The 54787-nt window shown below is 52.2% G+C and carries 49 protein-coding genes, 1 rRNA gene and 1 pseudogene; 21 read left to right on the top strand and 30 right to left on the bottom strand.

The features are described from left to right. Nucleotides 1-75 (bottom strand): 16S ribosomal RNA (locus DW47_RS0104745); the annotation flags it as partial. Between the two features lie 416 nt (nucleotides 76-491). Further along, the gene (gene gmhB / locus DW47_RS0104740) at nucleotides 492-1055 is read right to left on the bottom strand and encodes a D-glycero-beta-D-manno-heptose 1,7-bisphosphate 7-phosphatase (RefSeq protein WP_029685233.1); all 564 of its coding nucleotides are present in this window, start codon (nucleotides 1053-1055) and stop codon (nucleotides 492-494) included. Between the two features lie 323 nt (nucleotides 1056-1378). Between gmhB and metN the strand changes: the two genes are divergently transcribed. From metN to DW47_RS0104700, 7 genes and pseudogenes are all read left to right on the top strand, one after another. Then, nucleotides 1379-2410 (top strand): methionine ABC transporter ATP-binding protein MetN, encoded by a 1032-nt coding sequence (metN, locus tag DW47_RS0104735; RefSeq protein WP_029685232.1) that lies wholly within the window; start codon nucleotides 1379-1381, stop codon nucleotides 2408-2410. Continuing rightward, entirely contained in the window at nucleotides 2403-3056 is a 654-nt protein-coding gene (locus DW47_RS0104730) for a methionine ABC transporter permease MetI (RefSeq protein ID WP_029685231.1), read from the top strand. Before metN ends, DW47_RS0104730 begins: the two co-directional genes overlap by 8 nt. 35 nt (nucleotides 3057-3091) lie before the next feature. Further along, nucleotides 3092-3910, top strand: coding sequence for a MetQ/NlpA family lipoprotein (locus tag DW47_RS0104725; protein ID WP_029685230.1), 819 nt, complete (start codon nucleotides 3092-3094; stop codon nucleotides 3908-3910). 125 nt (nucleotides 3911-4035) lie between these two features. Continuing rightward, nucleotides 4036-4431, top strand: coding sequence for an Rcs stress response system protein RcsF (gene rcsF, locus DW47_RS0104720; protein ID WP_029685229.1), 396 nt, complete (start codon nucleotides 4036-4038; stop codon nucleotides 4429-4431). Then, a pseudogene (gene tsaA, locus DW47_RS16250) lies at nucleotides 4431-5138 on the top strand (tRNA (N6-threonylcarbamoyladenosine(37)-N6)-methyltransferase TrmO). Before rcsF ends, tsaA begins: the two are co-directional and overlap by 1 nt. An 89-nt stretch (nucleotides 5139-5227) precedes the next feature. Beyond that, on the top strand, nucleotides 5228-6946 hold the full coding sequence (proS, locus tag DW47_RS0104710) for a proline--tRNA ligase (protein ID WP_029685228.1): 1719 nt from the start codon (nucleotides 5228-5230) through the stop codon (nucleotides 6944-6946). Nucleotides 6947-7083: 137 nt separating this feature from the next. After that, a complete protein-coding gene (locus tag DW47_RS0104700) occupies nucleotides 7084-7611 on the top strand; it encodes a GNAT family N-acetyltransferase (protein ID WP_029685226.1) in 528 nt (175 codons plus the stop codon). 5 nt (nucleotides 7612-7616) lie between these two features. Here the strand turns inward: DW47_RS0104700 and arfB are convergent, their stop codons facing one another. Both arfB and DW47_RS0104690 read right to left on the bottom strand, forming a co-directional pair. Further along, nucleotides 7617-8036, bottom strand: coding sequence for an alternative ribosome rescue aminoacyl-tRNA hydrolase ArfB (gene arfB, locus DW47_RS0104695; RefSeq protein ID WP_029685225.1), 420 nt, complete (start codon nucleotides 8034-8036; stop codon nucleotides 7617-7619). Continuing rightward, nucleotides 8033-8578 (bottom strand): YaeQ family protein, encoded by a 546-nt coding sequence (locus DW47_RS0104690; protein WP_029685224.1) that lies wholly within the window; start codon nucleotides 8576-8578, stop codon nucleotides 8033-8035. Before DW47_RS0104690 ends, arfB begins: the two co-directional genes overlap by 4 nt. Before the next feature lie 349 nt (nucleotides 8579-8927). Here DW47_RS0104690 and rof point away from each other — a divergent pair, with 349 nt between their 5' ends. Continuing rightward, a complete protein-coding gene (gene rof / locus DW47_RS0104685) occupies nucleotides 8928-9188 on the top strand; it encodes a Rho-binding antiterminator (protein ID WP_029685223.1) in 261 nt (86 codons plus the stop codon). 24 nt (nucleotides 9189-9212) lie between these two features. Here rof and tilS read toward each other — a convergent pair whose 3' ends face one another. The 20 genes from tilS to DW47_RS17465 all read right to left on the bottom strand — a co-directional run bounded on the left by tilS (nucleotide 9213) and on the right by DW47_RS17465 (nucleotide 31044). Beyond that, a complete protein-coding gene (gene tilS / locus DW47_RS0104680) occupies nucleotides 9213-10541 on the bottom strand; it encodes a tRNA lysidine(34) synthetase TilS (protein ID WP_029685222.1) in 1329 nt (442 codons plus the stop codon). Continuing rightward, on the bottom strand, nucleotides 10538-10927 hold the full coding sequence (locus DW47_RS0104675; RefSeq protein ID WP_029685221.1) for a VOC family protein: 390 nt from the start codon (nucleotides 10925-10927) through the stop codon (nucleotides 10538-10540). Before DW47_RS0104675 ends, tilS begins: the two co-directional genes overlap by 4 nt. A 135-nt stretch (nucleotides 10928-11062) precedes the next feature. Then, complete coding sequence (accA, locus tag DW47_RS0104670; RefSeq protein ID WP_029685220.1) at nucleotides 11063-12022, bottom strand: acetyl-CoA carboxylase carboxyl transferase subunit alpha; 960 nt, start codon at nucleotides 12020-12022, stop codon at nucleotides 11063-11065. A 12-nt stretch (nucleotides 12023-12034) separates the two neighbouring features. Next, a complete protein-coding gene (gene dnaE / locus DW47_RS0104665; protein ID WP_029685219.1) occupies nucleotides 12035-15517 on the bottom strand; it encodes a DNA polymerase III subunit alpha in 3483 nt (1160 codons plus the stop codon). Between the two features lie 30 nt (nucleotides 15518-15547). After that, nucleotides 15548-16162: a ribonuclease HII gene (rnhB, locus tag DW47_RS0104660; protein ID WP_029685218.1), complete on the bottom strand. Its 615-nt coding sequence runs from the start codon at nucleotides 16160-16162 to the stop codon at nucleotides 15548-15550. Next, nucleotides 16159-17304: a lipid-A-disaccharide synthase gene (lpxB, locus tag DW47_RS0104655; RefSeq protein WP_029685217.1), complete on the bottom strand. Its 1146-nt coding sequence runs from the start codon at nucleotides 17302-17304 to the stop codon at nucleotides 16159-16161. Before lpxB ends, rnhB begins: the two co-directional genes overlap by 4 nt. A 3-nt stretch (nucleotides 17305-17307) precedes the next feature. After that, on the bottom strand, nucleotides 17308-18096 hold the full coding sequence (gene lpxA / locus DW47_RS0104650; RefSeq protein ID WP_029685216.1) for an acyl-ACP--UDP-N-acetylglucosamine O-acyltransferase: 789 nt from the start codon (nucleotides 18094-18096) through the stop codon (nucleotides 17308-17310). Continuing rightward, on the bottom strand, nucleotides 18096-18551 hold the full coding sequence (gene fabZ / locus DW47_RS0104645) for a 3-hydroxyacyl-ACP dehydratase FabZ (protein WP_029685215.1): 456 nt from the start codon (nucleotides 18549-18551) through the stop codon (nucleotides 18096-18098). The genes lpxA and fabZ overlap by 1 nt, the downstream gene beginning before the upstream one ends. A gap of 167 nt (nucleotides 18552-18718) precedes the next feature. Then, complete coding sequence (gene lpxD, locus DW47_RS0104640) at nucleotides 18719-19744, bottom strand: UDP-3-O-(3-hydroxymyristoyl)glucosamine N-acyltransferase (protein ID WP_029685214.1); 1026 nt, start codon at nucleotides 19742-19744, stop codon at nucleotides 18719-18721. 3 nt (nucleotides 19745-19747) lie between these two features. Next, nucleotides 19748-20248, bottom strand: coding sequence for a molecular chaperone Skp (gene skp / locus DW47_RS0104635; RefSeq protein WP_029685212.1), 501 nt, complete (start codon nucleotides 20246-20248; stop codon nucleotides 19748-19750). Nucleotides 20249-20358: 110 nt separating this feature from the next. Continuing rightward, a complete protein-coding gene (gene bamA, locus DW47_RS0104630; protein ID WP_029685211.1) occupies nucleotides 20359-22773 on the bottom strand; it encodes an outer membrane protein assembly factor BamA in 2415 nt (804 codons plus the stop codon). A gap of 49 nt (nucleotides 22774-22822) precedes the next feature. Next, on the bottom strand, nucleotides 22823-24175 hold the full coding sequence (rseP, locus tag DW47_RS0104625; RefSeq protein ID WP_029685210.1) for a sigma E protease regulator RseP: 1353 nt from the start codon (nucleotides 24173-24175) through the stop codon (nucleotides 22823-22825). A 12-nt stretch (nucleotides 24176-24187) separates the two neighbouring features. Continuing rightward, a complete protein-coding gene (cdsA, locus tag DW47_RS0104620; RefSeq protein ID WP_029685208.1) occupies nucleotides 24188-25045 on the bottom strand; it encodes a phosphatidate cytidylyltransferase in 858 nt (285 codons plus the stop codon). 18 nt (nucleotides 25046-25063) lie between these two features. After that, the gene (ispU, locus tag DW47_RS0104615; protein ID WP_029685207.1) at nucleotides 25064-25816 is read right to left on the bottom strand and encodes a (2E,6E)-farnesyl-diphosphate-specific ditrans,polycis-undecaprenyl-diphosphate synthase; all 753 of its coding nucleotides are present in this window, start codon (nucleotides 25814-25816) and stop codon (nucleotides 25064-25066) included. A gap of 163 nt (nucleotides 25817-25979) precedes the next feature. Then, nucleotides 25980-27173: a 1-deoxy-D-xylulose-5-phosphate reductoisomerase gene (gene ispC, locus DW47_RS0104610; protein ID WP_029685206.1), complete on the bottom strand. Its 1194-nt coding sequence runs from the start codon at nucleotides 27171-27173 to the stop codon at nucleotides 25980-25982. Nucleotides 27174-27297: 124 nt separating this feature from the next. After that, on the bottom strand, nucleotides 27298-27855 hold the full coding sequence (gene frr, locus DW47_RS0104605; RefSeq protein WP_029685205.1) for a ribosome recycling factor: 558 nt from the start codon (nucleotides 27853-27855) through the stop codon (nucleotides 27298-27300). A gap of 144 nt (nucleotides 27856-27999) precedes the next feature. Further along, nucleotides 28000-28725: a UMP kinase gene (gene pyrH / locus DW47_RS0104600; RefSeq protein WP_029685204.1), complete on the bottom strand. Its 726-nt coding sequence runs from the start codon at nucleotides 28723-28725 to the stop codon at nucleotides 28000-28002. A 163-nt stretch (nucleotides 28726-28888) separates the two neighbouring features. Then, nucleotides 28889-29740, bottom strand: coding sequence for a translation elongation factor Ts (tsf, locus tag DW47_RS0104595; protein WP_029685202.1), 852 nt, complete (start codon nucleotides 29738-29740; stop codon nucleotides 28889-28891). Between the two features lie 193 nt (nucleotides 29741-29933). Next, the gene (gene rpsB, locus DW47_RS0104590) at nucleotides 29934-30659 is read right to left on the bottom strand and encodes a 30S ribosomal protein S2 (RefSeq protein WP_029685200.1); all 726 of its coding nucleotides are present in this window, start codon (nucleotides 30657-30659) and stop codon (nucleotides 29934-29936) included. Between the two features lie 229 nt (nucleotides 30660-30888). Next, a complete protein-coding gene (locus DW47_RS17465; protein ID WP_161606689.1) occupies nucleotides 30889-31044 on the bottom strand; it encodes a hypothetical protein in 156 nt (51 codons plus the stop codon). 26 nt (nucleotides 31045-31070) lie between these two features. On the opposite strand from DW47_RS17465, the gene map reads away from it, so the two are divergent. From map to DW47_RS0104565, 4 genes are all read left to right on the top strand, one after another. Beyond that, a complete protein-coding gene (gene map, locus DW47_RS0104580) occupies nucleotides 31071-31865 on the top strand; it encodes a type I methionyl aminopeptidase (RefSeq protein ID WP_029685199.1) in 795 nt (264 codons plus the stop codon). Nucleotides 31866-31928: 63 nt separating this feature from the next. Beyond that, nucleotides 31929-34583 carry a bifunctional uridylyltransferase/uridylyl-removing protein GlnD gene (glnD, locus tag DW47_RS0104575; RefSeq protein ID WP_029685198.1) on the top strand — a complete coding sequence of 885 codons (2655 nt, stop codon included), beginning with the start codon at nucleotides 31929-31931 and terminating at the stop codon, nucleotides 34581-34583. A gap of 131 nt (nucleotides 34584-34714) precedes the next feature. Next, nucleotides 34715-35539, top strand: a complete 825-nt coding sequence (gene dapD / locus DW47_RS0104570) for a 2,3,4,5-tetrahydropyridine-2,6-dicarboxylate N-succinyltransferase (RefSeq protein WP_029685197.1) — start codon at nucleotides 34715-34717, stop codon at nucleotides 35537-35539. 139 nt (nucleotides 35540-35678) lie between these two features. Further along, nucleotides 35679-36065 (top strand): DUF3461 family protein, encoded by a 387-nt coding sequence (locus DW47_RS0104565; RefSeq protein WP_029685196.1) that lies wholly within the window; start codon nucleotides 35679-35681, stop codon nucleotides 36063-36065. Nucleotides 36066-36134: 69 nt separating this feature from the next. On the opposite strand, the gene degP is transcribed toward DW47_RS0104565, so the two are convergent. Both degP and dgt read right to left on the bottom strand, forming a co-directional pair. Then, a complete protein-coding gene (degP, locus tag DW47_RS0104560) occupies nucleotides 36135-37562 on the bottom strand; it encodes a serine endoprotease DegP (RefSeq protein WP_029685195.1) in 1428 nt (475 codons plus the stop codon). Between the two features lie 130 nt (nucleotides 37563-37692). Next, complete coding sequence (gene dgt / locus DW47_RS0104555) at nucleotides 37693-39174, bottom strand: dGTPase (protein WP_029685194.1); 1482 nt, start codon at nucleotides 39172-39174, stop codon at nucleotides 37693-37695. A gap of 96 nt (nucleotides 39175-39270) precedes the next feature. Here dgt and mtnN point away from each other — a divergent pair, with 96 nt between their 5' ends. Then, entirely contained in the window at nucleotides 39271-39969 is a 699-nt protein-coding gene (gene mtnN / locus DW47_RS0104550) for a 5'-methylthioadenosine/S-adenosylhomocysteine nucleosidase (protein ID WP_029685193.1), read from the top strand. Nucleotides 39970-40224: 255 nt separating this feature from the next. Here the strand turns inward: mtnN and erpA are convergent, their stop codons facing one another. Both erpA and clcA read right to left on the bottom strand, forming a co-directional pair. Next, nucleotides 40225-40572, bottom strand: coding sequence for an iron-sulfur cluster insertion protein ErpA (erpA, locus tag DW47_RS0104545; protein ID WP_029685192.1), 348 nt, complete (start codon nucleotides 40570-40572; stop codon nucleotides 40225-40227). A gap of 71 nt (nucleotides 40573-40643) precedes the next feature. Continuing rightward, on the bottom strand, nucleotides 40644-42065 hold the full coding sequence (gene clcA, locus DW47_RS0104540; RefSeq protein WP_029685191.1) for a H(+)/Cl(-) exchange transporter ClcA: 1422 nt from the start codon (nucleotides 42063-42065) through the stop codon (nucleotides 40644-40646). 159 nt (nucleotides 42066-42224) lie between these two features. Between clcA and hemL the strand changes: the two genes are divergently transcribed. Further along, nucleotides 42225-43505, top strand: a complete 1281-nt coding sequence (gene hemL, locus DW47_RS0104535; protein ID WP_029685190.1) for a glutamate-1-semialdehyde 2,1-aminomutase — start codon at nucleotides 42225-42227, stop codon at nucleotides 43503-43505. 126 nt (nucleotides 43506-43631) lie between these two features. On the opposite strand, the gene mrcB is transcribed toward hemL, so the two are convergent. Both mrcB and hrpB read right to left on the bottom strand, forming a co-directional pair. Further along, nucleotides 43632-46130: a bifunctional glycosyl transferase/transpeptidase gene (gene mrcB, locus DW47_RS0104530; RefSeq protein ID WP_029685189.1), complete on the bottom strand. Its 2499-nt coding sequence runs from the start codon at nucleotides 46128-46130 to the stop codon at nucleotides 43632-43634. Between the two features lie 95 nt (nucleotides 46131-46225). Beyond that, nucleotides 46226-48670 carry an ATP-dependent helicase HrpB gene (hrpB, locus tag DW47_RS0104525; RefSeq protein ID WP_029685188.1) on the bottom strand — a complete coding sequence of 815 codons (2445 nt, stop codon included), beginning with the start codon at nucleotides 48668-48670 and terminating at the stop codon, nucleotides 46226-46228. A gap of 98 nt (nucleotides 48671-48768) precedes the next feature. Here hrpB and thpR point away from each other — a divergent pair, with 98 nt between their 5' ends. The 7 genes from thpR to panC all read left to right on the top strand — a co-directional run. Further along, nucleotides 48769-49314 (top strand): RNA 2',3'-cyclic phosphodiesterase, encoded by a 546-nt coding sequence (thpR, locus tag DW47_RS0104520; RefSeq protein ID WP_029685187.1) that lies wholly within the window; start codon nucleotides 48769-48771, stop codon nucleotides 49312-49314. A gap of 2 nt (nucleotides 49315-49316) precedes the next feature. Further along, entirely contained in the window at nucleotides 49317-50021 is a 705-nt protein-coding gene (gene sfsA / locus DW47_RS0104515) for a DNA/RNA nuclease SfsA (RefSeq protein WP_029685186.1), read from the top strand. Nucleotides 50022-50199: 178 nt separating this feature from the next. Continuing rightward, nucleotides 50200-50655: an RNA polymerase-binding protein DksA gene (gene dksA / locus DW47_RS0104510; RefSeq protein WP_025901272.1), complete on the top strand. Its 456-nt coding sequence runs from the start codon at nucleotides 50200-50202 to the stop codon at nucleotides 50653-50655. Nucleotides 50656-50721: 66 nt separating this feature from the next. Then, the gene (gene gluQRS, locus DW47_RS0104505) at nucleotides 50722-51645 is read left to right on the top strand and encodes a tRNA glutamyl-Q(34) synthetase GluQRS (protein ID WP_029685185.1); all 924 of its coding nucleotides are present in this window, start codon (nucleotides 50722-50724) and stop codon (nucleotides 51643-51645) included. Nucleotides 51646-51693: 48 nt separating this feature from the next. Beyond that, complete coding sequence (pcnB, locus tag DW47_RS0104500; RefSeq protein WP_206537841.1) at nucleotides 51694-53109, top strand: polynucleotide adenylyltransferase PcnB; 1416 nt, start codon at nucleotides 51694-51696, stop codon at nucleotides 53107-53109. 2 nt (nucleotides 53110-53111) lie between these two features. Further along, a complete protein-coding gene (gene folK, locus DW47_RS0104495; RefSeq protein ID WP_029685182.1) occupies nucleotides 53112-53591 on the top strand; it encodes a 2-amino-4-hydroxy-6-hydroxymethyldihydropteridine diphosphokinase in 480 nt (159 codons plus the stop codon). A gap of 470 nt (nucleotides 53592-54061) precedes the next feature. Further along, on the top strand, nucleotides 54062-54787 hold a 726-nt coding region (gene panC, locus DW47_RS0104490), incomplete at its 3' end, for a pantoate--beta-alanine ligase (protein WP_029685181.1).

Genomic DNA, 54787 nt, shown 5'->3' with positions numbered 1-54787 from the left:
GTGCTACCGTTCGACTTGCATGTGTTAGGCCTGCCGCCAGCGTTCAATCTGAGCCATGATCAAACTCTTCAATTTAAAGTTTGATTTGCTGAAACGAGCTCAACGATGCTCAAGTGTAAAACACTCATAATGAATTTCATTATGTGTTCACTCTTAAGACTTGATATATTTTACGTCCGAGGACGTTGATATCAATCTTGCGAGTGCCCACACAGATTGTCTGATAAATTGTTAAAGAGCGTTGCAACTCAACCGTTTAGGTTGTTGTTGCGAGGTGGCGTATATTACGCTTTTCACCTCAGGAGTCAATCACTTTTTCATGATTTTTTCTCCGGACCGAATCGCTTCAGTCCCTGTCACGCCGCTGCGCATCGCGCTTTGCCGTGTCAGTGGGAGCGCATTATAGGGAGTTAATTTTTTCTGACAAGGGTTTATTTGAAATTAATTTCTGTTTGTCTGATTTTCACCCAAAATGCGCAATTTAGTGAAGTTTACGCTGTTTTCTTAATCAAATCGGGCAGTTCTGCAAGGCTGTTCAGTACCACATCCGCGGCGCTTTCCGCATCTTGGGTCAACGCCTGGCCGCTGCGAACCAGAATTTTATGCCCTACCCCAGCTGCTTGAGCCGCTAACATATCTTCACGCTTATCACCAACCATATAAGAGGCGGCCATATCGATATCCAGTTGCTGTTGTGCAGACAGCAACATGCCTGGTTGCGGCTTACGGCAATCACAGACCTGTGTGTACTCCGCAACGCTACCTTGTGGATGATGTGGGCAGAAATAGATGCCATCCAGCTCTACTTCTCTGTCGGCCAGCGACCAGTCCATCCACTCGGTCAGTTGCATAAACTGATCTTCGGTATACTTACCTCGGGCAATCCCCGACTGATTGGTGACAACCACCAGCGCATAGCCCATCTTCTTAAGTTCCTGCATCGCCTCGATAGTCCCATCAATAAATTGAAAGTCATCGATCTGATGGACAAAACCATGGTCAATATTAATCGTGCCATCACGGTCTAAGAAAATAGCCGGTATCTTGTTCGCCACAAATTTACTCCTCTGTTCAATGGCCGACAGTATCGCATGTTCATTGTCCGGTGTGTAATAAAAGCCTTCGTGGCCTCCTTAGTGTTTCATTTATATGGGAAGCGCATACGTCTGAATTTCATTGATGAATTCACTGTGTAGTAAACACGCTGCAACACGCATTATTTGATAGCCATCAAATGATTCACCGACAGATGAATTCCTGCTAAGAGTTTCATTGATTTAGACGTCTGGATGCCTTAACATCCTCACCATCACAGACAGAGTCACTGCATTTATGTCTGACTACTAACGAAATATCTTACATAATATCGATTAATTAGATGATTAAATTAGAAAACATCAGCAAAGTGTTCACGCAGGGGACTCGGACGATTACGGCACTGTCCGATGTCAGCCTGCATGTCCCCGCCGGACAGATTTACGGCGTCATCGGTGCATCTGGTGCTGGTAAAAGTACGCTGATCCGCTGCGTAAATCTGCTGGAGCGCCCGACCTCTGGCCGAGTGCTGGTTGATGGTCAGGAGCTGACGGCTTTCTCTGACAAAGCCCTCACTCTGGCACGCCGCCAGATCGGCATGATATTTCAGCATTTCAACTTGCTGAATTCCCGAACTGTCTTCGGCAATGTTGCGTTGGCTTTGGAACTGGAAAACCGCCCCCGTGCAGAGATCAACCAAAAGGTCACTGCCCTGCTGGAACTGGTCGGCTTGTCAGAAAAAAAAGAGGCCTATCCCGGCAACCTCTCTGGCGGTCAGAAGCAGCGTGTTGCTATCGCCCGCGCACTAGCCTGTGACCCTAAAGTCCTGCTGTGTGATGAAGCCACTAGTGCCCTGGATCCAGCAACCACCCGTTCTATTCTCGAACTGCTGAAGGATATCAACCGCCGCCTAGGATTAACTATCCTGCTGATCACCCATGAAATGGATGTGGTAAAGCGTATCTGTGACCAGGTGGCCATTATCAGTCAAGGGCAGCTGATTGAGCAGGATCAGGTCAGCGAAGTTTTCTCTCATCCTAAGACACCTCTGGCCCAAGAGTTTATTCAATCAACCTTGCATCTGGATATCCCGGATGATTACCGGCAACGCCTCAGCCCTCATGCCGCTGATGGAAAAATTCCGCTATTACGTCTCGAATTTACCGGCGAGTCAGTAGATGCACCGCTATTATCCGAAGTCGCCCGCCGTTTCTCGGTAGACTGCAACATTATCAGTGCGCAGATGGATTACGCCGGAGGCGTGAAGTTCGGCATTATGCTGACAGAAATGGCCGGAGACAGTCACAATACGCAACAAGCGATCCTGTGGTTGCGTGAACAACATGTAAAAGCAGAGGTATTAGGTTATGTCTGACCCGATGATATGGTTAATGGCGGGCGGCGTCTGGGAAACACTGGTTATGACCTTTGTCTCCGGTTTTTTTGGTTTTGTCATTGGCCTACCGGTCGGTGTACTGCTGTATATCACCCGTCCTGGGCAGATTATTGAAAACAAATCGCTGTACAGGACTATTTCGGCGATAGTAAATATTTTCCGCTCGATTCCGTTTATTATCCTACTAGTCTGGATGATCCCTTTTACCCGCGTACTGGTTGGAACCTCCATCGGATTACAGGCGGCCATCGTTCCCCTGACCATTGGTGCGGCCCCCTTTATTGCACGTATGGTAGAGAATGCGCTGCTGGAGTTACCTGCCGGACTGATTGAGGCCTCCCGAGCCATGGGTGCCACCCCGATGCAAATTATCCGTAAAGTGTTATTACCTGAAGCCTTACCCGGTTTAATTAATGCCGCCACCATTACCCTGATTACCCTAGTCGGTTACTCCGCAATGGGCGGAGCCGTAGGGGCTGGAGGGCTGGGGCAGATCGGTATCCAATACGGTTATATCGGTTATAACGCAGTAGTGATGAATACGGTATTAGTGTTACTGGTCGTTCTGGTGTATTTAATTCAGTTCTGTGGCGATCGTATTGTTCGCGCAGTCACACATAAATAAAAACATTCTCTGATACTTATAGTAAGGACTCATATATGACCTTTACCTTTAAAAAACTGGCCGCAGTGGGTGCCCTGATTGGTGCGATCGCATTGACAGGCTGCGATCAAAAAGCCAAAGAAGATCCAAATCACATTAAAGTCGGCGTGATTGCGGGCGCCGAACAACAAGTCGCTGAAGTGGCAAAACAGGTCGCTAAACAGAAATACGGTCTGGATGTTGAACTGGTCACCTTTAACGATTATGTGCTGCCAAACGAAGCACTGAGTAAAGGCGATATTGATGCCAACGCTTTCCAGCATAAACCTTACCTTGATCAACAGATCAAAGACCGTGGTTATAAACTGGTGCCGGTCGCGAATACCTTCGTTTACCCGATTGCAGGTTACTCCAAGAAAATTAAATCTCTGGACGAACTGAAGGATGGCGATCAGATTGCTATCCCTAATGATCCGACTAATCTGGGCCGTTCATTACTGCTGCTACAGAAAGTGGGTTTGATCAAACTGAAAGACGGTGTCGGCCTGCTGCCTACCACCTTAGACATCACCGAAAATCCGAAACACCTGAAAATTGTTGAATTGGAAGCGCCGCAGTTACCGCGTTCTCTGGATGATGACAAGATTACCTTGGCAGTGATTAATACCACTTACGCTAGTCAGATTGGCCTGACGCCCGCAAAAGACGGGATCTTTGTTGAAGATAAAGACTCACCTTACGTCAATCTGATCGTTACCCGCGAAGATAATAAAGATGCACAGAACGTGAAGAACTTTGTGAAAGCCTATCAGTCTGATGAAGTGGCTGCAGCAGCCAATAAGATCTTTAACGGCGGTGCCGTAAAAGGCTGGTAAGCTAATATCTGATCGAACAGAGGGTGGCAGCGATGCTGCCCTTTTTTATTTATCTCAGGGTGACTTGTTATTTACCTGAGCTCTTGTTTCAATAGCTTTTGATTATATTTGATGAGGATATTCTAATGCGTCTGTTTCCGCTTTGCGTGTTTGCATTAATGCTGACGGGCTGTACTGCCCGTCATGAAACACCAGCGCCACATCAGCCGCTTTTCCCTGCCAAGACAACGGAGCCGTCTCACAACAAACCCGTCCATCATCCGGTAGAAATTTTTACCTCTGCCACGGATTTGGTGAATAAGCCCTTTAAAGACAGAGGGGAAGTTTCTGGTGAAGATTGCCAAGTCACCGCTCAAAGCGCACCGGCTACTATCGCTACCGCCCGAAAACGCATGCAAATCAACGCATCGGAACTGAAGGCTAATGCGGTGCTGTTACATCAATGTACAGTGATTACCACAGCGGAAGGCTGTTATCACCAAGCAGTCTGCCAAGGCTCTGCGCTGCAAGTGTCTCAGTAATGAGCGAGTTCAGTTTTCAACAAATCGGTGTTATCCGTTCCCCGTGGAAAGAAAAATTTGCGGTTCCTCGGTAACCAGGATTGGTCAGACACGGCGGCGGCGAGTTACATTTATTGCCTCCCTTCAATCAGGCCGATGCTGTGAGGGGGCTGGAGGATTTTAGTCACCTGTGGGTGGTGTTTGTCTTTCATCAGACCATGCAACAGGGCTGGCACCCCACGGTCCGCCCTCCCCGTTTAGGCGGCAATCAGCGGATGGGCGTATTTGCCACCCGCTCGACATTTCGCCCAAATCCGCTGGGCATGTCGCTGGTTGCCCTAAAAGGGATCCGCACCGCAAAGCAGCAGGTGATCTTGGAGCTAGACAGCCTGGACCTGGTAGACGGCACGCCGGTGATTGATATCAAACCTTACCTGCCTTTTGCTGAAGCTCTGCCGGACGCACGGGCAGGTTATGCGCAGTTGGCCCCAGAGGCCGGTATGCCAGTAAGTTTTACTCCGCAGGCTGCGCAGCAGTTGCAACAACTGCATGCCAGCTACCCTCACCTTGAAGCCTTCCTGACCGATGTGTTGGCCCAGGATCCACGACCGGCCTACCGCAAGCAGGGGGAAGATAACCGTGACTATGCGGTCCGTCTGCTGACCTTCAATATCCGCTGGCGGGTCATTGATGGCGCTAACTGGGTGTTTGCTATCGAACCGGATTAAATCACGCTTTTTGACAACGCGACTCACTGTTACACTAGCGTCCAGACAGAATCACTTTCCGACCTTCCGTTTAACTGGAATATTAATTAATGCGTACTACTAAATATCTGCTCTCCACCCTTAAAGAGACGCCTTCTGATGCTGAGGTAATTAGCCATCAGTTAATGCTGCGTGCCGGTATGATCCGTAAACTGGCTTCCGGGTTATATACTTGGCTGCCGACGGGCCTACGGGTGATGAAAAAGGTTGAAAAGATTGTCCGTGAAGAGATGGATAACGCCGGTGCGGTCGAGATCAGCATGCCGGTGGTACAGCCAGCAGACCTGTGGGAAGAGAGCGGCCGCTGGGAGCAATATGGCCCAGAATTACTGCGTATTAAAGATCGTAACGAACGTCCGTTTGTCCTTGGCCCCACCCATGAAGAGGTCATCACAGACCTGATCCGTAATGAACTGAGTTCTTATAAGCAGCTGCCGCTGAACCTGTATCAGATCCAGACCAAATTCCGCGATGAAGTCCGCCCGCGTTTTGGTGTGATGCGCTCCCGTGAATTTGTGATGAAAGATGCTTACTCTTTCCACACCACTCAGGCGTCACTGCAGGAAACCTATGATGCCATGTATCAGGCCTACAGCCAAAGCTTTACTCGGATGGGACTGGACTTCCGTGCTGTTCAAGCAGACACCGGATCTATTGGCGGCAGTGCGTCTCACGAGTTCCAGGTACTGGCGAAGAATGGCGAAGATGATGTCATCTTCTCTGATACCTCGGACTATGCCGCCAATATCGAGCTGGCTGAAGCGGTAGCACCACAGGGTGAACGTGCAGAAGCCACTCAAACCATGACTCAGGTAGACACTCCCAACGCTAAAACCATCACTGAACTTGTGGAGCAATTCAACCTTCCTGTCGAAAAAACCGTCAAGACACTGATGGTAAAAGCGACAGAAGAAAGTGGTCATACTTTAGTCGCACTGCTGGTTCGTGGTGACCACCAGTTGAACGAAGTCAAAGCTGAGAAGCTGGACGTGGTTGCTGCACCACTGACGTTCGCGACCGAAGACGAAATCCGTGCTGTGGTCGGTGCTGGTGCCGGTTCACTCGGTCCCGTCGGCCTGACAATCCCCGTTATTGCTGACCGTACCGTGGCGAAGATGAGTGATTTCAGCGCTGGCGCGAATATCGACGGTAAACACTTATTCGGTATTAACTGGGTCCGTGACCTGCCAGAAGCTCGCGTCGCCGATATCCGTAACGTGGTCGAAGGTGATCGTAGCCCGGATGGTCAAGGTGTACTGCAGATCAAACGGGGTATCGAAGTCGGTCATATCTTCCAGCTGGGAACCAAATACTCTGAAGCGATGAAAGCCGCGGTACAGGGCGAAGATGGCCGTAACCAGACCCTGACTATGGGTTGCTACGGTATCGGCATTACCCGTGTGGTGGCTGCTGCGATCGAACAGAATCATGACGAACGTGGCATTATTTGGCCAGATGCTTTAGCGCCATTCCAAGTCGCGATCCTGCCGATGAACATGCACAAATCCTTCCGTGTGCAGCAACTGGCTGAGTCACTCTATGACGAACTGCGCGCCAAAGGCATCGACGTTATCCTCGATGACCGTAAAGAGCGTCCAGGGGTCATGTTCGCGGATATGGAACTGATTGGTGTCCCGCATACCATCGTTATCGGTGATCGTAACCTCGACAATAACCTGATCGAGTACAAACACCGCCGCGATGCAGAAAAACAGATGATCAACGCTGATGAAATTATCAGTTACCTGACCTCCTGCATTTCTGCCTGATCCCCGCTATCCGTCACACAGTGAAGTCCGTCACCGCCGGTGACGGACTTTTTTATCACTCTATTCCGCCGGCCCCCCGCTTAAGGTTATACTCTGGCTTATCCATAACTGGCTGATCGTCAAGGAGCCGACTGCCCATGCTCATTGAAACCTTACCCGATATAGAGACTCACCTTGCCGGTTTATCCGCTCTGCTGACCGATTGTGTGGACAGCGGTGCCTCTGTCGGGTTTATCTCCCCACTGGAGGAGCACGAAGCTGACGATTACTGGCGCAGTCTCCAGCCTTCTCTCACCGAGCGTAGCCGCTGTTTATTGATCGCCCGTGAACAGGGACAAATTGCCGGCGCGATACAACTGGCCTTATGTCAGAAGAAAAACGGTCTCCATCGCGCGGAAGTGGAAAAACTGATGGTCCATACCGCCTTCCGACGCCAAGGCATTGCCCGCCAATTACTCACCGCCTTGGAGACCCTCGCCGCCGAGCATCAGCGCACGCTACTGGTACTGGATACCCGTACCGGGGACAACGCCTCACTGCTGTATAGGTCTGAGGAGTATCAACAAGTGGGGACTATCCCTGAATATGTCACCAATGCGGCCGGCGAAATGGAAAGTACCACTTACTTTTATAAATCACTGAACCGTATTGGCGAAGACCTATAACGCGGTTATTCAGTGCCGCGCACTTTACCGCGTAATGACTTGGTCGCCGACTGCCGAGATTTCGATTGTAGCCGACGTAATTTCGATGCCCGAGTCGGACGGGTCGCCTTACGGGGTGGCTCTTCATAAGTGAGTTCGCGGATCAATGCCACCAGCCGCTCAATCGCCGCGCTACGATTTTTGTCCTGACTGCGAAACGACTGCGATTTGATCACCACCACACCCTCCGCGGTGATCAAATGATGATTCACCCGTAGCAGCTTCTGTTGGACCTCTTCCGCCAACTGAGAGGCGCGGATATCAAAGCGCAAATGCACTGCGGTAGAGGCTTTATTCACATGTTGCCCGCCGTTTCCCTGAGCACGGATCGCACTGAGGCTGATGTCCTCCGGGTTCAGACGGATTGTACGGGTCACTTCAATCATTTTGCGGCCTGCCAATGTGTCAGTTGAAATTCTGCGTGCCGTTCGCCGTCAGATAACCAGATGACCCCTTCCTGTAGGGTAAACTGTAGAGTCATATTCCGGTCTGCGAACGCACTCAGGCGGAACAGTTGTTCATCATCCAGATACCAGATATCTAATCCGCCTAACGCCGCCAGTTTATCACGATTCTGCTGCCACCAAACCTGAGCGGCCCGCTCGCTGTAAGCATAGAGGATCACATGGTCAGCCTGGGATGAGGCCTTCTTCAGACGGCGCTCTTCCGGCAGCCCCAGCTCGATCCACAGCCTTACGCGACCATAATCGTGATGCTCCCACAGCTCCGGCTCATCCTCTGATGAGAGTCCTTTGGTGAATTGCAGTTTATCGCCGGCATTCAAGACCCAGGCCAGCAACCGCAGCATCATCCGCTCTGCCGTTTCAGAAGGATGTCGGGCCAGGGTGAGCTGGACATCAGAAAAATATTGCCGGTCAAGATCGGCAATATTGACTGCCGCCTTATAGATGGTTGCTTTTAAGGCCATAGCCCCTCCATTTGCTGAATCCGTTATTGTAACGGAAAGCCACCGTTGGTATCACCACAATCCTTAACCGCACCTGCGGTCTGCAATGCCGAGACTTGCTATCGGCCTAATGACGGCATAGGCTGGTAACATCCGTACACGAAAAGGGTCGCGGAGACCGAAAGGAGGTGTTGTGAGTACAGGTTGCCGAATAGGACCCAGTGACGCGGGCCTGCGACATCGGAAATCGATAAACGCCTTACCGCGCGGCACAGTAATATTCTGGCCCGCGGAGTATGCCGAAATGAGCACGACTGGATATTTCAGGGACCATGCGGCGACAGCCGCTAAGATCAGAGGGTGAGCGACTATGTCAGTGAATGAAACTTATCAACCGATCAACTGTGATGACTATGACAATCTGGAACTCGCCTGCCAGCATCACTTGGTTTTAGCCATTGAGCTTAAAAACGGTGAGACGCTGCAGGCAAAAGCCAGTGACCTGCTGACACGTAAAAATGTCGAGTACCTGGTTGCTGAAGCCAGTGGTGAGCCACGCCAGTTACGCCTCGACAGTATCCGCAGTTTCAGCCACCCACAAATCGGCACAGTGGTCATCAGCGACAATTAACCCTTCTCCCGCAGGGCAGTTTCATTACTGTCCTGCCCTCTCTGGCTTGCGCCACACTAAATGCCAGCAACCATCCTCTGCAAGGCCTGTACTGTCAGCAAAACGGGTGACAAATACACCCGGTGCGCAAACCGGCTGCTGGCCATAAAACAGGATTGGCGTAGTTTCCCGTTGCCAAGGAGGGATGCCCGATTCCTGCCAGAGCTTTTTAAGCGTACGCCCGCGCTCACGGCCGCAGATATGCAAGTTACCGGTCGCCGTAAAGCGGACATTTACCTGCTCATCCGGACGCGGCAGCGGTAAACGAATCCCCTGAGGGGCAGACATCAGTTGGCCCAGACCGGCAGGCAAGCACAACGGTTGCCGTAAGTCTGGCCAAGTGAGCTGCTGTTGTCGCTGACTGGGAAATACCCTTACCCACCACAGTTGCTGGTGATAACGTCTCAGCTCACCGCTCCCCAATACAATCCGCGGGTTAGCATCCTCACGGCTGAGCGCCACTTCCTGCCACAGTTTATCTAATACTGCCCGTGAGGGCATCGGTGCGCCACAGTAGGCCAGCCAGCGGCGTAACAGCCCGTGCCGTCGTAACGGACTCATCGCTTCCAGTGGTGCGACGGGCAGACTGTTTTGTGGGGTGATAAGTCCGTCAAGTGTCTCTTTAAGCAACTCATCCAGCAAGCTCTCCTGCTCGGCACAGAGTTCGGCGCTGCGTGCCGCAGTCGCGGTGAAGTACGGCCAGCGCTGTTCCAGCAGGGGTAACACCTCCAGCCGTAAAAAATTACGGTCATAAATCTGCTGCTGATTACTGTCATCCTCTACCCAGCGCAATTGATAACGGGCAGCGTAAGCCTCAAGTTGCTGTCGGCGATACGGCAGCAACGGTCTGAGCAACCAGCCCGCGGCAAAAGAGCGCTGTTTCGGCATGGCGGACAATCCAGCTGGCCCGCTTCCCCGTTTCAAGGCCAACAGCAGAGTTTCACATTGGTCGTCTTGATGATGGGCCGTTACCAAGGTTTCATCAGCCGCAAGCATGTCTGCAAACACAGCATAGCGGGCTTCTCGGGCGGCAGCCTCAATACCCTTCCCCTCGGCATTCAGCGTTACTTTCTGTACCGTCAGTGGGATCTCCCACTGCTTGCAGACTTGCTGACAGTGAATAGCCCACTTATCAGCGTACTGGCTGAGACCATGATGAATATGCACAGCACGCACTGTCAGCTTGCGTGTATCGCGTAACGATGCCAAGCAATGCAACAACACGGTAGAATCCAACCCACCACTAAAAGCGACCAACAGCCGCTGGTGCCCGCCTAATCCGAGCTCTTCAGATAACAGAATCTTGGCGCTCATTGCTGGCAAAGCTCCAGCGGTAGTCCATCAGGGTCACTGAAAAAGGTATAGCCTTTACCGGTCAGTGGATCTCTACGAACCGGTTCACATCGAACACCGGCTGCTTCAAGTTCCGCTACCGATTGCTCAATATTCTCAACACTAAACGCTAAATGACGCAAACCACTGGCTTCAGGATAACTGGGGCGTGGTGGTGGCTGTGGGAACGAAAACAGTTCGATCACGTACTGCCCGTCAAGGGCCAGGTCGGCTTTCCAAGAGTCACGGGCTTCACGATAGGTTTCCGAAAGCAAGGTCAGGCCGAGGATCCGACAGTAGAAATCACGGCTTTTCGAATAATCAGAGGCAATAATAGCGATATGATGAATACGTTTCAGGCTGGGCATAATCTAGGGTCACTCAACAGGGTGCCGAACGGTGAAGAGTAAAGGATGGCTGGCGGTTGTTCAACGGTCTGAGTGCCCTCTCAACGCAAAAGGCCGCCCTAAAGGGCGGCCTCACTGTCACACCTGCACAACTAATCAGGCATAACCGTAGTTCATCAGACGCTGATAACGACGGTTCAGTAACTCTTCTTCGGATAATCCGTCCAGTTCTGCCAGATCAGTCAGTAACTGCTGTTTCAATGACTGTGCCATCGTTTCCGGCTGACGGTGCGCGCCACCCAGAGGCTCAGGGATCACCGTATCGATCAGTTCCAGTTCCTGTAAGCGTGGTGCAGTGATGCCCATCGCGTCAGCCGCCAGCGGGGCTTTATCAGCGCTTTTCCACAGGATAGACGCACAGCCTTCCGGAGAGATAACCGAATAGGTGCTGTATTGCAGCATATTTACTTTATCGCCGACACCAATCGCCAGTGCACCACCGGAGCCGCCTTCACCGATCACGGTACAGATCACCGGTACAGTCAGGCCTGACATTTCACGAAGGTTACGGGCAATGGCTTCTGACTGACCACGCTCTTCGGCACCCACACCTGGGTAAGCCCCTGGCGTGTCGATAAAGGTAATGATTGGCATTTTAAAACGCTCAGCCATTTCCATCAGGCGCAAAGCCTTACGGTAACCTTCTGGTGCTGGCATACCAAAGTTACGACGGATTTTCTCTTTAGTTTCACGGCCTTTCTGATGACCAATAATCATCACCGGACGTCCGTCTAAACGGGCGATCCCCCCGACAATGGCTTTATCATCGGCATAGGCACGGTCCCCGGCCAGTTCATCAAAATCTTCAAACGCATGACGAACATAATCCAAGGTGTAAGGACGCATCGGATGACGCGCGAGCTGCGCGACCTGCCATGCACCCAGATCAGAGAAAATTTTACGGGTCAGCTCAACGCTTTTCTCGCGCAGACGCTGAATTTCCTCATCCAGATTAATGTCGTGTTTTTCATCCTGACGACCAATAGATTTCAGCGAATCAATTTTCGCTTCAAGTTCTGCAATTGGTTGTTCAAAATCCAGGTAATTAAGACTCATAATGTTCCTGTTTTAGTCAAACTCCAGTTCCACCTGCTCCGACCCTATCAATAAACGCAAATCGTTGAGCAGACGATCACTGGGCGAGATTCGCCACGATGCACCAAAGCGCAACCTTGCCCGAGCATCCTCTCTCTGATAGTAGAGATGTACCGGAATGGTCCCAGAACGATGCGGCTCCAGGGACTGACGGAGACGGTTTAAAAGCTGGTCATCAATTTGCCTGTCCGTCAGCGAGATAGCAAGTCCACGGGCATATTTTTCCCGTGCTTCATCGATGTCCATCACTTCCCTGGCGGTCATTTTAAGGCCGCCACTGAAATCATCAAAGCTGACCTGTCCGCTAACGATCAGAATACGATCTTTTTCCAGCAGATGCTGGTATTTATCAAGGGCATCAGTGAAAAGCATGACCTCAAGACGCCCAGAGCGGTCATCAAGGGTACAGATGCCAATTCGGTTACCACGTTTGGTCACCATAACGCGCGCCGCCAGGACCAGCCCAGCCGCGACGGTTATCTTACCACGATCTGTCGGGTGCATATCCTTAAGGCGTCCCCCCCCGGCATACCGTTCTATCTCTTTTATATACTGGGTAATCGGATGGCCGGTCAGATAGAGACCCAGGGTCTCACGCTCACCGTCCAGCCTAACTTGTTCCGGCCACGGCAATACACTGGCATAGGACTGCTCGACCTGTTCCGGCTCGTCAGCCAGAACGCCAAACATATCAGCCTGACCGATAGCTTCGGCTTTCGCATGCTGATCCGCCGCTTTTAGCGCATCATTCAGCGAACTCATCAATGCCGCCCGATGTGGCCCCAGACGATCAAAGGCTCCGGACATTATCAGTTTTTCCATCACCCGGCGATTTATTTTTTTAATATCGGTCCTGGCACACAGGTCAAACAGCTCTTTAAAGTAGCCACCGTTGTTACGGGCCTCAAGAATAGCCTCAATCGGCCCCTCACCCACCCCTTTGATAGCGCCGATACCGTACACGATTTCACCGTCATCATTCACGTGGAACGGGTACAGGCCGGAATTAATGTCAGGTGGTAGCACTTTCAAGCCCATCCGCCAGCATTCGTCCACCAGCCCGACCACCTTCTCAGTATTATCCATGTCTGCGGTCATCACCGCAGCCATGAATTCTGCCGGGTAATGGGCTTTCAGCCACAGTGTCTGGTAGGAGACTAATGCATAGGCAGCGGAGTGGGATTTGTTAAATCCATATCCGGCGAACTTCTCTACCAGATCGAAGATTTTCATCGACAGTTCCCCGTCGACACCCATTCTTTCCGCACCTTCTTGGAACACGGAACGCTGCTTGGCCATCTCTTCCGGCTTCTTTTTACCCATGGCACGTCGCAGCATATCTGCGCCGCCGAGAGTATAACCTGCCAGTACTTGGGCAATTTGCATGACCTGTTCTTGGTAGAGGATTATGCCATAGGTCGGCTCCAGCACCGGCTGTAGGGTTTCATGCTGCCATTGAATATCTGGGTAAGAAATCTCTTCACGGCCGTGTTTACGGTCGATAAAGTTATCTACCATCCCTGACTGTAACGGACCGGGGCGGAACAGGGCGACCAAGGCGATCATATCCTCAAAGCAGTCCGGCTTCAGACGCTTAATCAGATCTTTCATTCCACGGGATTCTAACTGGAACACCGCCGTCGTTTCAGCACGCTGCAACATATCGAAACTTTTCTTATCCTCAAGGGGAATAGAAGCGATATCTATCGGCGGTTCACCCTGCTTGGCACGCCGGGCATTAATCATTTCTAATGCCCAGTTGATAATCGTCAGGGTACGCAGCCCCAGGAAGTCGAATTTAACCAAACCGGCGTATTCAACATCGTTTTTATCAAACTGAGTGACCGGATGTTGGCCCTGATCATCGCAATACAGCGGAGCAAAGTCGGTAATTTTGGTTGGCGCAATCACTACCCCACCGGCATGTTTACCGGCATTACGGGTCACTCCTTCGAGCTTACGCGCCATATCGATCAGCGCTTTGACTTCTTCGTCAGCTTCGTAGATTTCCGGTAACTGAGGTTCGGCGGCAAAGGCTTTTTCCAGGGTCATTCCCGGGTCTGGTGGCACCAGTTTGGAAATACGATCGACGAAGCCGTAAGGATGGCCCAGTACTCGTCCAACGTCCCGGATAACCGCTTTCGCAGCCATGGTGCCGAAGGTGATGATCTGTGATACCGCGTCACGGCCATACATATCGGCAACGTGTTCGATCACCAGGTCGCGTTTTTCCATACAGAAATCGACGTCAAAGTCGGGCATGGAGACACGTTCTGGGTTAAGGAAGCGTTCAAACAGCAGATCAAATTCTAGCGGGTCGAGGTCGGTGATCTTTAACGCATAAGCCACCAGTGAGCCGGCACCGGAGCCCCTTCCCGGCCCGACCGGCACACCGTTATCTTTAGACCATTGGATAAATTCCATGACGATAAGGAAGTATCCCGGGAAGCCCATCTGGTTGATCACATCCAGTTCTATCTGCAAGCGTTCGTCATAGGCTGGCCGCTTCTCCGCACGCACTTGCGGGTCTGGGAACAAAAACTCTAGACGTTCTTCTAGCCCTTTCCGCGAACTGTCCACCAAGAAATCCTCAGTGGTCATATCACCGGTGGGGAACTGCGGCAAGAAGTACTCCCCTAACCGTACGATCACATTACAGCGTTTGGCAATTTCAACACTGTTTTCTAATGCTTCTGGCAGATCACTGAACAGCTCACACATCTCCTGCTCACTGCGCAAATATTGCTGTTCACTGTACAGACGTGGGCGTTTAGGGTCATCAAGGGTGTAACCATCGTGGATAGCAACGCGGATCTCGTGGGCATCGAAGTCGCTTTCGTTAAGAAAGCATACATCGTTGGTCGCGACCACAGGGATCCCCTGAGCTTCTGCCAGCTCAATCGCCAAATGCAGGTATTCCTCTTCGTCCGTACGCCCAGTACGATGCAATTCAAGATAGAAACGGTCAGCAAAGTGCTGCTGATAGAAGGCCAGACAGTCATTGACCATACTGCTGTTACCACGCAGCAGGCTGCGGCCAACATCACCACGACGTCCGCCGGACAACAGCAACAATCCCTCACCTAACTCTGCCAACCATTCGCGGTCAATCACCGGCCCATGGATACCGTAACCGCGCTGATACGCTTTGGAAATCAGCAGAGTCAGGTTCTGGTAACCGGTATTGTCCATTGCCAGCACCGTCAGCAAGGTCAGTTCATCACCCATTAGAGCACTGGCGACACGAAAATCTGCACCGATAATCGGTTTAATACCCGCCCCATGGGCCGCACCATAAAACTTCACTAGCCCGCACAGGTTGGTGAAGTCAGTAATCGCGATCGCCGGCATATTCAGAGAAGCTGCTTTTTTGACCAACGCGCCTGTCTTCGCCAGTCCATCGATCATGGAATAGTCGCTGTGTACGTGTAGATGTATAAAACGGGGTTCAGCCATAGAATATCCGGTGTTGCGATTAATGATGCGTCAGGATCGCTGTCCAAGCGCTGCTTTGGTATTCAGTGCCTGACGGACTGGGCCAAAACTGCGGCGGTGGAACGGAGTTGGCCCTAGTAACGCTAATTTTTCTCGATGCAGTGGCGTAGGATAGCCTTTATGCTTAGCAAAACCGTAGCCGGGGTACAGAGCATCCAATTCAGCCATCTCTTGATCTCGCGTGACTTTGGCGAGAATTGAGGCGGCGCTGATTTCCGCCACTAGGCTGTCCCCTTTGACAACAGACTGAGCGGCCATTGGCAGTGGCGGACAGCGGTTACCATCGATCAGTGCCAACTCCGGCTGTACACTAAGCCCGGCAACGGCCCTCTGCATCGCTAGCATGGTAGCTTGCAGAATATTCAATTGATCGATCTCTTCCGGTTCTGCACGACCTAAGCTCCAGCACAATGCTTTCTCTTTGATCTCATCAAACAGCGCCAGACGACGTTTTTCACTCAGTTTTTTTGAGTCAGCCAGTCCTGTAATGGGTTGCTGAGGATCGAGGATCACCGCAGCGGTGACCACTGCCCCAACCAACGGACCACGACCGACTTCATCCACACCGGCAATGATGCCGCTGCAGGGATAAATAAATTCACTCATTCAATCAATTCCAGTACTGCCTGTGCCGCTTGTTGATCGGCATCCCAGCGGATCTGCTGATGCAGTTCTGTAAAAGTGGCCAATAATGCTTCGCGCTCCGATCCCTGATGCAACAACGGCTCCAGTACCTCTGCCAACTGTTGTGGCTGACACTCTTCCTGCAGCAGTTCTCTTACCAGCTCTCTACCCGCTAACAGGTTAGGCAAAGAAACCCATTCGGTTTTGACCAATCGCTTGGCCAACCAGTAGGTAAAAGGTTTCATCCGGTAACCGACCACCATTGGACATTTGGCCAGCATACACTCTAGCGCCGCGGTACCGGATGCTAAGATTGCCGCATCGCTGGCAATCATCACATCTCGCGCCTGACCCTCAATCAGATGTAAAACCAATTCCGGGGCCACCTGCGCTTTGATCGCTTCAAATTGCTGACGGCGGCGGGCATTCACCATCGGCACCACAATCTCCAATGCCGGATACTTCTCACGCAGTAACTGCGCGGCTCTCAGAAAATCAGCACTGAGCATCTCAACTTCTGCGCTGCGACTGCCCGGCAGTAATGCCAGACACAAGGCATCTGCCGGTAGCGATAGCCGTTCCCGCGCCGCCTGCTTATCAGGTTGTAACGGAATACTGTCCGCCATGGTGTGACCGATAAAACGGCAAGGAACCTGAAATTGATCGTAGAAGGCTTTTTCAAAAGGTAGGAAGGCTAATACCAGGTCGGTATTACGGCCAATTTTAAACACCCGCTTCTGCCGCCATGCCCACACCGATGGACTCACATAGTGGATGGTGCGGATCCCAGCCCGTTTGAGACGGCCTTCCAGCGGAATATTAAAATCAGGGGCATCGATACCGACAAACACATCCGGCTTCAAAGCACTCAGACGACGGGTCAGATCACGGCGAATATGTAACAGGCGGGGTAGACGACCCAAGACTTCAACAATCCCCATCACTGCCAGCTCTTCCATCTCGTACCATGCTTCGCAACCTTCGGCCTGCATCAGCGGTCCGGCGACGCCAACAAAGCGAATATCAGGGTGTTTTTCTTTAAGGGCCCGAATAAGGCCAGCACCAAGAATATCGCCGGAGGTTTCCCCGGCGATCAGTGCTACAGTCAGTGGACGCATCGCCATCAATTACCGGATAAGGCCACGGGTAGAACGGGCGAAGAAGTCATAGAATGGCTGAACTTCTGCGTGGGCTTTTGCCAGCGCTTCAATTTCAGGTTTGACTTCATCCAGCGTTTTGCCGCTGCGATATAGCAGTTTGTAAGCATTACGGATGGCATGCAAGGCGTCTTTTGAGAAGCCACGACGCTTGAGACCTTCAATATTAACGCCAAACGGCGATGCATGATTACCCTGAGCAATCACATACGGAGGAATATCCTGTACCACGCCGGAGCAGCCGCCCACCATCACATGTGCGCCGATAGTGCACCACTGGTGGATAGCGGTCATTCCGCCAATGATGGCAAAATCATCCACCGTGACATGACCGGCCAAGGTAGCATTGTTGGCAAAAATACAGCTATTTCCGATCTGGCAGTCATGGGCGATATGGGTGTTGCCCATCATCAGGTTATCACTACCAATATGGGTTAAGCCGCCGCCCTGAGTCGTGCCGCGATGGATCGATGACCCTTCACGGATACGGTTACGATCGCCAATGACGACCCGGGTCTCTTCCTGCGCGTATTTTAGATCCTGGTTAACTTCACCGATCGACGTGAACTGAAAGATCTCGTTCTGTTTACCGATCGTGGTGTGGCCGTTGACGACGACATGGGATTTCAGGTCAGAGCCTTCCCCAATCTCGACATGCGCACCAATCACGCAGAACGGTCCGATACGGACGCCTGGTCCTATAATCGCACCTTCTTCGATTATCGAAGAAGGATGGATGCTGGCGGTTTTATCAATCATTATGCCTCCCGGCTACGGGCACACATCATTGTTGCTTCACAGACCACTTTACCATCAACAGTCGCAACACCGCTGAAACGGGTCAGACCACGGCGGGTCTTCTCAAAGGTGACTTCCATCACCATTTGATCTCCCGGTACTACAGGGCGTTTGAAGCGTGCGTTATCAATACCCGCAAAGTAGTAGAGTTCACCCGGCTCCAGTTTACCCACGCTTTTAAACGCCAAGATACCGGTCGCCTGTGCCATCGCTTCCAGGATTAACACGCCAGGAAAAATAGGTTTACCCGGGAAATGTCCCTGAAAGAACGGCTCGTTAACGGTGACGTTTTTTACAGCGCGTAAATATTTATGCGGTTCAAAGTCCAGAACGCGATCAACCAGTAAAAACGGATAACGGTGAGGCAGAAGTTCCAGAATCTCTTCAATTTGCAGAGTATGTATTTCAGTAGTCAAAATACTCTTCCTGTCCTAAAAAGCTGTTAGCAACAATAACACGACCTGCCAGCCAGGAGGGCTATGCAGGTCGCAAAGATAAAAGGTCTCGGGGCAGTCCGATAAATCACGGTATATGTTCTGAGATTTTCCCCAGTTACCGTGATCGTCGACCGGTTAAGTTATGATTAATTATCTTTACCGGCTTTACGTTCAACCGCTTTCAACCGCTTGTTTATATCATCGATATTCATGACCAGCGCCGCTGTCTTACGCCACGCTTTGTTGGCCTGCAGCGGAATACCTGAGGAGTATACACCAGGTTCCGTGATTGGGCGCATCACCATACCCATCCCAGTGACCGTTACTTTATCACAGATTTCCATATGGCCGTTGATCACACTGGCACCACCAATCATACAGTAGCGACCAATTTTCAGGCTTCCAGCCATGATCACACCGCCAGCAACTGCTGTATTGTCGCCAATAATGACATTGTGTGCAATCTGACATTGATTATCGATGATCACACCGTTACCGATCTGCGTATTATCCAACGCACCACGGTCAATGGTCGTACAGGCACCGATTTCCACTCGGTCACCGATCACGACAGTACCGAGCTGTGGGATCTTCACCCAATTACCGCGATCATTGGCATAACCAAAGCCGTCAGCGCCGATCACCGTCCCGGATTGAATCAGGCACTTTTCACCGATCACAATTTCATGATAGACCGAAACATTAGCCCACAGGCGAGTCCCTGCACCGATACGGGTATTTTTACCGATAAAACAACCGGCGCCGATTACCACGTTATCGCCAAGCACCACACCGGACTCAATCACCGCGTTCGCACCGATAGAAACCTTGTCACCGATGGTCGCCTCAGGGGAGAGCACCGCACTCGGGGCAATATCTGTCGCCGGTTGCGGGGTAGTATCGAGAATTTGTGCCAAACGCGCATAGCTCAGGTAAGGGTCTTTCACGACCAGTGCTGCAGTGCTGCAGTACGCCAGATCTGCTTCCGTCAGCACCACAGCATCTGCATTGCAGTGCGCGAGTTGCTCGCGGTAACGACTGTTGGCCAGGAAAGTAATATTGCCACGGGTTGCTGATTGCATAGAAGCAATGCCGGAGATGGCGATATCGCCATCTCCGTGCAATTCTGCATCTAACTGCCGGGCTAAATCAGCCAGTAGGAAAGATGCCATCAATTATTTAACCTGTTTCAGCACGTCAGCGGTGATGTCTTTCGCATCGCTGGCATAAGCCACGGCGTCAGAATCGATCACGACATCATAACCTTCGCTAGAAGCAACTTTCTTCACTGCAGTCTGGATGCTGGCCAGTAATTTGTTGCGTTCTTCAGTCTGACGACGACGGTTATCCTGCTCGAAAGCCTGAGCTTTCTCAGAGAAACTTTGACGCTGAGCCATCAGTTCTTTCTCTGTGCGGGCACGATCACTGGCTTTCATGGTAGAGGCATTACGCTGGAAGTTCTGCATTTGAGTCTGCAGTGCACGTTCTTGAGTCTGCAGATCGGTTGCACGACCTTTGAACTCATTTTCCAGCTGACGGGCAACTGTGGCACGCTGTGGTAACTGCTGGAAGATGCTGGATACGTTCACCACTGCAATTTTGTCAGCAGCCTGAGCCGCGACAGAAGAAGCAGCCAGAGCGAGACCAAGACCTGCGGCACATAACAACTTTTTCACTATAAACTCCTTACATCACCGTTTGTGTCACTGTAGACACGATTGTTGCAAAAAACGACAGCAAAAGCTGTCGTCTTGCAATACTTTAAGAAATAACTCAGAGCAGCCGGCTACCAGGTATTCCCGATATTAAACTGGAACTGTTCTGCTTTATCCCCTTCATACTTTTTGATCGGCTGCGCATATGAGAATACCAGCGGGCCTAAAGGCGACATCCATTGCAGTGAAACACCGCTAGAGACACGCACATTACCTGGTTTGCTGTAGTCAGGAATGCCCAAAGCTTCAGTTTCTGAAGTATTCTGCCAGTTAGTATCCCATACCGACCCGGCATCAACAAATACAGAGGTACGCAGCGAGTCAGCATATTTCTCACTGACAAACGGGGTCGGGGTGATCAGCTCAAGGCTGGCCACAGCCATCGCATTACCGCCCACCGCGTCATCAGATTTGCACAGACTATCGGTGGTTTTGCCACAGTTCGAGTCATCACCGTATTTCATATAGACCGCTTTCGGGCCGACGGTGTTCGAACGGAAACCACGTACCGTACTGGAACCACCGGCATAGAAGTTCTCGTAGAATGGCATCTCTTTGCCACCTAAGCCGTCTCCGTAGCCCAGACGACCGCGTCCTAATAAGACCCATGTATGGTCGTTATTAAGCGGCATATACTGCTGAGTATCCAGTGTCGCTTTATAGTAACTGTTATCAGAGCCTGGGATAGTAATTTTACCGTTCAGGTTGGTCCGGTTACCAGCGGTCGGGAAAAATCCGCGATCGAGGGTGTTATAGGTCCAGCCGTAGTTGAAAGTAAAGTCATCCGAGGAATAACTGCCATCATCATTTTGCGTCGACAGATGCTTACCAACCGAGTCAAAGTAGCGCCACATGGCGACCTGAGGCTGCATATCAGACAGATCGTTATGCACGTAGCCTAACCCGACACGCAGGGTATTGTTCTCATTGACTGGGAAGCCCAGTGTACCGTCGGCACCATAACTACGGTTGGTATAGTCCGACAAGTCCGCATCATCAGCTTTAAAGTCATTATAGAACAGGCGCCCGCCAAGGCTAACACCGTCAACGGTAAAGTAAGGGTCAGTCATCGACAGTTCAGCATAAGTCTGATAGTCGTTTTTGGTACCGCTAATCCCTACGGTATTCCCGGTGCCCATCCAGTTTTCTTGGGTGACCCCAACCTGGAAGCTGACCCCACTTTCCGTACCATAGCCGACACCGATATTAAAGGTCCCGGTATTACGTTCTTTAACGTTGTAAATAACATCGACCTGATCAGGTGAGCCAGGCACCCGTTGGGTATCTACGTCTACCGTCTCAAAGTAACCGGTACGGTTCAGCCGCTCTTTACCCTGTTCGACTAAGTTACTGCCCAGCCAAGCCCCTTCCATCTGACGCATTTCACGACGCAGGACGGAATCTTTAGAGACATCATTACCGCGGAAGATAATCTTACGCACGTAGTAACGGTTACCGGCATTCACACTGACGTGAAGCTTAACGGTCTTAGTTTTGTCATCGATTTCCGGCTGTGTCATCACTTGCGGATAGGCATAACCATAATTACCCAACAGCTTTTTGATGCTGTCTTCAATAGCCGTCACCTTGGCACCGCTATACAACTCGCCCGGTGGAATTTTTGCCAAGTTTTCGATTTCTGCCGAATGGCCGGCCATATCACCGTTGACCACTACACCGGAGATCTTATACTGATCGCCTTCATGGATATTGACGGTGATATAAATCCCCTTCTTATCCGGCGTCAGGCTGACCTGAGTAGAGTCAATATTAAAACGGGCATAACCGCGATCCAGATAGAAACTGCGCAGTGTTTCCAGATCCCCAGCCAGTTTTTGTTTCTGGTATTTACGGTCAGCAACCAGATTCCACCACGGCACTTCGTCACGCAGTTGGAAGTGCGAGATCAGTTCATCGGAGCTGAACGCTTTGTTGCCGACGATATTGATCTGCTGGATTTTAGCCGAAACCCCTTCAGTGAACACAAACTTCAGGTCAACACGGTTACGTGGCAACGGCGTAACAATCGCCTTCACGCTGGCGGTATATTTACCGACGCTGTAGTAGAAATCCTCTAATTGCTTCTCAATCGTTGAGATGGTGGTGCGATCAAGGGCATCCCCTACCCGCACCCCAGAGGCTTCCAGATTCTGCTTCAGCTGGTCATCTTTCACCGATTTATTACCGGAGAAGGTGATACTGGCAATGGTCGGACGTTCTTTGACCTGTACGATCAGATCGCCGCCATCCCGCATGACCTGGACATCATCGAAATTACCGGTTGCGAACAGTGAGCGGATGGTATTTCTGATGTCATCATCATCAACCGTATCCCCCACACGAACAGGCATGCTAAGCAAGGCCGCCCCGACGGCAACTCGCTGCAGCCCTTCGAAATGAATATCTTTCACTACGAAACCGTCTGCACCGTACACGGTGGCGCTGCTAAACAGCAGCGACGCTATGAGCAACTTTTTCATCGCCATCGTTATTATGCGTGTTCCTAACACATCCCCGTTCGTAGAGTTCTGTTATCTACAAACGTGAGAAATCATTGAAAAGTGCAAGCCCCATTAACATCATCAGTGCGATTGCCCCGATGCGGTAACTGAAGTCCTGAACTCGCTCAGACACCGGCCCACCTTTGATTTTTTCAATCAACAGGAAGAGCAGATGCCCACCATCTAACACCGGTAACGGGATAAGGTTAACTATCCCCAGATTGACACTAATTAATGCCAGAAACATTAAATAGTAAATCATTCCGTACTCCGCCGAAATCCCTGCGCCCTGCGCAATGGAAATCGGCCCGCTGAGATTATTCAGCTTAATATCACCGGTTACTAATTTTTCTAGCATCGACGCCGTCAGCTTGACCAATTGCCAGGTTTTTACCCCTGCCTCACCGATGGCTGCTACAGGACCGTACTGCCGCAGTGTCCGATATTGCTCAGGCAGCGCCTGTACCCGCGGGATCACCCCAGCAAAACCTTCTGTGCCCTGCGCCCCTTCTTTCGCTGACGGGGTCAGGGTGAAGGTCAAGCTCACACCGGCACGCTCTACCTCTAACGGCAGAGGTTTTTGCGGGTTATCTCTGACACTGCTAACAAAGGACTGCCAGTCAGTGATCGGATGCCCCCCGACTTTAACGATCCTGTCTCCGGCTTGCAAACCCGCTGATGCCGCCGGTGAGTTTTTTTGCACTTCGGCCAGAGTGGTTTCAATCACCGGCCCTTTTGGGATGATGCCTAACGACTGCACCGGATCCTGCTTTTCCGGATCAAACGTCCAGTGACGTAAATCCAGTTGCTTCACCTGCGTGGCAGACTGCCCGAACGTTGACAAGGTCAATGCGGCACTACTGTCGCCGATTTTTCCCATCAGTGCCAGACGAACTGCATCCCAATCAGGCGTTTCGATACCGTCAATCGCGTTAAGTTCCATTCCTGGCTGAATTTGCGCGTGTGCGGCAACAGAATTGGGGATTATTTCACCGGTAACCGGTTTGATCCCCGGCACACCATGCATGAAAACTAGCCAGTAAGCAAAAACGGCGAAGATAAAGTTAGCGATTGGGCCTGCGCCGATGATGGCCGCCCGCTGAGCGAGGGTTTTACGGGTAAACGCTTGGTGTAGACGATCAGCGGGCACTTCCCCTGCCCGCTCGTCCAGCATTTTGACATAACCGCCCAGGGGGATCAGGGCAATGACATATTCAGTCCCCTGTTTGTCTTTCCTGCGCCACAGCGCCGGTCCAAAACCAATGGAAAAACGCTCCACCCAGACACCACAGCGGCGGGCCACCCAGAAATGGCCAAATTCATGGACGGTAATCAGAATACCAAGTGCAACGATAAACGCGCCAAGACTCCAGAGTATACTGCCCATCAGCAACTATCCTTAAGCTATATGAAACACCAGAAGCAGTAAGCACGCAAATACCGGTACCGCCGCGGTTAAGCTATCGATACGGTCAAGAATACCCCCGTGTCCTGGGATCAGCTGACCACTGTCTTTAATCCCTGCTTCGCGTTTAAACATACTTTCGGTGAGATCACCCAATACCGACGCAAGGGTGGCAATCACCGCGCAGATCACCAGGGTTTCGCTGCTCACGGTGAGGGGTGCCAGCAGTGAAAAGCCCCATGCAATCACTGCCGAACAGAGTAGTCCACCGGCAAACCCCTCCCAGGTTTTGCCCGGAGAGACTTTGGGCGCCAGTTTATGGCGCCCAAACAGACGCCCGAACATATAAGCACCGGAATCGGCTCCCCAGACCAGCAGCATCACAAACAGTAACCACCAAGCACCGGCAAAGTGGTCGCTGTCATAGTGGTACTGACGAAGCGCTACCATGCCCCAGAAGAAAGGGACCAAAGTCAGTGCACCAAAGGCCAAACGTAGAAAGCGGGATTGGCGCCATAATGCGGCAGAGGAAGGGTAAAACAGCACCAGCAACAGGGCTAAGGCCCACCAGCTGAGGGAAATCCACAGCGACAGGCTGACACCAGGCTGATAGAGATCATGGTGATAGGAAGGGGTCGAGAGGCTCATCAAACTCAGCAACAGGCCAAATAATACTGCCACCCAAATCCGCTGGCTAGGATGCATAAAGCCGGCAAACTGCCCCCACTCCCAAGCGGCCAGCATGCAAATGGCCAAAACCAGAATTTTGAAACCGATCGGCGGTAACCAAAATAAGGCAATGATTACCAACGGGATCAGTATCATCGCGGTAATCAAACGTGATTTTAACAAAGGTTACCCCCAATCCATTTATTCACTGTCAGGTGCTGCCCCGCCATACCGGCGTTCTCGTTGTGAGAAGGCATTCAATGCACCCTGAAAAGCATGTTCATCAAAGTCAGGCCAAAGTACATCACAGAAATAGAATTCAGCGTAAGCGACCTGCCATAACAAGAAATTACTGATGCGATGTTCACCACCGGTTCTTATCACTAAGTCCACCGGCGGCAGACCATTAAGACACAGGGAGCTGCTCAGCATCTCTTCGGTAATTTCATCCGGAGCCAAGGTGCCCTGTTGAACGTGTCTCGCAATCTGACGCATACCATTAATAATATCCCAACGCCCGCCGTAGTTTGCGGCCACATTGAGGGTCAATCCGGTATTATTTTCCGTCAGAGACTCGGCATTGGAAATACGCTCCTGAATACGGCTGCTGAAGCGTTTTACATCACCGATTATTTTTAGCCGAATGTTATTTTTATGCAGGCTTTTGACTTCACTTTCTAGCGCCCAGACAAAAAGCTCCATCAATGCTGACACTTCTTTTTCTGGACGATTCCAGTTTTCACTACTAAACGCATAGAGAGTGAGTGCGTCTATCCCCATATGGGCAGCATATTTGACTGCTTTTCTGACGGCTTTCGCCCCAGCGCGATGCCCAATAATACGTAGCTTACCTTGGTTTTTCGCCCAGCGCCCGTTTCCATCCATAATGATGGCGACATGCCGAGGAAGTAGCCTGCTGCTATCGGCAGAGAGTTGTTGATTCAGGGACGACATAATGCGTATTTAATTCCTTTATCAGAGAACCATTGACCTCTGAATAATTTCAGCGCGCTACCACAGGTTTATCGCCACAGGAGGAACCTCTCCCTACGCCACTAAACAGCAGCGGGCGACTATATCATTTTCCCCTGATTCGGACAAATGGCCGACATCCCGATCAAACAAACTGCATCAGCCTCTGCTGCGCTATCTGACGGGACTGTGCATCAATGTCCATCACCTCTTCGACACTGGTAGGTTCCTGCCAGTGCCCGCTTTCCAGCACCCGAGCATTCAGTGCAGCGATATCGGTGAAGCGGATCTGCCGGTTAAGGAAGGCAGCAACCGCTATCTCATTTGCCGCATTCAATGCTGTGGTAGCTGCTTGTCCAGCGGCGCAAGCATCCATCGCCAGTTTCAAGCAGGGATAACGGTCAAAGTCAGGCTCTAAAAAAGTCAAAGCCCCGAGGCGTGTAAAGTCCAGCGGTGTCACACCGGCAGGGATCCTTTCCGGCCAGGCCATAGAGTGAGCGATAGGCGTGCACATATCCGGTGAGCCAAGCTGAGCCAGAACACTTCCGTCACAATAACGTACCATCGAATGGATCACCGACTGTGGGTGAATGATCACTTCCATTTGCGAATCAGTGGCGTTAAATAACCAGCGCGCTTCAATATATTCCAGACCTTTATTCATCATAGTGGCGGAGTCAACGGAGATCTTCCTACCCATAGACCAATTGGGATGGGCACAAGCCTGCTCCGGTGTGACAGAGCAGAACTCTGCCAACGGTTTATCCCGAAAAGGGCCACCGGAACCGGTCAAGATCACCGAGTCGACACCACTATCACGTAAGTCAGCGTACCCTAACTGCTGCTGTATAATAGCGGGTAAACTCTGAAAAATAGCATTATGTTCACTGTCCACTGGCATCAAACAGGCCCCGGAGCGACGAACTTCATCCATAAACAGTCGGCCACAGGTAACGAGTGATTCTTTATTAGCCAGCAGAACACGTTTACCGGCACGGATAGCCGCTAACGTCGGCCGTAGCCCTGATGCGCCAACAATGGCAGCCATCACTTGGTCGACTTCTGAAAGGGCGGCCAGATCACAAGCGGCTTGAACGCCGGAGAGCACTTCAGTGTCTACATTCAGTGCTGTCAGTCGTTCACGCAACTCGCTGGCAGCGTGTTCATCAGCCATGGCGGCATACTGAGGCCGGAATTCTTGGCATTGTTCAGCCATCAGGTGTGCGTTATGCCCCGCCACCAGTGCCGTCACCTGGTACAGTTCCGGATTCCGGCGAACTACCGCTAAGGTACTGGTGCCGATTGAGCCGGTGGAACCCAGCAATGTCAGACGCTTCATCAGTGTATCCATTCTAAGTGTAATGGCGCGCGTAGTGACGGACGCCTAACCATGTAAAACGCCGCGAGAGAATCCCTGTTCTGTGGGCTCTCTACGCGGCGTTTTACCATCTCCCCGGAAAGGATCAGAATTCCATTAATTCCGTTTCTTTCTCGGCCAGTGCAGCATCAACTTTCTTGATAGACACATCGGTCATCTTCTGAATATCATCCTGGGCACGGCGCTCATCGTCTTCGCTGATTTCTTTGTCTTTCAGCAAGGCTTTGATTTTGTCGTTAGCGTCGCGGCGGACATTACGTACAGAGACACGGCCCTGCTCTGCTTCACCACGCACAATCTTGATCAGATCTTTACGACGTTCTTCGGTCAGCGGAGGAAGAGGAACGCGGATATCGGTACCCGCAGAGCTCGGGTTTAAACCGAGGTCAGATGCCATGATGGCTTTCTCTACCGCGGGGCCCATAGAACGATCGAAAACGTTGAGTTTCAGTGTACGTGAGTCTTCTACGGTTACACTGGCTAACTGGCGCAATGGCGTGGGTGAGCCGTAGTACTCAACCACAATGCCGTCCAGCAGCGATGGTGAAGCACGTCCGGTGCGTACTTTACCGATGGTATTTTTAAAGGCTTCTACGCACTTTTCCATGCGCACTTCAGCATCTTTTTTAATGTCGTTAATCACAATAAAACCCTTGGATTCGTTTGACCTGATCTTTCTGCCTCAGGTGTCAGCAGAATGGGTCTGCTCTTCAAGGTACCCGTAGATACCAGGACAGATCACCAGTATTGGCCAGAATATACCTTATTTTACTTACCGCTGACAGGATTACTGAGCGATCAGTGTACCTTCTTTCTCACCCATCACCACACGGCGCAGTGCGCCTGGCTTATTCATGTTGAACACACGAATCGGCAGGTTGTGATCGCGTGCCAGGGTAAAAGCGGCCAGATCCATCACTTTAAGCTCACGCTCAAGTACGTCCTGATAACTGAGTTTTTCGTATAATACTGCATCAGGGGTAGTCATCGGATCGGCAGAGTAGACACCGTCAACTTTAGTGGCTTTCAGTACTACATCAGCTTCGATCTCAATCCCGCGCAAGCAGGCGGCAGAGTCAGTGGTAAAGAACGGGTTACCAGTACCGGCGGAGAAAATTACCACACGGTTATTACGCAGCTGGCTGATCGCTTCGGCCCAGCTGTAGTTATCACAGACACCGTTAAGTGGGATGGCAGACATCAGGCGAGCATTAACATAAGCGCGGTGCAAGGCATCACGCATCGCCAAGCCATTCATCACAGTGGCTAACATGCCCATATGGTCACCGACGACACGGTTCATTCCGGCTTTTGCCAGACCGGCACCACGGAACAGGTTACCCCCGCCAATCACGACGCCGACTTGGATACCTAATTCAACCAGCTCTTTCACTTCCTGAGCCATACGGTCAAGAATGCTTGCATCAATACCAAAACCTTCGGCACCTTGCAGCGCTTCGCCGCTCAGTTTCAGAAGGATACGTTGATATACCGGTTTTGCGTTGGTCGCCATGATCATTAATTCCTGGAGCATGAGTGAATAAGGCAGAGAGAAAGCACGTCTGTCATTCGCTCTGTTTTCTCGTTATACGAGAGAAATGATAGTAAAACTTGTCTGCCGGGGCTGTTGTCAGCAGACAAAAAAGAACCGCCGTTCTGGCGGTTCCTTCAGAGCATTAAGACTGTTTGGACATCGCTGCAACTTCAGCAGCAAAATCAGACTCAACTTTCTCGATACCTTCGCCCACTTCAAAGCGGATGAAGTTAATCACGTCAGCGCCTTTTTCTTTCAGCAGCTGACCAACCGTTTTGGACGGATCCATAACGAAGTTCTGACCAGTCAGTGACACTTCACCGGTGAACTTGTTCATACGACCAGAAACCATTTTTTCTGCGATTTCGCGAGGCTTACCAGACTGCATCGCGATGTCCAGCTGGATCTGGTGCTCACGAGCAACCACGTCCGCAGGAACATCTTCTGGTTTCACGTATTCTGGCTTGCTTGCCGCAACGTGCATCGCGATATGCTTAACCAGCTCTTCGTCAGCACCGGTAGCAGAAACCAGAACACCGATACGTGCACCGTGCAGGTAAGAACCTACAACGTCACCTTCCAGGCGAGCAATGCGACGGATGTTGATGTTTTCACCAATTTTGGCAACCAGCGCAGTACGCTGCTCTTCAAATTTAGCTTTCAGTGCATCGATATCCAGGTTTTTGTCAGCAGCGGCGGCAGTCAGAACTTCCTGACCAAATGCCAGGAAGCCGGCATCTTTAGCAACGAAGTCAGTTTCGCAGTTCAGCTCAACGATCACGCCCGCGTTACCTTCAACGCTGGTCAGGATCACACCTTCAGCAGCAACACGGCCAGATTTCTTAGCCGCTTTTGCCTGACCTGACTTACGCATGTTGTCGATAGCCAGTTCGATGTCGCCGTTAGCTTCAACCAGCGCCTTTTTACATTCCATCATGCCAGCGCCAGTACGCTCGCGCAGTTCTTTTACCAGAGCAGCGGTAATGTCAGCCATTCTAAAGTCCTCGGTTAACTGTGGTCTGTTTGCAGACATTGCGGTCATGACAAACAGCATCATTTCGCAGGATATTTTACGTCGCCCAGCAGAACGGATCTTACTCAGCGGATCTTAAAATAATAAAAGGGGCCTTAAGCGGCCCCTTGCAGATAACATCTGACGCTAAGGGCTCTTTACAGAGCAGGCCTTATCAGACGTTTTCTAAAGACGCTTCTTCAGCCTGTTCAGCCAGGTCCTGAGAACGACCTTCACGGACTGCTGCTGCAGCGGCATTCAGGTACAGGCTTACTGCACGGATCGCATCGTCGTTACCTGGGATAACGAAATCAACGCCATCCGGATCAGAGTTAGTATCAACGATAGCAAAAACTGGGATACCCAGGTTGTTTGCTTCTTTGATTGCGATGTGCTCGTGGTCAGCATCGATAACGAACAGCGCGTCTGGCAGGCCGCCCATATCTTTAATACCACCCAGGCTGTTTTCCAGCTTGGCCAGTTCACGACCACGCATCAGCGCTTCTTTCTTGGTCAGTTTGTCGAAAGTACCGTCCTGAGACTGTGCTTCCAGATCTTTCAGACGCTTGATTGACTGACGAACGGTTTTCCAGTTAGTCAGCATGCCACCTAACCAGCGGTGGTTAACAAAGAACTGATCGCAGTTCTGCGCAGATTCTTTGATAGCTTCGCTTGCAGCGCGCTTAGTACCAACAAACAGAATTTTGCCTTTACGGGCAGAAATTTTGCTCAGTTCAGCCAGAGCGTCGTTGAACATTGGTACAGTCTGCTCAAGGTTGATGATGTGAACTTTGTTACGCGCACCGAAGATGAAAGGTTTCATTTTCGGGTTCCAGTAACGGGTCTGGTGACCAAAGTGAACACCGGCCTTAAGCATATCGCGCATGGAAACAGTAGCCATGATTACCTCTAAAAAGTATAAGTTGGGGTTGAGCCTCCATGTATCCCATACTACCGACCTTATAAAGGCACCCCGGAGTATGTGTCGATACATGTGTGTTTTGGTCAGTCTGCCGCACCGGCTTCCAAAGATAGCCCGCAGGGACACTGCCTTTTCACATAATGAGAAGTAAACGTTCCGCACCGGTTGAAAACCATTAGTCTTACCTGCACGGATTCGTCGGCGCGTTTTATACCACAAACCCGCCCCTGGCGGCAATCTTTGTTACCGGCAATACAGAATTTTCCTGCTGTGGTTCGGCGACTTGCTGGGTGAATAACGTTGGCAGCGGTTTGGCTGGCTGATAACATACCCAGATATCACTTTTTTCTCGTTTTGCTGGCATTGGCTGGCAGCAACCGGACGGATTCCATGGCTATCTCAATTAAAACTCCTGAAGAAATCGAAAAAATGCGCGTCGCGGGCCGACTGGCCGCCGAAGTGCTTGAAATGATCGCCGCGCATGTCAAACCTGGTATTTCTACCGGCGAACTGGACCGCATCTGTGCAGACTACATCACCGGCGAACAGCAGGCAGTCTCAGCCTGCCTCGGCTATCACGGTTTCCCAAAATCAGTCTGTATCTCCATTAACGAAGTAGTTTGCCACGGTATTCCTAGCGACGACCGTATCCTGAAGGATGGCGATATCGTCAATATCGATGTCACCGTCATCAAAGATGAGTATCACGGTGATACCTCGAAAATGTTTATCGTCGGCAAACCGACTATCCTTGGTGAGCGCCTATGTCGCGTTACCCAAGATAGCCTTTATCTGGCCTTAAAATTGGTTAAGCCAGGCATCCGCCTGCGCACCATTGGCCGTGAGATCCAGAAATTTGTTGAAGGTAACGATTTCTCAGTAGTCCGCGAATACTGTGGTCACGGCATCGGTAAAGGCTTCCATGAAGAGCCACAGGTTCTACATTACGATGCCGATGACAGCGGTGTAGTACTGCAGAAAGGTATGACTTTTACTATTGAACCGATGGTTAATGCCGGAGACTTCCGCATCCGCAGCATGAAAGATGGTTGGACGGTAAAAACCAAAGATCGCAGCTTGTCTGCCCAATATGAACATACTATTGTGGTCACCGATAATGGCTGTGAGATTTTAACCCTGCGCCAGGAAGAGACGATTCCGGCGGTGCTGGTAAATGAAGGTTAATCCTGATAATTGACTCCCTAAAAGCCGGCTAATGCCGGCTTTTTTATCTGATGAGTAACGATAATGAGTAGCCACCTGCCAGAACACATCGACAAACAGAGTATCGAGGCTCCACTCCACTGGTCAGCGTCACAGCTAAATCGCGAGGCGATGAAGCAGCAACTGGAGACCTTTCAGGACAAGCTCGGAGCTGCTTTTGACGTGGGACAAAACATCAGCGAACTGATTGATGCCCGTACCCAGTTTATTGACCACCTGTTGTGCCGCTTATGGCATCAGGCCGGCTTCGAGGGTGTGAAAGATATCGCCCTGCTGGCCGTGGGTGGTTATGGTCGTCAGGAACTGCATCCGTTGTCTGATATTGACGTGCTGGTGCTCAGCCGCACACCGCTGGACGGATCCAGTCAGCAACGTGTCAGTGAGTTGCTTACCCTACTGTGGGATCTCAAGCTAGAAGTGGGTCACAGTGTCCGTACTTTAGAAGAGTGTCTACTGGAAGGACTGGCTGATCTCACAGTCGCCACCAATCTTATCGAGTCACGCATGTTGACCGGTGATGTCTCACTATTTTTGGAGCTACAAAAAAACATTTTCAGCGAGGGTTTCTGGCCATCAGCGGAATTTTTTGCGGCCAAAATAGAAGAGCAGAAACAGCGTCACCAGCGTTACCACGGCACCAGTTATAATCTGGAACCCGACATCAAAAGCAGTCCTGGTGGCCTCAGAGATATTCATACTCTGCAATGGGTCGCCCGCCGCCATTTCGGGGCCACCTCCATGGACGAAATGATGGGCTTTGGTTTTCTGACCGAAGAAGAACGCAACGAACTTAATCAGTGTCAGGACTTCCTCTGGCGCATCCGCTTTGCCCTGCATCTGACACTACCACGTTACGATAATCGGCTACTGTTTGATCGTCAATTGGCGGTCGCGCAACGGCTTAACTATCAAGGCGAAGGTAACGAGCCCGTCGAACAGATGATGAAGGATTTCTATCGAGTCACCCGCCATATCGGTGAATTGAACGAAATGCTGTTACAGCTGTTTGATGAAGCCATCCTTGCCTTACCGGCTAACGAAAAACCACAGCCCTTGGATGATGATTTTCAACTACGCGGCAACTTAATCGATCTGCGGGACAACACCCTCTTCAGCCGCAATCCGGCCGCAATTATCCGCCTATTTAATGTGTCGGTGCGCACCAGCGCGGTACAGGGAATTTACTCCGCCACCCTGCGCTGCCTGCGTCATGCCCTACAGACCTTAGACCACTCACTGTGTGACAGCGCCGAAGCTCGTCAGTACTTTATGGACATCTTGCGTCATCCTGGCGCGGTCAGTCGTGCACTGGTGCCGATGCACCATCACGGCGTGCTGGCGGCTTACCTGCCGCAGTGGAGTAAAATTGTCGGTCAGATGCAGTTTGACCTGTTCCATGCCTACACCGTTGATGAACACAGCATCCGCGTCCTGCAAAAACTGGAAAGCTTTGCCAGTGAAGAGTCACGGGAAAAACATCCGTTATGTGTGGAGATCTGGCAGCGATTGATCCATCCGGAAATTTTATTAATTGCTGCCCTGTTCCATGATATTGCCAAAGGCCGTGGCGGAGATCACTCTGAGCTCGGCGCTGAGGATGTCGCGGAGTTTGCCCTACTGCATGGGCTACGCTCCCGTGATGCGCGTCTGGTAGCCTGGTTGGTTCGTCATCACTTGCTGATGTCCGTCACCGCACAACGCCGCGATATTCAGGATCCCTCGGTGATCCAGCAGTTTGCCGAGATCATGGAAAATGAGCAGCAACTTCGCCTGCTGATTTGTCTGACCGTCGCTGATATTTGCGCCACCAATGAAAGCCTATGGAACAGCTGGAAACAGAGCCTGTTGCGTGAGCTTTATTTTGCTACCGAGAAACAACTGCGCCGCGGTAAAGACAACCATCCAGACCTGCGTGACCGGGTACGCCACAACCGCCTACAGGCGCTGGCGCTGTTACGCATGGATAATATTGATGAAACCCGTCTGCACAAAATCTGGAACCGCTGCCGGGCCGATTACTTTTTGCGACACAGTGCCAGTCAGTTGGCTTGGCATGCGCGCAATCTGCTGAGTCATGAGCTAAACCAGCCGCTGGTTCTGATTAACCCGCAAACCTCACGGGGCGGTACCGAAATATTCATTTGGAGTCCAGACCGCCCTTACCTGTTTGCCACCGTCGCCGGAGAGCTAGATCGGCGTAATCTGAGTGTTCACGATGCACAAATTTTTACCAATCGTGATGGCATGGCGATGGACACCTTTATTGTGCTAGAGCCAGACGGAAGCCCGCTGGCAAGGGATCGGCACGACGCCATCATTGAAGGGCTGGTGCGGGCTCTGTCACAAACCGAATGGAGCCTGCCACGCCCGCGTCGTCTCTCACCACGTCTGCGCCACTTTACGGTAGACACTGAAATTCGTTTTCTGCCCGCGCATACCAATCAGCGCACCTATTTAGAACTGGTGGCCCTTGATCACCCCGGCCTGCTGGCGCAGATTGGAACCGTATTTGCGCAAGCGGGGATTTCATTGCATGGCGCGCGTATCAGTACTATCGGTGAGCGGGTAGAAGATTTATTTATCCTCGCCACCAGCGAACGTCGCGCCCTCGATGATAAAATGCGCGATAGTTTACAACAACGGTTGACAGAGGCCCTTAATCCAAACGATAAAGGGTAATTCACCCGACGGGCCTTAACCGAGAGTGCGGTCACGTTTTTTTCCCAGATATACCGGTTGCCATGACAGTAACAGCCGGTCACTGTCCGGGAGAGTCAGTTTTTACCAAACCATTGATGCAGGAAAAAAGAATGCAAGAGTTACAAAAAATTATCGAAGCCGCATTTGAACGGCGTGCAGACATCACCCCGTCCAGCGTTGACGCGGAAACCCGTGATGCAATCACTGAAGTGATTGGTCTGATCGACAGCGGTAAAGTCCGTGTCGCAGAAAAAATCGACGGCGAGTGGGTGACGCATCAATGGCTGAAAAAAGCAGTGCTGCTCTCTTTCCGTATCCATGACAACCAAGTCATCGACGGCGCGGAAACCCGTTTCTACGATAAAGTGCCGATGAAATTCGCCGATTACGATGAAGCGCGCTTCAAAAAAGAAGGTTTCCGTGTTGTGCCTCCGGCCGCCGTTCGCCAAGGTGCCTTTATCGCACGCAACACCGTACTGATGCCTTCCTACGTTAACATCGGCGCTTACGTCGATGAAGGTACCATGGTCGATACCTGGGCCACCGTAGGTTCCTGTGCGCAGATCGGTAAAAATGTTCACCTGTCCGGCGGTGTCGGCATCGGTGGTGTACTAGAGCCATTACAGGCTAATCCGACCATCATCGAAGATAACTGCTTTATCGGTGCCCGTTCAGAAATCGTTGAAGGCGTCATTGTCGAAGAAGGTGCGGTAATCTCAATGGGTGTTTATATCGGCCAGAGCACCAAAATCTACGATCGTGAAACCGGTGAAGTCCATTACGGCCGCGTCCCAGCAGGTTCAGTCGTAGTTTCCGGCAACCTGCCATCCAAAGACGGTAAATACAGCCTGTACTGTGCTGTGATCGTCAAAAAAGTGGATGCGAAAACCCTTGGCAAAGTCGGTATCAACGAACTGCTGCGCACCATCGACTAACTTATCAACTGGGGTCGTCTCCGGTTGATTGGCATTAACCGTCCGCTGCTTGCTGGCGGCGGTTAACCGTTAGATGGCATCACCTTTGTCACTCAGTGCCACGCTCCAGCGTTTTCATCCCCTGAAGAGGTAATTTGGTATGTATGATAACTTAAAAGGTTTAGGGATCACTCACCCCGAAGAAATCGACCGTTACAGCCTGCGTCAGGAAGCCAATAACGATATCCTGAAAATCTATTTTCGTAAGGATAAAGGGGAATTCTTGGCGAAGAGTGTGAAGTTTAAATACCCGCGCCAGCGTAAAACTATCGTTTCTGATCAGACTCAGCAGGGGTTTCGCGAGATCCAGGAAATTAGCCCGAATCTACGCTATATCATCGATGAGTTGGATGAAATCTGTCAGCAAGAAAAAGAGGAGATTGACCTAAAAGTGAAGATCCTTGATGACCTTCGTCATCTGGAACTTGTGGTCTCTAACAAAATTTCCGAAATAGAAGCTGACCTAGAAAAGCTAACGCGTAAATAATCCAGCGTTTCAGGCACTAAAAAGCCGGTCAGGTGACTGACCGGCTTTTTTATCGCGATTATCTCAGCCTTACTGTGCCAGCAAGTACAGAGTGCTGTCACCACGCTTCACATTCAGCGCCAGAATCGACGGTTTACTATCGAGGATCTTACGCAGCTCGCCAAGGTTGCTGATCGCCTGCTGGTTGACGCCGAGGATCACATCACCTTTTTTCAAGCCAATCGCCGCGGCACGGGTATTCGGTTTCACACTGTCGACCACGACCCCTTTCTGGCCGCTGGTTGCATTACTCAGCTCTGCCCCTTCAATACCGGTATAGATATTAGAGGACTGGACGGTATCCAGAGTACTTTGCTGGATCACCACCGTGACATTCACCGGCTTGCCATCACGTAACAGACCCAGTTCCAGTTTAGTCCCAATCGGCATAGTCCCGACATCGGCACGTAGTGAAGCGAAGCTACTCAGCGGCTTACCGTTCATTGAGACAATCACATCGCCGGCCTTAATGCCTGCTTTGGCTGCAGAGGTATTTGGCAGTACCTGACTGACAAAGGCGCCTCGCTGAGCATCCACTTTCATCGCTTGGGCGATTTCGGAATTCAGCTCGGTACCCATGATCCCCAGTTCGCCCCGTTTCACTTGGCCGTACTGGATCATCTGTGACGTCAGGTTTTTCACCATGTTCGATGGGATGGCAAAGCCGATACCGATATTGCCGCCATCCGGTGCTAGGATCGCGGTATTGATACCGATCAGTTCACCGTTAAGATTCACCAAGGCCCCACCAGAGTTACCGCGGTTAATCGCCGCATCGGTCTGGATAAAGTTTTCATAGTTTTCAACATTTAGGCCGCTACGTCCCAACGCTGAAACGATACCAGAAGTTACCGTTTCACCCAGACCATACGGGTTACCGATGGCCACGGTATAATCTCCGACTTGGAGGTTATCGGAATCAGCGATTTTAATTGCAGTCAGATTTTTAGCATCTTTCAACTGGATCAGCGCAATATCAGTACGCGGATCTTTCCCGATAACTTTGGCGTCAAAGCGACGTCCGTCGCTGAGTTGGACCTGAATGGTGGACGCATTCGCTACCACATGGTTATTGGTGACCACATAGCCCTTCTCGGCATTAATCACCACCCCAGAACCCAGTGCACGGAATTTTTGTTCCTGAGGAGCTCCGCCATTACCGCCATTCGGGACTTGGCAGATAGGTGACTGCTGGAAAGGTGAGCCATCCTGACAGAAAGGTGACATATCACCAAAGAACTGCTGGAATTGCTGCCCCCCTTGAGACGCTTTAACCGGGGCCGTTCCTTCCACACTGATACTGACCACTGAGGGCATCACTTTTTGTAGCATCGGTGCCAAACTTGGCAATTGCTGACTTGAAGAAGACGCAGATTCAGCCGCAGAAGCGGTTACAGGCGCAAATGCCATTCCAAGGCTGAGTGCGAGTGCACTTAACGCTAATGTGGTTTTTTTCATGTTCTAGCTCTCTATAATAGTTGCTGTTTGGAGCAAATGCTGTAGTCACTGTTCAGAGTTATTATTTAAACGTTAGTTCATCTGATGTCTTGATTGAAAAGTAAAAAAATATTCTCCATCTTTACAAAACTCAGACAAAATCCACTGCCATTAAGCGGCGGTATTCTTCCCAAGCAAACAGATCTGTCATACCACTAATATAATCCTGTACTAGTCGTAGACGGTAGTAACCTTCCCACAATGACCATTGTTCTTCTGGCAGTGAGTCCACCTCACGCATATGATTACGATAAGCAGCAATATGCTTATCCGACAAACGGTGGAATAACCTCGTTTCAATCGGATAGCCCTTTAACTCATGAGTCTCTACCAGTAGAGTGAATTGCGGAGCACTGAGCAGCATCATTGATTTATACGCATCCAGCAGTCCCTGTATCACCCGATAGCCTTGTAACTCAAGCTGTTCAACCTCTGAATGGCTAAATACATAGCGCCGCGCCACCTGTTTAAACACCTCCAGCAACCGTTCGGCATCCCCTCCGTCCTCCAGCAATGCTTGGTTAAAATCACCGTGAAAAATGGCCGGTAGATGCTCGATAAAGCGCTTTACCGCCCGTGATACCAACACGCGTTGCACATTGACTCGCAGTGACATAAAAAACTGGTCACTCTGGCTGCGGCGTTTACTGCTGTTAGCGTCTTGCCACGCTTCACCAATCGTCCGGCAGAAGATATCCCCCTGCTCCACCTCGCCCCAGGCCGCTTTCAAATAGCGATACAGACTCTCGACACTGAAGATTGCTTTCTCCACCGCATCATCGAGGTCAGCAATACAATAGGAAATATCGTCGGCGGCTTCCATTATGTAGGTCAGAGGGAAGCGGTGATACTGCTCAAGCCCAGTCGCTTGCCGCAAATCCTCGACATACTGCTTTTCGGACAGGTAAAAACCAGGCTTTTTCATCAATACCGAATATGCCTCCGGCTTTTCTCCCTGCCACCAAGCCGGCGCGGTATACTTGAGGATACAAGCAACTTGGGAATAACTGAGATTCAGTTGCAGCAAGGTGTGCACCAGACGGATGCCTTGCGCATTGCCCTCAAAGTGGCACAAGTCCTGACAGATATCCCGGTATAGCGCCTGTAACGTCGCATCAGTCTCTGACGCGGACTGACGTGGCAAGATTGCCGACAGATGCATCCGGAACCAGTCGTTAATCGCAGCCTCACCAAAATGGCCGAACGGCGGGTTTCCGACATCATGCAGCAGACAGGCCATTTCAACCAAACTTTCGGCACCGCGCTCAAAATCTTGCAGTCCACAAGCTGCAAGGCCACCGGACTGCTTTTTCAGACGCTGTAACACTTCCCGCACGATATAACGTCCCGTTTGCTGCACTTCCAGTGAATGAGTCAGACGTGACCTTACCGCTGCATTTCTTTCCAGCGGAAACACTTGAGTCTTCTGTTGCAGACGTCGCAGTGCCGCTGAGTGAATAATTCGTCCACGGTCACTTTCAAAGAAACGAGTAACCTGCTCCTCATCCTGTGGCGAAGGTCCCGACATATAGGGACGCTTAAGACTGATCCTGCGGGTAAAGTTAATCTCCATTTCAGCTCCGGTAAGATTCAATAATATTTCCCTGTTCGGCCATGATAGACTAGGTCACATCTCAATATATATTCTATAACACGGGTAAAAGAGGCTATGAAAGTAGGAATTATTGGTGCGATGGAGCAGGAAGTGACTCTGCTACGTGACAAAATTGAAAATCGTAAAACCCTGTCTGTGGCAGGTTGCGAAATTTACACCGGCATCCTCAACGGGACCGAAGTCGCACTGTTAAAATCCGGCATTGGTAAAACCTCTGTAGCGCTGGGCACCACTCTACTGCTGCAACTCTGCCAGCCAGATGTGATCATTAACACCGGCTCTGCTGGCGGCCTGGCTCCCTCACTGAAAGTCGGTGATATCGTCGTCTCTGATGAGGTCCGCTACCATGATGCTGACGTCACCGCCTTCGGTTATGCCCCGGGCCAAATGGCCGGTTGCCCTGAAAGCTTCACCGCCGATGCAGCACTGATTGCTGCCGCAGAACAGAGCATCACGGCTCTAGACTTGCATGCCGTTCGCGGCTTGGTGGTCAGTGGTGACGCCTTTATTAATGGTGCTGAACCGCTGGCGCGCATCCGTAATACCTTCCCGCAAGCGGTCGCCGTTGAAATGGAAGCCACTGCAATTGGGCATGTCTGCCATCAATTTGGCGTCCCGTTCGTGGTGGTGCGCGCCATTTCCGATGTCGCCGATCAGGAGTCACACCTTAGCTTCGACGAGTTCTTATCCGTCGCGGCAAAACAGTCTTCACTGATGGTCGAAGACTTGGTAGCCCGTCTGGCTGCCGCCTGATAACCGTTCCGACAGCGCAGGCCTCTGACCTGTGCTGTCTGTCGCGTAAATGTTTCAGTCCCTTCTCGGCGCGCTAGCGCCCAATAAATTCTTTACAAAATCTAAGGGTTATCTGGAAAAAGCTGACAGCCAGCGCGAGGCTTTAATGATGACGCGGTCAGTAGTAGGCAGGGAGGCGGTACAATAACAAGGGCACATCAGGGAAGCAGTAACGCGAAGACACAGGGGAGGGCTCCCCTGTGTCGCCATTCAGACTCAGACGCTGAATGACGATCCGCAGCCACAGGTCGAAGTGGCATTCGGGTTAGTGACGATAAAGCGTGAACCTTCCAGACCTTCGGTATAGTCTACCGAGCCGCCCACCAAGTATTGCAGACTCATTGGGTCAACCACCAGCGAGACACCTTGCTTCTCGATGGTCATATCCCCTTCGTTCACTTTGTCATCGAAGGTGAAACCATACTGGAAACCACTGCACCCCCCACCGGTGATATACACGCGTAGTTTCAGGTCCGGGTTGTCTTCGTCAGCGATCAGAAATTTCACCTTATTCGCCGCAGCTTCAGTAAAGTCTAACGGTACTGCTGCAATATCATCGCTCATCATTTACTCCAATAACCTTATGGCCGGACATGGCCAGCATGGAGCCATTATCTGTCAGCCGCTTTTAGCAATCAAGCATTCTGCCTGGCACTCTGTGCGGTGCTTTCCGTTGCTGAGGCTGCCTGGGCTGCTTGACGGGCCAGTGTCCTAGCCAGTAAGGCCGAATAAATCGGCTTTCCCCCCAGGAACTGGGCCAGCAAGGTTGCGCCCAAACAGGTGATAATCATCGGCAGGATCAACTGATAATTATCGGTCATCTCAAGTACCAGCACGATCCCGGTTAACGGAGCCCGAACCGAGGCTGCAAACAGAGCCCCCATACCCGCTACGGCAAAGGTGCCTGCCTGTAAATGGTATTCGGGGAATAATTGAGTCGCGATCATCCCAAGCGTGGTGCCCAGCAATGTGCCTAGGGACAGCATCGGCGCAAAAATCCCCCCCGGTGCGCCGGAGCAGAAGCAAATCAGTGTCGTCGCCAGCCGCAGCAGGAAGATCGCCAGTAACATTGCCAACCCGTAATGACCGCTAAACGCTTGTGGGATCAGCGCGAGGCCGCCACCGGTCATGGCGGGGAACACTAGCGTCAGTACTCCGCAACAGCCACCAATCACCAAACCGGTGATCAGCACGCTCTTCATTCTGCCGCCGTGCAAGCGCATAAACAGATCTTGCAGGGCGAAAATAGAACGGTTAAAAATCACCCCCAATATCCCGAACACCATACCGGCCACCAAATAGAGCCACAGGGTATTAAGGGGCGCTTTATCAAGCCTACCAATATCCAGCACCGCGCTGTCGCCGTTGAATATCCGGTAGACAATGCAGGACATGATCACACCGATAAACACGGCCTTTATCGAAATCAGGCTGTAACGGAACTGTAGGCGCATCTCTTCGAGTATGAACAGGATCCCCGCTAACGGCGCATTAAACGCTGCGGACAGGCCTGCGGCCGCCCCGGTAGCCAGCAGAGTATGGCGGGCTTCGCTACCTTTCATGTGAAACAGATCCAGTACCATACGCCCAAGGTTGCCCCCAAGCTGTACCGTGGGCCCTTCGCGGCCCAGTACCATACCGCTGCCAAGGGTTCCCATTCCGCCCAAGAATTTTACCGGGATCACTCGCCACCAGCGGACCGGACGTAGCTCTTCTAAAGCCCCTTCTATTTCAGGAATACCCGAACCGGCGGCTTCTGGGGCAAAACGCTTCACCAGCCAGAATCCCCAGACTGCTAGCAGCGCTGAAATGGGAACAGAAAGCAACAACGCTAGCCACATAGCGTGACCATTCAGCAGCGCGAGCCGGTGGGCTTCCACCTGACTGACGGCCTTTTCAAATGCCACGCCAGCCAAGCCGGTCAGAGTACCGACCAGTGCCGCTAAGATCAGAATAGCCGCCGGGGTTTTATCTTGGCGCAATAGTAAACGTAAATACTCAATCCGGCGGCTGGGGCTGACCGGTAAGGGTTGGGGTTCTTCAGGTATCGTGTCCATATCAGGGTGATCAATAAACAACCATTGGGCAAGTATACATTTACATAAGCTTTTTTGGTGCTTTAAATGTGACAAAGCCGCTGACAGGACTTTCACCTGCTAATCAAGTTCCCGTAAACTAGAGCCTGACACTATTCAGCCACAATAGGAACTGATGCGATGAGCAAGTCTGAACACCTTTACCAGCAAGCACAACGGCTTATCCCGGGCGGCGTCAACTCGCCGGTCCGCGCCTTTACTGGCGTCGGTGGAACTCCTTTATTTATCGAGCACGCCGACGGAGCCTACCTGTATGATGCAGACGGTAAAGCCTATATCGACTACGTTGGCTCATGGGGTCCGATGGTACTCGGTCATAACAACCCGGGGATCTGCAATGCGGTGATCGAAGCCGCCAGCCGCGGTCTGAGTTTTGGTGCGCCTACCGAAATGGAAGTCCGCATGGCAGAACTGGTCTGCGAACTGGTGCCATCAATGGATATGGTGCGGATGGTAAACTCCGGCACCGAAGCCACTATGAGTGCTATCCGCCTCGCCCGTGGCTACACCGGTCGTGACAAAATCATTAAATTTGAAGGCTGCTACCACGGCCATGCTGACCACCTGCTGGTCAAAGCCGGCTCAGGGGCATTAACCCTCGGCCAGCCTAACTCGCCAGGTGTACCGGCTGACTTCGCTCGCCATACACTCACCTGCACCTATAATGATCTCGATTCCGTGCGTGAGGTGTTTGCACAGTACCCGCAAGATGTCGCCTGTATCATCGTTGAACCGGTGGCGGGTAACATGAACTGCATCCCTCCAGCAGAAGGTTTCCTGCAGGGACTGCGCCAGTTATGTGATGAATACGGTGCTTTGCTGATCATCGATGAAGTGATGACCGGTTTCCGTGTTGCCCTATCCGGCGCTCAAGCCCACTACGGGGTCACTCCGGATCTAACCTGTCTGGGCAAAATTATTGGTGGTGGAATGCCAGTAGGAGCTTTCGGAGGCCGTCGTGACGTGATGGAAGCGCTGGCACCGACCGGGCCAGTCTATCAGGCGGGCACGCTTTCCGGTAACCCGTTGGCGATGGCCGCTGGTTTTGCCTGTCTCAGCCAAGTTGCGCAACCGGGTGTCCACTCAACCCTGACGGAACTGACCGACCAGTTGGCTGAAGGACTGCTTCATGCTGCCAAAGAACACAACATCCCGCTGGTGATCAACCATGTCGGCGGTATGTTTGGGTTATTCTTTACCGACTTACCGGCAGTAACCTGCTATCAAGATGTCTGTCAGTGTGACGTCGAACGCTTCAAAAAATTCTTCCATCTGATGCTGGAAGAAGGGGTCTACTTTGCGCCATCAGCCTTTGAAGCAGGCTTTATGTCCGTCGCCCACACCCCAGAAGATATCCAGAAAACCGTCGATGCAGCACGGCGCTGCTTTACCCGCCTGTGATCCGGTAAGCGCTGTCCATTGAGCCCGACTCCGCGCAGAACCCCTGGCCTTTGCCAGGGGTTCTCTTTTGGCTGAAACTCAGCCCATAAAAAAAGGCGCCGTAGCGCCTTTTTAACCGTCGGCCCCTTACTGGCCGAACATATCTTTGATCCAGCCAGCAACCCCGTTGCTATTACTTTCCTGCTGAACCTGTTGCTGCTGCTGCTGTTGCTGCATCTGCTGTTGCTGTTGCTGCTGTTGCTGCTGACAGAGCGCATTCGGGTTAGAGGTCCATACCGGTAGCGAACGCCAAGTACTGCTGCCTGAACCACAGACAAAGTTACCCGCAGAATCGATGTTCATGGTAGTCACATCGTCCGGTGCAGTCAGATCCAGCGGTGTCGGCGGCTGATTAGCCAAGTAACGACGGTAGATCTGCAATGCCCCGCTAGAACCCCACAGTTTCGCTGGCTGGTTGTTGTCACGGCCGACCCAGGTCACGGCCACTTCTTTACCGTCCACCCCGGTGAACCAGCTATCCACCATGTTATTGGTGGTCCCGGTTTTACCGGCCAAATGCATGGTTGGATACTGTGCGCCTAACTGATGCGCAGTACCGCGGTTAACCACCTGCTGCATCGCATACAGGGTCAAGTAAGCGGCTTCCGGTGGCTCAACACGCTGCGCCTGCGGATAGCTCTGATACAGTACTTTACCGTCTTCGGCGATCACTGAACGCACTGCGGAAAGGGTGGCTCGGTTACCGCCGCTAGCAATCGTCTGGAACGCCTGAGCCACTTCAATCGGCGTCAGGTTAAGTGCACCCAGTAACATCGCCGGTACTGCGGTCAGCTGATCTTTGCTAACGCCCAGTTTTTCCCACGTATCGACCACATTACTCAGCCCTAAGGACATCCCGAGGTTAACCGTTGGCACGTTCATCGAGTGGGTCAGTGCATCGACCAGCAGCACTTTATCACTGAAGCGATGGTCATCATTCTCTGGACTCCAGATCTGACCATTCGGCTGTTTCAGCGACAACGGTTGATCGGCAATCCAACTGTTCAGACGGTAAGTCTGTGGCTGGGCCAATGCAGTCAGATAGGTGGCCGGTTTTGCCAGTGAACCGATAGAACGACGTGCCTGCATAGCGCGGTTATACCCCGCAAACTGCGGTTCTGCACCGCCGACCATGGCTCGGACTTCGCCGGTATTACGATCGACCACCACCATCGCGGTTTCCAGATCCTTCAAGCCATGCTGTTTTTTCAGCACTGGAATACCGTCAACCACCGCTTTTTCGGCCGCATCCTGGGAGATAGGATCCAGGGTGGTGAAAATTTTCACCCCTGACATATCCTGCACTTTATCACCCAGTTTTTGCTGTAGTTCCTGGCGCACCATCTGCATAAACGCCGGCTGCGGCGTGATCACCCCACCTCGTGGCTGAACACCCAACGGACGAGCAGACAGCATATTGTAGAGGTCTTCATCAATATACTTCTGCTGCTGGAGCAGTCGCAGCACCACATTACGGCGTTCCAGGGCCAGTTTCGGGTTACGCCACGGGTTATACAGAGACGCACCTTTCACCATACCGACTAACAGGGCCTGCTGATCGACACTTAGCTCATCGACCGGACGGCCGAAGTAGTAGAGACTGGCCAGCGGGAAGCCACGGATCTGATCGTTACCGGCCTGCCCTAAATAAACCTCATTCAGGTACAGCTCAAGGATACGATCTTTGCTATAACGGGAGTCCATGATGATCGCCATATAGGCTTCACGGATCTTACGCCACAGAGTACGTTTATTAGTCAGGAACAGGTTTTTCACCAGCTGCTGGGTCAGGGTACTGCCTCCCTGCACTGCCCGACCAGCGGTCACGTTGGCGATAAACGCACGACCAATTGAATATAGGCTAATACCATCATGTTCATAGAAATGACGGTCTTCAGTAGCGACTAGGGTATCCACCAGCTGATCAGGGAAACCGGAACGAGGTACAAACAGTCTCTGCTCACCGTTCGGTGATTGCAACATAGTGATCAGGCGCGGATCGAGGCGGAAATACCCAAAGTCACGACCGGTATCCAGGTTTTTGATTTCAGACAGCTCACCGTTGCTGAACGTCATCTGCGCATGGATCTGCCCTTCTTTGCCATCAGGAAAATCAAACGGACGACGCAGCAGATCAATAGTATTGCCTTTGACGGTAAATTCACCCGGACGGGTAATACGTGTCACCTGGCGATACTGGGTTCCCTCCAACAGGTCCAGCATCCCTTTACGGCTGAAGCTCATGCCCGGTTCCAGGCTGACCACCCGGCCGTAAACCGCTGCGGGTAACTGCCAGACTTTGCCGTCAACACGATGACGAATTTCAGAGTCGAGGTAGACCCCCCAGGCGGCAATCAGAACCGCTGCCACCAGGCAGAGCTTAATAAATAGCCCTAACCAACGCCTCTTTTTCATCGGCCCTTTGTTTTTTCCTTTACGTGGCAATGGTGCTTCCTCCTCAAAACCACTGATCTCGCGATCATCGTAATTTTTTGTTTTTTTACTCTTCGCACGAGTGCGTTTGTTCTCCGGTTGACGAGGCGCTTTTCCTTTTCGCCCGATCGGTTCGCGATCGTTCCCAGACATGAATGTTATTCTCCAGGCACAGCCTTAGCGTGCGCGTTACTTTAATCCCGCCCCCGGTCATAAGATGCCGGAACCCTCTGAAAGAGCGCTGTCCGTCACTGTCCGGAGGAAAATTTCTTACTTCGTCGCGTCGGCATCGCTGTCGCCGGATCATCCGGCCACAGGTGTTTAGGGTAACGGCCTTTCATTTCCTTCTGCACATCGCGCCAGGCTCCCTGCCAGAACCCCGCCAGATCGCGGGTGATCTGCAACGAGCGCATGGCCGGTGACAGCAGTTCAAGCACCACTGGCACTCTGCCCGCGGCAATCACTGGCGTAGCCGCTTCTCCGTACATCTCCTGGATGCGTACCGCCAGTACCGGTGACTGCCCGATAGTATAGCGTATCGGCAACCGGCTGCCTGTCGGCACAGTGTAATGAGTTGGTAGCTCACTATCCAGTCGCTGGCGTTGTGACCATGTGATCAAATGTAATAAAGCTGAGGAAATATTAATAGCGTTAAAAGAACGCGCATCACTGACCGTCGCCATTTCGGGTAATAACCATTGCTCTACGTTTTCCAGTAAGGCCTCATCACTGACCTCTGGCCAGTCTTCATCGGGTAGCCACTCACTGGCACAAGCCAGCCGCTCACGCAACTGCTGCGCAGCCTCTGACCACGGCAGCACCGTCAACCCTTTTTCCCGTATCCATCGCAGCATCGCTTGGTGTAGCACTTCCGGTTTCGGACGAGCCCCCGGCCGAGAACTGAGGATCAAAGCACCGATCGCCTGCTGACGGCGTACCCGCAGAATGCCTTTCTCTTCATCCCAGGCGACATCGTCCCGTTCTTCCACCCACTGCGGGCAATCTCGAATTAACTGCCCAATATCCACCGCAAATGCCAGCCTGATCCTGGCTTCACTGTGTTGCGCGCTCAGCGACAGCTGCAAGGCTATCAGCCACGCGTTACGGCTTAGAGAGGAACCTTCTCCCAGGCTAGCCCCACTGCCTCTCGCCAGCAAAAAGCGACTACTCTGTCCCCGTTGCTGGGCCAGTTGGTCTGAGAAGCCTGCCATCAATAAGCTGGGAACTAAACGCTCATCAGCCTGGCCGCGCCCCTCACCCATTTTCTGTTGCAGCGCTTTTGCTCGGGTCAGCCACTGCGGCTGTGGCCGTAGAAACAAGGTCAGCAGATCTTCTGAACCCTGACGTGGTGGCTCTTCGAGGATGGCTACTAGCAGGCAAGCGGTCGCCATCGCCCGTGGGTCTTCACCGGCGGCACAGAGTACTGCTGCCAGACGCGGCGCCGTCCCGCTGGCAGCCATGCGCCGCCCGCCGGGAGTCAGTTGCTGACGCTCATCCAATGCCCCCAGTTGGCGCAGCAAGCTTAGTGCCGCGTTACGCTGCCGCGCTGGGGGGCAGTCCAACCACTGCAATTGGGTAATATCTGAACATCCCCAGCACAGCACCTCCAACATCAGTGCTGATAGGTCACTTTGCAGGATCTCCGGCTCACTGACAGTTGCGGCACGCTCCGCCTGCTCTTGGCTTAACAAATGCCAGCAGATCCCGGGGGATAGACGCCCAGCGCGCCCGGCACGCTGAATCATAGAGGCTTGGCTGATACGCTGCGTCTGCAATACACTCAGCCCGCTTTTCACATCAAAACGAACGGTGCGTTCCAGCCCACCATCCACGACCAAGGTAATACCGTCGATGGTCAGACTGGTTTCTGCGAGGTTAGTCGCCAGTACCACTTTCCTGCGCCCGACCTCTGCTGGGGCAATCGCCTGCTGCTGAGCAGCGAGACTCATCGCACCATATAAAGGAAACAAATCACAGTCTGCATCGACATGCGTAGCCAGAGCTTCTTTGACCGCTAGGATTTCTCTCTCTCCAGGCAGAAACACCAGCATTGAGCCGCTCTGCTGTTTCAAGATTTGCAGGACTTCCCGCGCCACCGCCGCCGGATAGGGCAAACGGGAGCTCAAGGACAGATAGCGCCGTTCAACCGGGAAGCTGCGTCCCTGTGAACAAATCACTGGGGCACTCGGCAGTAGTGTGGATAATCGCTGATCATCGAGGGTGGCTGACATCACCACAATTTTCAGGTCTTCACGCAGTCCCTGTTGAACATCGAGTAATAAGGCTAACGCCAGATCCGCCTGCACACTGCGCTCATGAAACTCATCGAGGATCACCAGTGATACCCCGCTAAGCTCCGGGTCCTGTTGCAACATACGCGTGAGTACGCCCTCAGTGACCACTTCCAATCGTGTTGTGGCACTGCAGCGGTTTTCACCACGCATTCGGTAGCCTACCGTTTGACCAGGTGTCTCCCCGAGCGATTCTGCCAGCCGTTTCGCCACATTACGTGCAGCGAGACGCCTCGGCTCCAACATAATGAGCCGCTGCCCTGGGGCAAGGCGTTGCAGTAAATGCAGCGGTAAGCCGGTCGATTTACCGGCACCCGGCGGGGCGATCAGTAATACCTGTGCAGCACGCTCCAGCGCTGCAAAGAGATCATCAAGCACTTCAGTGATCGGTAAGGACTGCAAAGAAAACTCCGCACAAGCTGTGTTAAGATAATCGCCATGATAACACTCAACCGACCTGTCCTCACGCCACTGTCGGCAGGTATCCTGCGGGGCTGACCATGGCAGGACCCTATTTCTATTTTGCGCTTAACCTGCCGCCCAGATTACAACGGCAGCTGGTTCACTGGCGGGCAGAGCATTTTCCTGCAGATTATGGCAAGCCTATACCGTCCGCTGGGATGAACATCACCCTCGCCTGGCTGGGGGAGATCAGTGAGGCAACCTGCCAACGTCTGCAACACCAGGCATCCCGTATCCGTCAGCCCGCCTTTACCTTAACATTAAATGATGCCGGCCACTGGCCAGCTTCGGGATACCTGTGGCTTGGCTGTCGTCCGGCCCCGACCGGCGTCCTCCAACTGGCCGCTCTGTTGCGCTCTCAGGCCGCCAGGCTCGGTTGTCCGCAACCCGCTAGGCCGTTTCATCCCCATGTACGGCTGATCCACCAGGCTTACCGTGCGGTGACGCTGCCACCGGCCGGCTTTCAGTGGCAAACCCGCATCAGTGAATTTTCGCTAATGTGTGGCGGCGGAGCGAACCGCAAGCGCCCGCACGCTATCGCCACCTTTCCGTTAATTAACGAATTACCGCCCGATGAGGAATAATCATGCAGTTCAGCCCACCGCTGCAACCCGCCACCTTAATTAAGCGTTATAAACGTTTCCTCGCCGATGTCAGGCTGCCGGATGGCCGTGAGATAACCCTGCATTGCGCTAACACCGGCGCCATGACTGGCTGTGCGACCCCGGGTGATACCGTCTGGTATTCCACCTCCGACAGTAAAACCCGTAAATACCCGCACAGCTGGGAACTGACAGAAACCGCTACCGGCGACTGGATTTGTGTAAACACTTTACGGGCCAATACCTTGGTGCAGGAAGCGTTAACCGCCGGTATTATCCGGCCGCTGGCTGCCTACCGTACTCTGCGTACAGAAGTGAAATATGGTAGCGAAAACAGCCGGATTGATTTCCTGCTCACAGAACCGGGACTGCCGGATTGTTATGTTGAGGTGAAATCAGTCACCCTACTGCACAATGGCGAGGGCTTCTTTCCCGATGCCGTCACCGTTCGCGGTCAGAAGCATTTACGTGAATTAATGGCGATTGCCGCCAGTGGGCGGCGGGCCGTGCTGTTTTTTGCCGTTTTACACAGTGGAATCGAACAAATAAACGTCGCCCGACACATTGATCCGCAGTATGCAGCACTTCTTGATCAAGCTAGGGTCGCCGGGGTGGAGATTATAGTCTATAAAGCTTCCTTGGCTGCGGATGCGATGAAAATAGAATATTCTGCCGCCTTCGGTCAGTAAATGACTGCAATCATGTGTATTGCAAAGATAATTCTGCGTTTTGGTATCAAATTTATTGACAAGCAGTCAACAAGTCACAATATCAGTAATTGCCAACAGAGATAGCTTCTGCTATTTATAGCGGCCTGTTTTTTTCCCTCACGGGAATCGATAGTGCGTGTTATCCAGGAGAAACAGCATGCAAGAAGGGCAAAACCGTAAAACATCGTCCCTGAGTATCCTCGCCATCGCTGGGGTGGAGCCATATCAAGGGAAACCGGGCGAAGAGTACATGAACGAAGCCCAGCTGACTCACTTCAGAAAGATTCTTGAAGCCTGGCGTAATCAACTCAGGGATGAAGTCGACCGTACTGTCACACATATGCAGGACGAAGCGGCAAACTTCCCCGATCCAGTTGACAGAGCTGCTCAGGAAGAAGAGTTCAGTCTGGAATTGCGTAACCGTGACCGCGAACGCAAGCTGATCAAGAAAATCGAAAAAACGCTGAAGAAAGTCGAAGATGACGATTTCGGATACTGCGAATCCTGCGGTGTTGAAATCGGGATCCGTCGCCTTGAAGCCCGTCCAACAGCTGATCTTTGCATCGACTGTAAGACACTGGCTGAAATCCGCGAAAAGCAGATGGCTGGCTAACCCCTCCTCTGACGATGCCGTACAACACTGTCCCGCGCAGTTGTTGTACGGTCATTTGCCACCGCTATGTCAGATAAACCCTATATCGGCCGTTTCGCCCCTTCCCCGTCAGGTGCACTGCACTTTGGATCACTGGTCGCCGCACTTGGCAGCTATTTGGATGCCCGTTCCCGACAGGGCCACTGGTGGGTACGTATCGAAGATATCGATCCTCCACGGGAAATTCCTGGCGCTGCCGATACTATTCTGTTTCAGCTTGAACACTACGGCCTGCACTGGGACGGTGATGTTTTGTGGCAGTCACAGCGTAGCGATGCCTATCTGGACATTCTTAACCAGCTACGAACCGGTCAACAGAGCTATTACTGCCACTGCTCCCGGCGGCGTATCCGCGCAAATGGCGGCTATTATGACAGACACTGCCGGCAGTTAGCCTTATCGGCCAGCAATGCCGCCGTCCGTTTCTGTCAGCGGCAACCGGTATACGCCTTCAGCGACCAGATCCGTGGCGCCATCCACGCCGATCCGCGACTTGCTGCCGAAGACTTTATTATTCATCGCCGTGACGGTTTATTTGCCTATAACCTGGCCGTGGTGGTTGATGATCATTATCAGGGCGTGAATCAGATTGTTCGCGGCGCAGATTTAATCGAACCCACCGTCCGACAGATCAGCCTCTATCAGCAGTTAGGCTGGCCGGTGCCAGAGTATCTGCACCTGCCGTTGGTGATCACGCCAGACGGCAATAAGTTATCCAAGCAAAACCACGCTCCACCGCTACCGCAAGGTGATCCCCGGCCATTGCTGGTCCGTGCGCTGGCGGTGCTCGGCCAAACATTACCGGCTGACTGGCAGGATTTGACCACACAGCGGCTGCTCGCCAAGGCGGTTTCGGGATGGGATAGGGATAAAATCCCCGTAAATGACACGTTAATCTCCGACGAGTCCTCTAACAGCATTCTCAAATTGCTCACAACAGGCTATGATTAGCCGCTGATTTGAGCACCAACTTAATTAATGACACTGTCGAGGTGTACTATTTTTACCCGAGTAGCGAATTTCTGCCGGAAAGTTCTTCTCCGTGATGAAGAGTCCCCCGCAGAGGCAAAAGACCAGAATCTGATGACGATCATTCCGCGTGATCAACATAATATCTCCCGCAAAGACATTAGCGAGAACGCGCTGAAAGTACTGTACCGGCTGAACAAAGCAGGCTTCGAAGCTTACCTTGTCGGCGGGGGTGTCCGTGATCTTTTGCTGGGTAAAAAACCGAAAGATTTCGATATTACCACCAATGCCACGCCGGAGCAGATGCGTAAACTGTTCCGTAACTGTCGTCTGGTGGGCCGTCGTTTCCGTCTGGCACATGTAATGTTCGGTCCTGAAGTGATCGAAGTGGCGACTTTCCGAGGGCATCATGCTGCGGAAACCGAACAGCCCGCAGAGGAACAGGATCGCAATCAGTCGCAACGGGGTCATAATGGCATGCTGTTGCGGGACAATATCTTCGGTTCTATCGAAGACGATGCCCAGCGACGTGACCTCACTATTAATAGCCTTTACTACAGCGTGGCGGACTTCACCGTCCGTGATTATGTCGGTGGCCTACAGGACCTACAGCAAGGTGTCATCCGCTTGATCGGTGATCCTGAAACCCGCTATCGCGAAGATCCGGTACGCATGCTGCGGGTGGTGCGCTTTGCCGCCAAACTGAATATGACCATCGATGCAGACACTGCCGAACCGATCCCGCGTCTGGCTAGCCTACTTAACGATGTGCCCTCCGCCCGTTTATTTGAAGAATCCCTGAAACTGCTGCAGGCCGGTCATGGCGAACAAACCTATGCCCTGCTGAAGCAGTATCAGTTATTCCAGCCGCTGTTCCCGACCATCACTCAGTATATGACGGTACAGGAAGACAGTGCCATGGAGCGGATGATTGTTCAGGTACTGAAAAATACCGATCAGCGCCTGCAAAATGATATGCGCGTCAATCCGGCCTTCCTGTTTGCGGCCATGCTGTGGTACCCGCAGTCTGAGCGCGCTCAGCAGATTGCCCAGGAAAGTGGACTGCCTTGGTATGAAGCCTTTGCGCTGGCCATGAACGATACCCTAGATGAAGCTTGCCGAGCGATTGCTATCCCGAAACGTATCACCAGCCTTATCCGAGATATCTGGTCACTGCAACTGCGTCTGCCACGCCGCCATGGTAAACGTGCGTGGAAACTGATGGAGCACCCAAAATTCCGTGCAGCTTATGATCTCTTGCTGTTGAGGGCCAGTGTCGAAGGTAGCCAAGAATTGGAACGCCTCGGCCAATGGTGGGGTGAGTTCCAGTCTGCCATTCCGCCACGTCAGGCGGCGATGATCAAAAGCCTTGGCAGTGATCCGCAACAGCGCCGACGCCATAACCGCTCCCGCCGCCGTCAGCCGTCGGTGGCTGGGAAGAGCTAACCATGGAGCGGGTATATATCGCGCTAGGCAGTAACCTAGCGGACCCCTTACAACAGGTGCAAGCCGCACTGACTGCGCTGGAGGCGATCCCGCGCAGTCAGCGGATCGCCACATCGTCCTTCTACCGGACCCCGCCCTATGGGCCGCCTAACCAGCCTGATTACCTAAATGCCGTGGTCGCCCTAGATACTGAACTGACGCCGGAGCAACTGCTCGATCAGACTCAGCGTATTGAGCAACAACAGGGCCGGGTGCGTAAAGATGAGCGCTGGGGCCCACGTACCCTGGATCTAGATATTTTACTGTTTGGTCAGCACTCAATACAGACTGACCGTCTGACCGTCCCACATTACGATATGCATCGCCGTGCATTCATGTTGTTACCGCTTAACGAAATTGCCCCTGACTGCCATTTCCCTGATGGACGTACCCTCACGGCGCTGTTATCGACACTCGACACTCGCGATATTTCTCTCTGGTGATCATTTTCAGCGGTGAGCATTTCACCGCTGAACCGCTTACGGTAAACTCAAACCTCCCAAAAGTGGATGGCAACAGGGTGAGATATCACCGACAACGCTTCACACTCTATATCAGCAAATGCCGCACGGTGGCTTAGGGTACTGGCCTCTACGGATGAAAGCCTTGGTTCTCTGGCATCAACTTACAGAACCAGGACTGCCGACTGTGGGCGACTCCTCGATAACAGGCATGATTATGATGTATGGGCGAGGCGGGCATCCCTGTACACTGCTTGCCACAGGTCCGTCCGGCTACAGAAGATCATACCGCCAACCAGCACGAGTAATGATCACTAATCGAGGACTCTCCGCCGCTCTTCAGCCACCCTGAAGGAAACAGACTCTGGCCACACAGTCACAGACAGCGAATCGCCTGTTTCCCGATGAACAACACCGTTATCCGTAGTCTCTGAGATCACAGGATCATCACTATGCTTATCATTGAAAATTCAGCGACATTGCATCAGGAACTTCGCCGTCTACGTCAACAGGGCCTGAAAATCGCTCTCGTTCCGACCATGGGTAACCTGCATCAAGGCCATCGGCGTCTGACCGAAGTCGCCCGTCAGCATGCCGATGTGGTGGTGGTGTCGGTGTTTATCAATCCGATGCAGTTTGACCGTGAGGATGATTTAGCCCGCTATCCGCGCACCCTAGAGCAGGATTGCGAGACGTTGCGTGCTAGCCCCACCGAAATCTTATTCTGTCCTCAGGTCAGTGACCTGTTCCCTCAAGGCACCGGCCAGCAGACCTTTGTCGAGGTTCCGGTATTGTCCGGATTGCTCGAGGGGGCGGCCCGCCCCGGACATTTTCGAGGCGTGACGACGATCGTCAGTCAACTGTTTAACCGCATCCAACCAGATGTAGCCTGCTTCGGCGAAAAGGATTATCAGCAGTTGCTACTAATCCGCCGGATGGTGGCCGATCTCGGCTACCCGATAGAGATTATCGGCGTACCGACGGTACGGGCAATAGACAAGCTGGCGCTCAGTTCCCGTAATGGCTACCTGACTGCTGAACAGCGCGAGCGCGCGCCGCTGTTATACCAGGTGATGACCGAGATCGCCGAGCAACTGACCGCAGGAGAAAAGGATCACTCGGTCCTCATCAGTCACGCTAACCAGCGCTTACAGGCGGGCGGGGTTATTCCAGACGGG

The sequence above is a fragment of the Tatumella saanichensis genome (genome assembly GCF_000439375.1).
Lineage (GTDB): Bacteria > Pseudomonadota > Gammaproteobacteria > Enterobacterales > Enterobacteriaceae > Tatumella > Tatumella saanichensis.
This window is presented reverse-complemented; position numbering and strand designations above follow the sequence as displayed.

What these genes read in the sequence shown, in the direction of transcription:
- lpxA (WP_029685216.1), bottom strand. Translation starts at nt 18,096, where the DNA reads ATGATTGATAAAACCGCCAGCATCCATCCTTCTTCGATAATCGAAGAA.
- tilS (WP_029685222.1), bottom strand. Translation starts at nt 10,541, where the DNA reads ATGAGCGCCAAGATTCTGTTATCTGAAGAGCTCGGATTAGGCGGGCAC.
- rseP (WP_029685210.1), bottom strand. Translation starts at nt 24,175, where the DNA reads ATGGGCAGTATACTCTGGAGTCTTGGCGCGTTTATCGTTGCACTTGGT.
- lpxD (WP_029685214.1), bottom strand. Translation starts at nt 19,744, where the DNA reads ATGGCATCTTTCCTACTGGCTGATTTAGCCCGGCAGTTAGATGCAGAA.
- dgt (WP_029685194.1), bottom strand. Translation starts at nt 39,174, where the DNA reads ATGGAGATTAACTTTACCCGCAGGATCAGTCTTAAGCGTCCCTATATG.
- mrcB (WP_029685189.1), bottom strand. Translation starts at nt 46,130, where the DNA reads ATGTCTGGGAACGATCGCGAACCGATCGGGCGAAAAGGAAAAGCGCCT.
- gluQRS (WP_029685185.1), top strand. Translation starts at nt 50,722, where the DNA reads ATGTCAGATAAACCCTATATCGGCCGTTTCGCCCCTTCCCCGTCAGGT.
- sfsA (WP_029685186.1), top strand. Translation starts at nt 49,317, where the DNA reads ATGCAGTTCAGCCCACCGCTGCAACCCGCCACCTTAATTAAGCGTTAT.
- DW47_RS0104565 (WP_029685196.1), top strand. Translation starts at nt 35,679, where the DNA reads ATGTATGATAACTTAAAAGGTTTAGGGATCACTCACCCCGAAGAAATC.
- mtnN (WP_029685193.1), top strand. Translation starts at nt 39,271, where the DNA reads ATGAAAGTAGGAATTATTGGTGCGATGGAGCAGGAAGTGACTCTGCTA.
- bamA (WP_029685211.1), bottom strand. Translation starts at nt 22,773, where the DNA reads ATGGCGATGAAAAAGTTGCTCATAGCGTCGCTGCTGTTTAGCAGCGCC.
- glnD (WP_029685198.1), top strand. Translation starts at nt 31,929, where the DNA reads ATGAGTAGCCACCTGCCAGAACACATCGACAAACAGAGTATCGAGGCT.
- erpA (WP_029685192.1), bottom strand. Translation starts at nt 40,572, where the DNA reads ATGAGCGATGATATTGCAGCAGTACCGTTAGACTTTACTGAAGCTGCG.
- DW47_RS0104730 (WP_029685231.1), top strand. Translation starts at nt 2,403, where the DNA reads ATGTCTGACCCGATGATATGGTTAATGGCGGGCGGCGTCTGGGAAACA.
- ispC (WP_029685206.1), bottom strand. Translation starts at nt 27,173, where the DNA reads ATGAAGCGTCTGACATTGCTGGGTTCCACCGGCTCAATCGGCACCAGT.
- DW47_RS17465 (WP_161606689.1), bottom strand. Translation starts at nt 31,044, where the DNA reads ATGCCAGCAAAACGAGAAAAAAGTGATATCTGGGTATGTTATCAGCCA.
- DW47_RS0104675 (WP_029685221.1), bottom strand. Translation starts at nt 10,927, where the DNA reads ATGCCCAGCCTGAAACGTATTCATCATATCGCTATTATTGCCTCTGAT.
- ispU (WP_029685207.1), bottom strand. Translation starts at nt 25,816, where the DNA reads ATGTCGTCCCTGAATCAACAACTCTCTGCCGATAGCAGCAGGCTACTT.
- pyrH (WP_029685204.1), bottom strand. Translation starts at nt 28,725, where the DNA reads ATGGCGACCAACGCAAAACCGGTATATCAACGTATCCTTCTGAAACTG.
- DW47_RS0104690 (WP_029685224.1), bottom strand. Translation starts at nt 8,578, where the DNA reads ATGGCCTTAAAAGCAACCATCTATAAGGCGGCAGTCAATATTGCCGAT.
- rnhB (WP_029685218.1), bottom strand. Translation starts at nt 16,162, where the DNA reads ATGAGTGAATTTATTTATCCCTGCAGCGGCATCATTGCCGGTGTGGAT.
- hemL (WP_029685190.1), top strand. Translation starts at nt 42,225, where the DNA reads ATGAGCAAGTCTGAACACCTTTACCAGCAAGCACAACGGCTTATCCCG.
- clcA (WP_029685191.1), bottom strand. Translation starts at nt 42,065, where the DNA reads ATGGACACGATACCTGAAGAACCCCAACCCTTACCGGTCAGCCCCAGC.
- arfB (WP_029685225.1), bottom strand. Translation starts at nt 8,036, where the DNA reads ATGATTGAAGTGACCCGTACAATCCGTCTGAACCCGGAGGACATCAGC.
- proS (WP_029685228.1), top strand. Translation starts at nt 5,228, where the DNA reads ATGCGTACTACTAAATATCTGCTCTCCACCCTTAAAGAGACGCCTTCT.
- folK (WP_029685182.1), top strand. Translation starts at nt 53,112, where the DNA reads ATGGAGCGGGTATATATCGCGCTAGGCAGTAACCTAGCGGACCCCTTA.
- dnaE (WP_029685219.1), bottom strand. Translation starts at nt 15,517, where the DNA reads ATGGCTGAACCCCGTTTTATACATCTACACGTACACAGCGACTATTCC.
- degP (WP_029685195.1), bottom strand. Translation starts at nt 37,562, where the DNA reads ATGAAAAAAACCACATTAGCGTTAAGTGCACTCGCACTCAGCCTTGGA.
- lpxB (WP_029685217.1), bottom strand. Translation starts at nt 17,304, where the DNA reads ATGGCGATGCGTCCACTGACTGTAGCACTGATCGCCGGGGAAACCTCC.
- DW47_RS0104700 (WP_029685226.1), top strand. Translation starts at nt 7,084, where the DNA reads ATGCTCATTGAAACCTTACCCGATATAGAGACTCACCTTGCCGGTTTA.
- rpsB (WP_029685200.1), bottom strand. Translation starts at nt 30,659, where the DNA reads ATGGCTACTGTTTCCATGCGCGATATGCTTAAGGCCGGTGTTCACTTT.
- DW47_RS0104725 (WP_029685230.1), top strand. Translation starts at nt 3,092, where the DNA reads ATGACCTTTACCTTTAAAAAACTGGCCGCAGTGGGTGCCCTGATTGGT.
- map (WP_029685199.1), top strand. Translation starts at nt 31,071, where the DNA reads ATGGCTATCTCAATTAAAACTCCTGAAGAAATCGAAAAAATGCGCGTC.
- accA (WP_029685220.1), bottom strand. Translation starts at nt 12,022, where the DNA reads ATGAGTCTTAATTACCTGGATTTTGAACAACCAATTGCAGAACTTGAA.
- dapD (WP_029685197.1), top strand. Translation starts at nt 34,715, where the DNA reads ATGCAAGAGTTACAAAAAATTATCGAAGCCGCATTTGAACGGCGTGCA.
- dksA (WP_025901272.1), top strand. Translation starts at nt 50,200, where the DNA reads ATGCAAGAAGGGCAAAACCGTAAAACATCGTCCCTGAGTATCCTCGCC.
- tsf (WP_029685202.1), bottom strand. Translation starts at nt 29,740, where the DNA reads ATGGCTGACATTACCGCTGCTCTGGTAAAAGAACTGCGCGAGCGTACT.
- rof (WP_029685223.1), top strand. Translation starts at nt 8,928, where the DNA reads ATGTCAGTGAATGAAACTTATCAACCGATCAACTGTGATGACTATGAC.
- rcsF (WP_029685229.1), top strand. Translation starts at nt 4,036, where the DNA reads ATGCGTCTGTTTCCGCTTTGCGTGTTTGCATTAATGCTGACGGGCTGT.
- thpR (WP_029685187.1), top strand. Translation starts at nt 48,769, where the DNA reads ATGGCAGGACCCTATTTCTATTTTGCGCTTAACCTGCCGCCCAGATTA.
- metN (WP_029685232.1), top strand. Translation starts at nt 1,379, where the DNA reads ATGATTAAATTAGAAAACATCAGCAAAGTGTTCACGCAGGGGACTCGG.